The organism is Variovorax durovernensis (assembly GCF_977011995.1).
On sequence record NZ_CDRNCW010000003.1, the window covers coordinates 54513 to 110425 of the forward strand.

The following is a 55913-nucleotide window of genomic DNA, read 5'->3' on the forward strand; positions in this document are numbered from 1 at the left end:
GAACAGGTTGTGAGAAAGCGACGCGTCGATGAGGGCCGCCAGGTCGTGGGCCTGGCCAACCTGGTTGAGTGTCTGCCAGAGGCGAAACAGGTTGGCGTGGACCTCTTCCCCGAAGTCGGCGGCGCTGAGGACGCTGCCGATCTGTGAGGCCAGTCCCTTGCGGTCGTCCTGCAGAAGCGTGCTCAGCACGGTGCGCTCGCTCACCGAAGACACCAAGGGGTCGATGACCGCAGCGCCGGGAGAAGCATCGCTTGCCGGCACCGTAGGTGAGGGAGCAGAAGGCGCAGGCGGAGGAGGCGCGGCAACCTGCCGAAAACCGAGGGGGGCGGGTGTCGCCAAGCTCACATTTATTTCCTTCGTGTTGGAGCATTGTTTCGACGCAATGAACCTTACGGAACGCTTGCTTCGTGGATATTCTGGAGACAGCTAACGCATACAGTCAAGGTCAAAACAAATTTTGTTCCGAACGACTCTGTGAACGACTAACATTGCGAAAGAATAGAAAATGCTCTCACAAATGCTAAATCCGCACGTGGATATTCGATGGACAACGGAGGCCGAATGGTTCGCCTCGGGTGATGCCGCGGTAGTTCGCGCCGGTGTGTTGTTGCTGGAGGCCGCGGCCCGCAGCTCGCAACCAGCGACCCTGCCGGCCAGTGCTGTGACCCTTGCTCGATTGGCCGGGATGAGCCTGGAAATCTGGGCGGAGAAGGGTGAATCCGCCTTGGCGGGATTCGACCGCGTTGAAGGCGGGTGGCGCCACCGTGCGATGCACGATCTGCAGGCGGCGGTCCAGGAGCGATTCGGTGCCCAGCTGCAGGAACTGGCGGCGTCGTCGGTGCTGGCGGGGCAAGCGGTGGACGAGTTTCCCCTCGTGGGCGAAGTCAAGCCGGCAGGCCGCAGCAAGGGGAAGAGGGCACTCCCGAAGGATTTCGTGTTCTCGCCTGCGCTGATCGCGTATGCCGAGAGCGCCGGGTTCCTGACGCCGGCGCATCAGGACTGGCTGCTTACCAAGTTCCGGGACTTCGCCAGCTCAAGCAAGCGCCTCTATTCAAACTGGGATGCCACGGCCCGCAACTACATCTCCAGCTCGATCACCGCCCGCGACTTCCTCACCTTCTTCGGCTATTGGCCGCGGGACAGCAAGGAGCGCCTCGCCATGGGGGATGGTGTCTCCGCATCTAGTGTCCTTGTCGCCCGCCCGGGTCCTCAGTCCTTCGAGAAGGCCGCCCTCAATGCAAGCACGGACACGATGAACGAGGTGCTCGGTGCGCGCTATGGCAAGTCCGCGGCGCAAGACGTGCCGTTCCGGGCCTCCTCGCCCGAGCGGACCGCGAGCTTTGGCTTCAACATGGCCGGGGGGGCGCGATGAGCGGGGCCGTTGCGAGCCGCGAGGAAGTCGAGGCCGTGATGAAGATGGCCATCCAGGCGTGCGCATCAGCGCGCCACGAGCTCAATGCGCTGGAGCAGACCGCGTGGATGGCGGCGATCGAGACTTTTGGCGCGCAGTCAACGGTGCGATTCCTGCAGGAATGGGTGTCGACCAACAGCCGCAAGGCCCCGACCGTCGGCGATCTGCGGCGCTCGCTGGACCCGAACTTCCTCGAGTGCGATGCGGCGTTGGAACGGTTGTACCTGCTCGTGACGACGGTCGGCCCGTATGAAGCACCGACAGCCGAGACAGTGGGCGCCACTCTTTGCCGGGTGATCGAGAACCTGGGCGGGTGGGCGAGGATCAATGAAATGATGCCCGATCGCGGCTCGGACCGCTTTGCCTGGAGCGCCTTCGCCGAGCGGTTCTCCACGGCCTTTGGCACCGCGCGGACCCAGGAGTTCCAGGCGACGCTACTCCCCCCCGAGGCGAGGCCAATGCTGCAGCGGCCGGTTGGTCTGCATGAGATCTCCCGCGAGAAGGCTGCGGAGATCGCTCTGCTGCGTTCCGAGGCTGCCGCAACTGTGCAGCTTCCCAGGCCATGAGCGCACGCACGCTGAATCCATCCGGCTCGGATGCCGTCGCGCTCGCGCATGTGATCGCGTCGCGGGCACGGCGCACACTGACGGGCGGGGCCGAGTACCTTGCGATGCTTGTCTTCGCTCTGAGCGCCGGCCTCCTGGTCGCCGTCATCTTCGCGGTGAACGTCGATTTCGAGGTAGTCGCAGTCACCCCGGGCGGCATGCTCATGCCACTCGTGCAGCTCGACAAAGAGAACGAAGGCGCCCAGCGCGCCCTCCTGGGCGAGACCCGTGTGGAAGCACCTGCTGCCACTTCGGCTCGTCCCACATCCCCCCCAGTCCCGAGCAGCACGCCGCCCCAGAAGGCGCAGCAGCGCAGGACGTCATTGAACAAGCAATGAACACAGCAACAGTGAAGAAGCCCGCAGCCCGACCACCCGCCAGCAAGGTGGTGCCAGATTCGGCGACGCCGGTCGCCGGCGAGCATGGCGGTGAAGATGCGGCGCAGGTCAGCAAGCTCACCCGGATCATCGTCTGGCAGTCCCTGGCAGTGGGCTGTTTGGCGATCGGACTGGTTATCGCATTGGTGTTCGTGATGCGGACCCATCGCGAAGTCATCGCATCCACGAGCGACGGGCGCTTGGTCCCCGTGATCCCGCTGGACAAGCCCTATGTGAGCGACGCCCGTGTGTTGGGTTACGTCGACGAGTGCGCCCGCCAGGTGTTCAGCCACGACTTCCTGCACTGGCGTACCACGCTGCAGAACTCGAAGACCTGCTTCACCGAGAAGGGGGGCGACGCGGTCGAGGAAGCGCTGGCGCCCTGGGTCAAGGACATCTCGGAGCGAGAGCTCACCATGTCTGTGAGCATGGCCGACACGCCGGTGATCGCGAAGCGCGGCGACTTCAACGGCACGTTTGCTTGGCGCGTGCAGGCCCCGATCTCCCTGTTTCGCCGCGGCACGAAGATGAGTGATGTGCCCCGGCCCTTCATCTTGCAAGTCGTAGTGCGACGTGTGGGGCTTGATCAGAACCCGCGCGGCATCGCGATCGACAGCCTCCAGCTGGTGCCTGATTCATCGAGGGGATGACACACCCAGTTGAGCGAGATACCCAACCCAACAGAGCATCCGGCGCTACCACGCAGATTCGGTGGCGCCCATTTTCCGTCAATAGCTATCGAGAGAGGCGAGAGAGCGATGAGTCCACAGGAAACCCAGATCAAGCAAGACAGTGCGAACGAAGCGGCCGGCATGGCGAAAGTCGAAGCGCAGTGGGAAGAGATACGCAAGAAGTACCCCGACTGGTATGCGTTGTACGACGAGGTGATGCCCGATACGGCGGCGAGCCGCTCAGAATTGGCGGAGCTCTGGGCAACTGCTCCCACGCCTTGGGCTGCGGGCGTGGTCTATGGCAAGTTCACGCTGCGGTTGGAGATATCCGCGCACACCGGAATCGCGTTCGTCTAAATTTCGCCACGAAAGCGTGGCGTGTTCGAAGCGAAAACAATTCCTTTGCAGCACAATAATAATATGAAGCAAACACGCATACCGCATTGCATCGACCAACTAGTAGCGTTTCGCTCAGGTTGGCGGGCGCAATTCCAGCCGGCTGCGGCCGTCGTACTCGGCCTCGTCAGTCTGCTCGCGGTCCCTGTCCATGCCCAGGGTGTCGCTCGGGTGTCGAACCCTTCGGCCGCCGTGGCCCAGCAAGCTCCTGTACAGGCTCAAGCGCAGACGGCACCGGTGGGCGCTCTTCCGGGCAGTGCGCCCATGCCGGGCGGCGTCCAGGGTGGGCTTCCTTCGCCGGCTGTGGCTCCTTCCGCAAACGCGGCCATGCCCACGCCCTACGTGACCACCACGCAGGCTGTGCTAGACAAGGTGTCGCCCCTGACGCCGAAGGAAATCGTCAACCTGCGCAAGGCAATCGATGAACGCAAGGATGCGTTCAGCGAGAACATCACAGGTCGGCCGCCCGCTCGCCCCACGAGCACCCAGACCACCATCGACCTTTCACCGGGCGGCACTCCTCCAGTGCTGCGCATCGCGTTGCGCCAGGGTGCGACCATCATGTTCGTGGACGCCGCCGGCCGCCCGTGGCCGGTCGAGGCCGCCGACAACTTCAACACGGCCGGGTACATGGTCACCCAAATGGCCGAGCACGTTTTCTCGGTGGGCATGCGCCTGCCGCAGATCGGCAACATCGCATTCAAGCTCAAGGACATCGCCCGCCCCGTGTCGGTGACGATGATGCCAGCGCAGGACGCAACGGACTACAACTTGGACCTGGTGGTGCCGAAGTTCGTGGGCGGCCTGCCTCCGACGGCGATGGCAAGTGCGGCGCCCGCGCCAGGCCACCTGTCCGACGAGTTGATGGGCTACCTCTACCGCACGCCGCCGCGGGAGGCGCGCCGGCTGATCGTGGGGGGCAGCGGCACTGACGAGATCATGGCCTGGCAGATGTCGGCCAACAGCATGGCCGTGCGCACCTCGGCGCAGATCCTTTCGCCGGCATGGATACGTCGCCAGGGCTCCTCGGACGGCGTTTTCGTGTACCAGCTTCCGATCACCCCCGTCGTAGTGATCTCGCAGGGCGGTGAGCTGCGCAGCGTGGCCCTCAAGGGGATCACGGTCGAGCCAGTCGGCGCCAACGCCACCAGCGTGTCGGCCGCCATCCTTTCCAGCGCACAGAGCCAGGGAGCCACCAAGTGACGGCACAGACCAACGAAGAACTCGTGCGAGGCGAAGCCGTCGAGCATGACCTGCATGCTGCGGAATCGCAGTCCATTGGCGACGGTGCCGTGGCGGGAGCCCCACAGGGCGCGGCACGCATCGACCCTGGTGCCAAGCGGGTGATCAAGTGGGTGGGCATCGCTGTCGGCGTGGCTGCCGTCCTCATCATCGGCCTGGTGGTGCTCGCTGCCTCCAAGAAGGACATGAACGCCACAGTGCAAATCCCCGCGCGCGCGAACGGCGGGCAGCAGACCGACGTGGTTCAGACCGACTACGAGAAGGGCCGCCTCGCCGAGTTCCAGCGCGAGAAGGCCGAAGAGAGCCAGGCAAAGGGCGGGGTGTACGTGCCGCCGCCGGCGGGTGCGCCGACGCAGCTTGCCGGTGTCGGCGGTGGCGCCGGTGCGGGGTCCTACCAGACCTATGTGTCGCCCCAGCAGGTGGCCGTGCAGCAGTCGGGCACGCTGCAGGACCCAGTTCGCCAGCAGGCGATCCAGGAAGGCCTGAATCGCCAGCTGGGCCAACTGCTGGCCGACGCGGCCATCGGCATGCCGATCGAGCGGGTGCAGGCGCTGGACGAGAAGAAGCAGACCCAGGTCGCCGACGGCGCCGGCACTGGCGCCTTCCCACGTGGGTCATCTGGTGGCGCCGTGCAGGCGGAAGACCCGGATCTTCCGGCGCCGCTCACGATCGTCGCGGCGCGCACCACCTCCCCCATCGACACCGGCAAGACGAGCTATGTCTCGGCCGAGGTGGTCGGTGGGAAGTTCGCGGGTGCGTTCCTCAAGGGAACGGCCATCCTGAACAAGGGCGAAGGCCTGCAGGTGATCTTCACCGACATGCGTTTCAACGGAAAAACCGCCCGCATCAACGCCGTGGCGCTGGACGAGCAGACGTCAGCCGATGCGCTGGCCGGCAACATCGACCGGCACATTCTCACGAAGTATGTGCTGCCGGTGGCCTTTGCGACCCTCTCGGGTGCAGCGAGCGCGATCGCTCAGCGCGGCACAGAAGTCGTGTCGAACGGCTTCTCGTCCTCTGTCAGCGTCCCCGTGGCGACCGACCGTCAGGCCGCCGCCGCCGGCATCTCCTCCGGCACGCAGATCGGTCAACAGGTTGTTCAGACCTTGGCTCAGCAGCCCAACACGGTCACTCTTCCGGCGAACACCCTGGTCGGCGTGCTGTTCAACACCGTGCAGACCGCCAGTACGGCACAGGCGCCTGCTCAGCAGCCACAGCAGCCCCAACAGCAGGCGACCCCGGACCGGCAAGTACGCCAGAACTTCCAGCAGCCGACGCAACAGCAGCAAGTGAACCTGGCCACGGGCATGAACTACGGCACGTTTGCCCCCCAGGTCCTTCCGTACAACGCAACACAGGCTCGCCAGTAAATGAGCAAGAACGACACGAACGCCGACGGCTCGTCCACGGTAGACGATCTGTGGGACGGCGGCAGCAATGGGCAGTCCGATGTTCACGACGCCATTGATCCCGAGTTCGACAATTCCGAGGCGCGCTCGGTTGTGGACGAGTCCATGGTTGATGACGCCCAGTTCGCCCCGGTGGGCGAGGAGTCGGCCGCGGCGCCAGCCAAGAAGAAGGGTTCGAATCTGGCCTTCTACGCAGTGGTCGGTGTCTTTGCGGTGGGCGCAGCGGGACTGCTCGGCTTTAAGGCCGGCCTGTTCGGGCGCGCATCGAAGGCGCCCCTGGAGCCGATCACGCTCGCACAAGGCCCTTCAGGTACGAGCGGCGCGCCTGCGAAGACCGAATCCCTTCTGAGCGGCGGGTCCGCCGACCCGCTGTCTGGCAGCAAGTCGGCCGCGAAGGTCTCCGACATGGAGTCGGACCTGTTTGGTGAACGCGCGGCAACCAGCTCCACGGCCCCGGCCGCTGTGCCTGCCGCCGAATCTCCGGCGCCCGCCGTGAAGGTCGATCCGCCTGTGCAAGTCGCGCAGGCAGTCCCTGTGGCCCCCGCCGCCCCGGCTGTTGTCGAGAAGCCTGCCGCCGTCCAGCCGCCCGTCGAGGCCGTGCGCGAGCCGCAGAAGAAGGTCGAGGTGGTGGCAGCTACTGCCGCTGATCCCAAGCCTGCCAAGGTGAGCAAGACGCGTGCGGCACGCAACGCACCTGTGGTGATCGGGAAGAAGGCCGCGGTGAAGCCCACCGAAGTGGTGGCGCGCAGAGCCAAGCACCGTACGGTCGTGGTGGCGCGCGCTTCAAAGGGCAAGGCCGCTCGAGTGGCAAAGGACCCTCGTCCGGATGCCCCTGAGATCATGGCCGGCTGGAGCCTGCGCGGGACCTGGCCGTCGCAGGGCCCGAGCCAACGCGCGTGGATCGCGGACGAGCAGGGCCGCGTCACGACCGTGTCGGTGGGGCAGTACATCTCGGGAGCGAAGGTGCTCTCGATTGGCAAGCGTGGCGAGGTGGTGCTGACCACGGCCGGCCAGATCGTTCCGTAAAGGAGGCGAACACATGCCTGATTTCGCCAGTTTCCTCAAAGAGTTCTCGGACCTCGCGAAGGCCCTGGTGCCGCTCGTGTACTGGGGCGCCCTGGTCGTGGGCCTGTTCTTCACGGGCGCAGCGCTGAGCAAGATCGTGAAGATGGGCAAGGACTCGCCCGGCGGCCATGCGCCGACCTGGGCGGGCGTGGCCGGCAACCTGCTCGTGACGGTGGGCTGCACGATGCTCAACGCATGGGTCGATTCCCTGACGAAAGACTTCGGCGGGATCGGGGAGGGCGTCGCGTCGCAGATGGCCTACATGCGCGACAACACCTCGGGATCGCTCGCACCCTTGTGGACGGCGATCTATGCCTGGATCTTCCTGCTGGGCATCTGCGCGATCTTCCGCGCCTTCCTGCTCTTCAATCGCGCCGCCCAAGGCCATGCCCAGGAGGGCGACGGCTTCTGGCGGGGCTTCTGGCACATCCTGGGCGGCGCCATTCTCATGAACATCGCGACACATTGATCCGCTCACCGTTCGACCAATTTCTCACCCACCGACCATCAACGAATCCGAAGGAGCAATCTTGAAAAAGCTGATCACCAATTGCCAGGCGCGCATCGCGAGCGCCACCATGCTTCATGGCCCAGCGACCATGCGCAGCGCAGCGGTCACCGTTGCCGCAGCGCTGATGTCGACCTCGGCGTTCGCGCTCGACGCGAACAGCTCTGTCCAGTCGCTGATCAACCTGCTCAAGTCCGGGGTCACGCTGATCCAGTGGGCCCTCATTCTGATGGGCATGGCCTCCATAGGCTACGGCCTCATGAAGTGGAAGAAGAAGGGCCAGGACAACGGCGGCGACCAGGTCGAAGCCCGCCAGATCTGGATGCCGATGGCAGCCGGCGCCGCAATGATTTGCGTCTGGGCTGTCGTGGAATTCGCGGTGACTTCCGCAGGTGGAAGTACTTCCGATATCGGAAGGACTTCAAGCTTCTAGGACGTTACAAAACGTAACAGCTAAAGCACCGCAAAAATATAACGGCACAAAAGATAGACTTGTGACGTAGAAAACGAAGGCCCGCATTCAAACGAGTGCGTGGATGCAGGTCGACGTTGGGATGGCGATTCGCCGTTTCAACGATCGACCTTTCTCATTTCTGGGCGACCGACAAGCAAATGTTCAATCTGATTCCTGGCATCAAGAGAAGCGTTTTCCGTGAGAACGACCGGCGCGCGACGCAGGCCGACGCGGTGTTCGTCGTTCGACGTCCGCAAGTGCTCGAGCGGGCGCGTTACACATGCCAGGCGTGCCAGTACCGCTCCATGCAGACGCCCAAGAAGGCCACGCGGCTGCAGGTGCACCACAAGGATGATGACCATCACCACAACGAGGACGAGAACCTCGTTCCAGTGTGCAGTCTGTGCCATGGCTACCCCCACCTCGGGTGCAAGACGGCTTCTACCGGTGGCGGCGGTGGGCTTGCCTCGGACGCCCAGCTCGCAGCGCTCCCCGAGCTGACGGCCGCGGACCTGAACAACCTGTTGCGCGCCATTGGCGCGGCGATGAACGACCCTGCCGAGCGCGAAGCGGCGGCATTCATCTACGAGGAGTTGTGCGAGCGGCTGCGCCCGGTGCGCAAGGCGTTCGGCACTTCTCATGCCTTGGACTTCGCCGGCGCCATGGCGCAGCTGAGCACCGTGGACTACGCGGCGCGCGGCGAGGCGATCGCGGACCTGCGCGTGGTCTGGCGCGCGCCGGTCCTCAAGCAGGCCGGCAAGGAAATGCTCGAGGACTTCCCCTCACTTAAGCCGACGAGCTGGATGGCCGCCTATGGCGATCTGGTCGACGAAACCCTGGCAGCTGCGATCTGATGTCCATCACCGCTTTCTCTGGCCGCCCAGGAGCCTCTCGCGAGCAGGAAGACCTGCCGATGGCGATGAGCGCCGTGCCCGACTTCGGTGTTGCGCATTTCGACCTGAACGACGTCGGTTCGGGGGGCATCTGCTACTCCACGAAATCGGGCTTCCGGCGCTTTCAGTCCGGGGGCGACCTGATGAACGACATCTGGATCACGAACCTGGACATGGTGCCGCGGCAGCTGCCAAGCCTGCGCTCGAACAAGTTCTTGCAGACCAAGATCACCACGCTCGCCGAGGACCTGGGTGTGGAGCTCACGGGCTTCAAGCAGGTGGATGGTGTCGACAAGGGCGGGATGGTGGACGTGGCACGGGTGCTCAACCACACCCGTGATCTCGTTGCCGCTGCTTACCCCTGGAAGGCGCCAGATCGCGAGTGGTCCAAGCCCCGTCTGGGCGAATGCATCGCCGAACTGCTGCCATCGGTCGAGCGCCCCGTGCCGCAGGTCGAGGTGGCGCTGCAAGGTGCCTACCAGTCCTGGAGCAGCCCGCAGATGCAGCCCAAGCTCGTATACGACCGTGGCTCGCGGATGGTGTACCTGCGCCGCAACCGGATGCAGCATGCCCTGGACATCATGCGCACGCCGCTGCCCACTGGCGGCTGGGTGGCCACGAAGCCCAATCTGGACGCACTGCTGGACCCGAGCCTGCCGTCGCTGGTCGAGGTGATGATCGAATGGCGACATGCCGATGCCGACCTGGTGTCGTTGATCGCTTTCGGTGCCGATGCGGGTGACACGAAGATTCGGCGCTGGGTCTCCCAGATCGAACTGACCTGGCTGATCAAGTACGCCCGGATCGAAGTGCGGTCAGCCTATTCGGCGAACACGGCCGCGCCACTGCCGGTGCAGCTGCAGCTGCCGCGCCTCATTGCTGGCGATCCCGTGTACCAGCTGTCGATTCCACACGGCCTGGTGGCCGAGGCGCACTGGACGGGGCTGGCGCGGCCGCCCTACAGCCGCCGCGCGCGCGCGGGCGAGATCACGACCACCTCGGTGTGGTTTCGTGCCATGGATCGCGCCATCTCGTTCCAGATGGCGCTGGCCGCCCGGCAGCTGGGTGGCAACGTGACCGGCTATGGCTCTGGTGGCGTGCAAGTGCGCTTGGAGAACACATCAGTTGAACAACTTGTGGAGGTTGCTGACGCCGTCGGCGCCTGCCATCCGTGCCTGGCTTCTGAAGTCGTCGGGCGCGAAAGGGGGGACATGTGAGAGGTACTCCAGAGGCGCGGGGCGACGGTTGCCTCTCGCGAATCCTGTCTCAGGCGCCGGCGAAGGCCGGGCCGGACTATGCATCCTGGCTGGTCACGTGGACGCGCAGCGGCGCGCGCGACGAGGCCGGCCACAGTCTGCCGGAGGTGGCCTACCAGCCGCTGGCCGAGCGTGTGGGGAGCGACGTCCTCGACGAGGACAACATGCGGCCTATGCATCGACTGCTGACGCGCCACCCTGGGGCGCCGATGGCGTTCGCGGAGATCGCCCGCCCGTCGTCGCCCTTCCTTCGCCTGCGTGCGCTGGTCGAGTACCTGAAGACGCAGTCCGAGCGGCCCGACGTGACGAACGCGAGCGACCAAGGTTCCTCCACCGCCTACGTCAGCCCTCTGCACATCAACGAAGTGATGCGTGGCTACCAGGTCGAAGACACTCAGCACGCCGAGCAAGAGATCACCAACCTGCGCAACTCCGCTCGTGAGCATGTGATGCGCGGGCTGTTGGGCATTGCAGCTGAAGCCTCCGAGGAGGCGTTCAATGCCGCGACGAACACTTGGCTGCGCAAGGAATACGCCCGCCGGCGCCAGGCAGAGATCCTGGCCAGCTCGAGCTCGGCCAGCACGACAGGAGCGGCGGCCAAGGGCGCCCAGGCGGCCAGGCCGTCGGGTGAAATTCCCCTGCAGCCCAGCCCCGCAATCCGCAAGCCCGACCGGCCGCTGAGCTTCGGTGCGCCGCGCGCGCCCACGGCGTAGCGGCACCGACCATCCCGGTTTCCAACGCCGACCAACGACTACCGAGCGAAACGCATCCACGCCCCGCACAGGCGATCACATAGGAACCTCATGTCGACGATTCTTCTCACTGTCCTTGGCGCCTTCGGGCTGTTCGCACTCGTGTGGGGGCTGAGCCACTTCGGCATCCGCGGTGTCGAGCAGTTCATCTACTGGGCGGGCTCGCAGATCTCGCTGGGCGACAGCGCGCTCGCATGCGACTGGCGCGCGCCGGTGCAGACAGACCCGGACCTGCCCGCCGAGATCATGGCCCTGCAAAGCGGCAGCCTCGTGTCCTTCGTCGAGATCAAGGGAATTCGCCGCTACATCGGCGCGAAAGAGTTTGAGACCCTCGCGGTCAACCTGGCCAAGATCACCGCGAATCGCATGAAAGCGGGCAACGGCCGCAACCACAGCATGAGTTTCTGCTTTCGCAGTGACGCAGCCGGGTCGCTTCGGCTTGCCCGCGAGCTGATTGCCCCGATGTCCACGACCGCCAAGCGCCTGGGCGTCGTGCAGATGGACTTCTTCGACGCGCGAGTGAAGGAGCTGGCCCACACCTGCGTCGACGAGTCGGTCTATCTGGCCGTTTACACCCATCGCGCCGGCATGAGCGCCAACGAGTCCGCAACGCAGGCCGAGCGCCAGCGCAAGGTCGGTTCGGAGCTGACGAAGAAGGGCGTGTCGATCGCCTACAACGACCTGTTCTCGCAGTCGATGGCGCAGCCCTCCAGTCTGCTGGTCACCCGCCACCGCTCGATGGTCGAGAACCTGGTCAAGGACCTCGCCATGGACATCAATGCCGGCGGCACTTACCTGCTGGCGGAAGTGCTGCCGGTTCGCGTGGCGGCGAACATGGTGCGCCGTGTGTTCGACCATTCGAACTTCCCCTCGAGCTGGGCACCCCGCTTCATGGGGGACAAGCGGGCGATCGGGGCGAGCGCCATGCCTGGGAGTGGCCGTGATGAAGCGGGGGTGATGCCGGTGTCCCTTGCGCGCCAGATGATGCCTGCGAGCTTCAAGGAGGAATTCAAGGCCTTCGAATTTGCGCGCCAGGGCAGCTCCTACACGGCCAGCGTGGTCGTGGAAGTACTTCCCGAGGACGGGTCCGAGCCCTTTAACAAGCTGATGGACAAGCTTGGCCGCGATATCCCGGTGGCCTACGTGCAGGACGTGTTGCCCAACGGGCTGGACTTTCGAAAGGCCGATCAGTTCTTCGGCAGCTTCATGGCCGCAACGAGCGACTACAACAAGGGCATCAAGCAAGGATGGGACGAGCTCAAGGAGATCGAGAAGGCGGGCGGCTACGTCGCCGCGACCCGCATGATCCTCACCACTTGGGCGAAATCCGAGGATGAGCTGCAGTTCCAGGTCGAGTACCTGCGCAGCACGATCGAGGCATGGGGCTCGACCGTCTGCACCAACGAGACGGGCGAGCCCGGCCTGGCCGCGATTTCGACGGCCGCGGGCTTCGGCCGCGGCGCCGGCGTCGCTCCGTACCTGCCCGCGCCGATCGAGGAAATTACCCGCATGGCTCCGGTGGTGCGCGCGGCGTCGATCTGGAAGACGGGTCAGCTGATCGCCTCGACGTTGGAAGGCCGGCCTTACCCGATCGGCATCGGCACGAGCCTGCAGACGTCCTGGGCGACCGTGGGCTTTGCACCCACGGGCTCGGGCAAATCGTTCTTCATGAACTTGCTCAACTCCGGCCTGCTCATGGCGCCCGGCGCACAGGATGTGCCCTACATCACCATCGTGGACGTGGGCCCGAGTTCGAAGTTGATCATGGACTTGTACCGCTCGATGCTGCCGGCGAACAAGCGCGACCAGGTGGTGTCCATCCGGATCAAGAATTCGCCGGAGTTCGCCGTCAATCCCTTCGATACCTTCCTGGGCTTCGATGAGTGCACCGAACAGGACCGCGACTTCATCACCGCCGTGCTGGGGACAATCGCTCCGGGCCTGGGTGAGGAGAGCGACAAGTTCTTCGTGAAGCTGATCACCGCGGCATATGAGCGGTTCTCGCGTGCCAGCGCCGAGGCCAAGCCGTGGCAGAACGCAATGGATCCGGAAGTCGGCGCGCTCTACGAGCGGCTGGGCAACCCCATCGTGGAAGGGCGCACGCGGGTTTGGGACGTGGTGGACGCACTGTTCACCGCCGGCCATGTGCAGCTGGCCGAGCGCGCGCAGCGCTATGCGATGCCGATTCTGAAGGATCTCTCCAAGGTAGCTCAGCAGCCGGACGTCACCCTGATGTACGGCTCGGCCCTGGCGGCGAACGGCGTCGAAAAGCTGATCGACGTCTTCCTGCGTAACCTGAGTGTGGCGTCGACGGGCGCGTATACCCTGCTCAGCAGCTACACGCAGGCGAACCTGGGCACCGCGCGCGCGATCTCGATCGACCTGGAAGAGGTGGTGAGCTCGGGCGCATCGGAGGAGGGGCGTCGCCGGTCGGCCCTCATGTTTCTGTTCGCGCGTCGTCTCGGGGCCCGCAACTTCTTCGCGCGCTGGGAGGAGGTCAGTGCGCTGTGCCCGGAGCTGTACCGCCGCTACCAGAAGGACCGCGTCGAGAAGCTGTGGGAACAGATGAAGTTCCTGGAGTACGACGAGGTGCATTACGCCTCGGGCGCCGACGCCTTCCAGCGCCTGCTGGCGCAGGATCTGCGCGTGGGCCGCAAGTTCAACATGGTCACGATGATGATGAGCCAGCTCGTGCAGGACTTCCCCGATGCGATCATGGCCAACTCCACGAACTTCTACATCTTCGGCATGGGCGACGGCAGTATGGCCAACCAGGTGAAGGAGGCGTTCAAGCTGACCGACGCCGAGATGCAGGCGATCAGCGTGCACTGCCGTCGCCCGGGCACGCTCTTCGCCCGCTTCGTGACCACCGAGGGCGTCCTGGCCCAGGTCCTGAAGACCACGGCGAGCTCCGTGGACAAATGGGCTTTCACGACCAACGCCTCGGACGCGCCGGTGCGCGCGGCGCTGGCCCGCAAGCTTGGGGGCACCGAGGAAAGCTACTGGCAGGCGCTGGCCTTGCTGGCCAAGATGCTGCCGGCCGGTTCGGCCAAGCCGATGATCGCGGCGCTCATGGCGGAGAAGGGCGAGTTCGACATCGACGATTCTTCGGTGTCGAACGACGTGGCCGCGCGGCTGATCGCGCGTGCACAGCGAGAGGGCCTGTTGTCGGCAGACGGCGTGGTCGAAAGCGCGGAGAACGCAGTCGAGCTTGTCTAAAGCCTGTGGTGCGGCAACGCTGCACCGTGCCTCGCTTGTTCCGAGCCTAGTTGGCAGGCTTGAGCGTGGCGCCAGTGCCGTTGATAGCCCGGGCGCTGGAAGCGGAGGCGCTGAGATTCTGGCTCCTCTGGAGGACCATGTAGCAATGACTGAACCTCGTCTCCTCACAAAGCCGCGGCTCGGAGAGATCTGCAATGGCTGCGGCTACTGCTGCTCGGTGGAGCCTTGCCAGCTCGCCAGAGAATTTTTGAGCTGCGATGTCGGCCCTTGCGTCGCCCTCGAAGAGCGCGGCGGGCGCACCATTTGCGGCCTGGTACGAAACCCACTGGGCTACCTCTTTGCAGCGGCACACCCTGGAGCTGCTGTTCCTGTCCTCGAGACAGCCGCAGCTACCGAGGAGGGTGACCGTCTTTCCGCTGAAATTGGCGGGGCCCTCGGACTCGGGCGGGGCTGTGACGCAGACGACGATGAGCACTCCCGAGCATGGGCACTAACGGTCTCAACACGGTAGTCCAAAAAGTCAGAAGCGCTGCGCGCAATGCGCGACGTGCTGGGCTAGCCCGGTAGGCGTGTCCCGAAGGCATCGCGCTGCATCAGGCCGCCAAGGCCAACCGTGAAGCGGTCGAGCATGCCAGCGCGCAATAGCGTAAAGCCCCACTCGAACGACTGCTGAATGGCGTGCTGCGCATCGATGGAGCCATCGTTGTGCATGATCGCGAGCGCGCGCACCAGGACTGTAGGCGTGAGTGATTCCTCCTGTGCCAATCGGAACAGGACAGTGAGCTCCTCGCCGATCGAGGCGTGAAACTCTTCGCTCAGGTAATCCTCGACCGTCCCCAGGTCGCCATGGCCATCCATCGAGCGCACCGGCACCAGGATCGGGTCCTGTTCGTCGATACCGTCGATCCAGCCGACGTCGACTCCGTCAACGTTGAACACGGCGAAGATGGTGTCGACCTGAAGCATCTGCTGCTCGATGGACAGAGTGAAATCGTTGGCGTAGGGCGAGTACAGGCCGCAGGCGACCCGGATCGGCTGGCGTGGGTGGTGGTGTTGCATCGCTATCGGGGTGCGCGGTCGCGCAGCATGTTGTTCAGGCCGATGCGCCGGCGCTGAGCAGCGCCCGCCGCGAGGATGGCGCGCGAATTCGACTCCTGGAACTGCTGGCGCAGATCGGCGGCGACCCCCGCAGCCAGGTCGGTGCGCTGCTCTTCGGAGAGGGTGTTCGAGCGCGGCACGTTGCCGCGATGTTCCGACTCGATGTCCCGCAGCGTCTCGACGTGACCTTCCGCCTGATTCAGCGCTGCCAGGTCCATTGCAGCTTCGGAAAGGGCGGCCATGCTCAGCGATTCCAGCTCCAGGCGCTGGCGTCCCGCATGAGCGCGCGCCGCGTCGGAGTAGGACAGATCGAGGGGCAGGGCCTCCCAGTCCATGGGCTCCACCACTTGAGCTTCTTCGGGGCGCTGCTGCTCCTCGAGGGTGTGCGTGGCCACGCCGGGTGAGCTGAGCCCCAGCTGCATCGGCTGGCAGTCGCGTGAGCCCACGGCGGCCTGGCTGAAGTGAGCTCGCTCGATCTCGCGCTGCATCTGCTGCAGGATCTCCAGGCCCGCGCCGTCGAGGAGTACGCTGCGCCGGTCCCCCGAGCGCAGCGCAGCCTCCCGCACGGCCAGGTGGTTCTGCTCGCGCAGGTCCAGCATGTCCAGCAGGTTCAGCGAGTTGCCGGGTATGAAGCGCATTTCAGCGTGGCGATTTCCGTCCGCGCCGGCGTTCGGGTCGACGAACTCGTCCACGCCCAGGCCGGCGGCCGCGTCCTCGGTGCCTGCACCCGTGCCGCCGGAGGCGCCGGACTCGGAACCGGAGCTGGCGCCACCCGTGCCAATCGCCGTGCCCGATCCCCGCCCCGCCGGATCGCGTTTGAACACCAGCGAATCGCGAAGGGGCGAGCTGGTGAGCTTGTTCATAGGGTCCTGGGGGTCCATCAGGCTGGTGTCCTTTCGGTGCGCGCGTGCTCATCATAGGCAATGGTGAGATGCGGAAAAGATCGGTTATGTTGACCGGCTCTACTCCGCATAGATATCATCGCACGGTGCAAAACATTTTAACGAGGGTACACATGAACAGCACTGCAATTTCGAACGGTGATGCCGCTGGCATCGCCTCCCACATCCCCGCCTTCCTGTCGAGCGCTTCGGGCAGCGCCACAGTGATCGGCGAGGAGACGGTCTTCAATGGCGACATCAGCATGCGCGCCGGCCAGGATCTCCTGGTGAATGGCTGCGTGATGGGCAGCATCTTTCACGCCGGCAAGGTCGTGATCGGCGCCAGCGGCCTGGTGATCGGCTCGATCTACGTGAGCGACCTGGAGGTCCTGGGCATGGTCGACGCTTCACAGGGCGAGATCCTCGCCACGGCCCTGAAGTCGCATAGCAACTCCCACATTACGGCAGCTAAGGCGACTGTCGGCGCAGGTGGAATGAGCTACGACCGTGGCGCCTTCCTGAGTGCGAACCTGGGCATGCAGAGCGCCGAGGCTGTGGCCGAACGGCTGGACTGCCTACTCAAGGCCGAAGAGGAGAAGGCCGCCGAACGCCGTGAGGCCATTGCCCAGGCCCGCCGCCTTCACCAGCCGCTCGCAGCATCGGTGCGCGATGCCCTGGCGGCACCGGCGCCCACGGTACCTGTGGCGGCTGCGCCTGCGGCATCGAATGTGTCCAGCATCCTCGCGCATCAGCCGATTGCGGCGTCCGGCCGTGCCTACCCGAGCGCTTCTGACCTGGTGGCGGCCACGAGCGTCAGCGTGCTGGACGAAGCCGCGGCGCAGAACGAAGTCCCCGCCTCGGCGCTTGTTCATATCGGCGATTCGCCTTTCGCATCGGGGCTGCCCGGTGTCGATGACGAGGTGGACGACTCGTCATCGCTCGAGGCCTTGCACGGCTGAACGCGAAGTGGCGCCCTGTAGTTATTCACAGTTCCTGGGGAAAAGCAGGGCCCCAAAACGGCATCGGGCCTGCCGCCACGCGGGTTTGCCTGGGGTGCCTGCAATTTCAGCACTGAGCGCCGCTCCCGCGGCTCGCATCGCAGATCGAAACAGCGAAGCATGAGCAATCTACCCCTACGCATGCCCAAGGGAACGTTCGACAGCCAGCTGGCGAAGGTGATTTTCGGCGACGATGTGACCCGCCAGCGCGGCCCGCTGTCCGATGCGCAGCAGCGCGAGCACGCCGCCAAGCTGCTCGAGTGGCTCCCGGATCAACCCGCGGTGGTGATCCTCATGGGCGCCGCCCTCATCGACAGCCGTGTCGTCTCGCGCCTGCATGGAAGGCATCTGCGCGTGGTGGTGAAGTGGTTCGTGGAGAACGCGCCCACGGCCACGCAGTCGATGCCCGTGCTCTCCCGCTACACGTTGGCCATGGCCCGTGCTGTTGGCTACAACTCACTCTTTCAACCCGCACCCCTGGCGCGCCTGCGCGGGGCGCTTGCATACGAGGCCGGACACGCCGGCTCGGGAGATTCGTGATCATGGGATTCTTCACGCGCAAGGGCCGGCCGGATGACGGCGCCGACGCCGGTGTGGATGGCGAAGAGCGCACGCCTGCGCCAAGCCGAGGCCAGCGCGCTCGAGCGGCGGCCGCGAGTGTGATGGTGCCCAAGGGCGTGGGCCTGGCCTTGGGCCAGATGGGCAAGTCGCGCAAGAACCTTGCGCAGGCACTGGCGGCCGCGCGCGAGACCCGCGCGCGCCTGCTGAACGAGTCGAAGCTGCCGATCAAATCCGTGATCCTCACCGACGGCAGCGAGCATGCGCTCCCGGCCGATCCGGGCGAGCGCTTCGAGTACCTCTACGAGGTGATGGGCTGGACGCCCGAGCTGCACAAGAGCCAGGTGCGCGCGGTGCGCTTCACGAAGTTCGCTTCGATCGCGATGACCGTGGTGTCCTTCGCGCTCATCTGCTTCCTGGTGTTCAAGGTGCCCCTGTGGATCTCGATCATCATGGTTCCCGCAAGTCTGCTGGTGTTGGCCATCGGCGCCGCTACCACCTTTCGCTGGGCACTGGTGGAGTTCCAGTACACCCGGCGCGCGCTCGTGGACTGGCGCACGTTCCTCGTACAGCCGGATATCTTCCGATGGATTTTCTCCTGATCACGGTGCTGGCCGGCTCGTTGGGCATGGGCCAGCCAGCGCAAACCAACCAGGTCCAGGTGAAGCTGCCCGAGGCGCTGCCCGCGAACTGCGTGCAGGCAGCGGCCGATCGCTACAGCGTGCCCGCGATGCTGCTGCTGGCCATCGTGAAGTCGGAGTCGCGCGGCCGTCAGGTCGTGAACTGCCGCAACGCCGCGGGCGGGTGCGATCTGGGGATATCGCAGATCAACTCCCAGTGGTGGGCACCGTACCTGATGAAGAACTACGGCATCCAGCCCGAGCGCCTGCTCAATGACAACTGCCAGGCGCTGATGGCGCAGTCGTACATCCTGCGCAAGGAGTCGCGCTCCAAGCAGTGCAACGGCGATCTGTGGTGCGCCGCGGCGCGCTACCACTCGCCGAACTCAGCCGATCTGCAGCGAAAGTATGTCCAGCTCGTGTGGAACGCCCACCTGGGCATCCTGCAGCGGGGGGCATTCTGATGGCAAAGGGTGGCGGTTCCGCGATCCGTGACGCGGCAAATGCCGAGGGCCAGGCCCTCTCGATGGCGTTCGGCATGGGGATGGTGGCCCTCATTCTCGGGGGCACCTTGTGGTTCACCGGCTCGAACCGGATCGTCTACTACTCGTCGCCGGTGCTCAAGGCCTGCGGCTGGCTCTACAACCTGATTCCTGGCGGAGGCGAAACCTGGGGACGGGTGAGCTACCTGCATGACGCATTCCGATCGCGTCCCAAGGACGTGGCGCTTTTTGACTATCTGCGGTTCGTCGACTTGACGCTGCAGCCGCTTGTTGTGGTGACGGCGGTGGTGATGGCGGGGCTCGTGGCCTGGACCTTCACGAACCGGGCGAACGACCTGGCGCGCAAGCCCTCGCCCGAGCGGCTGCTCAAGATCCTGTCGCGCAAGTTCTCCGGCATCGTGCCGGTCATGCACCTGGGTGCCAAGCTGGTGGCCAACGAGCTGCCGCGGTGGCGCCCGCAGGTGTGGCCCGAGGAGGTGCTGCTCAATGAGAAGGTCAACGGCAAGCCGATGCTCACCGACAACAAGGTGAACCTCGAGCAGCTGCGCCTGTACCTGCAGGGGCAGCCGAGGCTGATCAAGGGTGCTAATCGTCTGTACAGCCGGATGCTGGGCATCCAGCTCGTGTCGATCAAGCACGACCGGGAGCTGACCAAGGGCGGCGCGAAGATCGTGTATCCCGACCGCATGAGTGCAACGGGCAAGGTGATGTACGCGCTTCTGGTCTCCCACGCCTTCGGCGGCAAGGAAGGCAAGAAGGACTACGAGCGCGCGATGAACGAGCTCAACTACTCGTGCACGGACCATCCCGAGGGGCTCCCCAACCTCACGGTGGCGCAATGGATCTTCGACAAGTACCGCACGCATGAGAAAGCGGCCAACCTTTTCTCGGTGCATCACTGGGAGTACACCTACCTGTACGCCCTCTTCTTCATGGCCAAGCGCCAAGGCAAGGTGACGCACCGTCAATGGCTGTGGCTCAAGCCGCAGGACCGGATCCTCTTTTACGTGCTGAACACCGTTCTTCGCAAGGTCCCGCACACCGAGTCGGCTGCCGTGTGGTGCCAGTTCGACTTCGAGCGCAAGGCGGCCAAGGAAGGGCTCGTGCCGGTGAGCGAGGACGGGATCCCGCAGATCTTCGTGACGCCGGCCGAAGAGGCCATGGTGGCGGCCTGGGACCATCACGTGCACGGTGTCGACGACAACGAGGACCGCTGGTGGGAAGACGGCCAGGTCTGGAGGCGCGCGAACAACGTGAAGCTGTCCTCACCGCCGCTGCCGCCCGCCGAGGCCTTGGCGGCTGCCAATGCAGATACGCGCTTCGACGACGAAAGCCGCGTGAAGACCGCCGAGTCTGCCGCGAACTTCGACAAGCGCGTGCGCCAGGGCGCTCAGTCGCTGATGACCAGTGGCGAGTCCTACGACGAGTACGCCTCGCTGGGCGCGGCGGCCGCCGCATCCACTGGTCGGACCGGCAGCATCACTGGCGGCGACTTCTGATCGCCCGACGCTTTCCTCGCACCCCGCTCACCAACACAGGCTTCGGCCCCGACCTTCCACTGATTGGTTGCCATGACCCTCCCGACTGCTCCCATCTTGCCTTTCCCCGAAATCCGCTCCTTTGCTGACCGGTTCACCAGCATCAACGGACTCACAACTGCCAGTGTCGCAGACGCTTTTTCGTCCTCAAACATTTTTACCGCGATGCACCCCGGCAGCGGCGTTGTGTGGATGGTGCGATGGTTCGCTCCCACGTCGCACCTGGTTGTATCTCGCACTGGCGCGGGCGCAGACGGGGCAGGGAGCGAAGAACTCTGGCGCCGGGAAGTGAAGGACGCGGGGGAACGTCGTGCGCTGATCAAGAACATCGTCGACCAGTTCGCCGCCTTCAACGAGCAGTGTGACAAGGCAGCAGGTGGTGGCGCAGTGTCCCGTGGCGTAGGCTGGCTCAAGGATTACCTTGTGGCGCTCGTTCGCCGCCCGAAGTCGATCTGGAGCGTTTTGCGTGCGCTGCTGAAGTGGTTCCTCATTTTCATGGGCTTGCTCCTGTGCTTCACCCTGCTCATGCAGTACCTGTATGGCTACAAGGGGCCGGTGTCGCCGGGCGCCGCATCCCCACCAGCCGCCGGCGTCCACCCGGTTCCGGCCGAGCTGCGCGATCGCGCGCTCGGCGACGCGCTCACGATGACCGAGATGCAGGTCTTGGCCAACGCAACGCGAGAGGTGGGCGTGCAGATGCGTCCCACTGGTCAGCCCTTCGTCGTCTTCAGCGATCCCAACTGCCCTGCTTGCAAGGACCTGGAGTCCAAGCTCTCGCAGGTGGATCCGCGCTTCGTCCCCGTGATCGTGCCCGTGTCATTCAAGCCGGGCTCCGACGAGCTGGTCAAGCGCGTTTTCTGCGCGAAGGACACCGTCGCCGCGTGGTCGGTAGCCGTCGGTGGGCTCGCGGCCACCGGTGACGCCGCGAGCGATGGCGCCTGCCCTGACGCAGCGCAGAAGGCGCTGAGTGCGAACGCGGCGTTCACTGCGCTGAATTTCTCGGCAACGCCCACGCTGGTCTCCGCCACCGGCAAGGTGGTCGCAGGGTCGGGATCGATCGAACGCATCAACAAGTGGCTCGACACCAACGGCGGCCTGCCTGCGACGCCTGCACAGAAGCCCTGAGCCCATGGGAACCACCGAAGCGAACATCCGAAGCGCCGCGCGCGCGCCGCGCAAGGATTCCTGGCTGACGCGCCTGTGCAACTGGCCGCGGCGCGGGGCCGCCAGCGAAAGCGCTGCCGGCCCCGACAGCGCGCCAGCAGCCGAGCCAACTGTGGAGATCGCCCAGTGCCTGGCGGACTTCGACGACGGGCTGCGCGTCGTCGAGAAGGCGTGGACGGGGAGCGCTCTCATGTCCAAGGTCAACCCCATCCGAGTGGAGCGCGTCTTGGATGCCTTCGTCGAGGGGGACACCCAGGCAATCGCCGCGTTGGTGGTGGAGATCGTCGCCCCCGCCAACGCGGTCTCCCCGGTGACGACGGTGACGTCGGTCAACAACCCGATGCGCGAGCAATTCGTGCGTGGGGTGATGGGGGCCGTGTTCGCCGCGATCGTCGACGTCGAGCTGTCCTACGACAGCAAGACGCTCACCGCGGCGGCGCTGATTGCTCGCGTACGGCGCTGGATCGCGGACCCCGACTATCGACAGGCGGCCGGCGAAAGCACCTTGAACCCCAACGAGCTCGAGCTGGCCAACGACGTGCTTTGCGACATCGCCCGGGACATCGTGCAAAGCCACGAGGGAAGCGCCCCGGCGGCGGCGATGACCCGTCTGGGCATCGTCGGGCCCGTGGGTTCGGCGTTGCAGCTGGTGAGCGTCCTGGAGCGGGCTGGGCGGGCGGCATGGGATGGCGGCGGACGGCCCGGAGCACAGCCATCCCAGGACCCCCAGGGCCGGCCGGCTGGCGCCGCCTGAGGCCCTTGCTCACTCCACCCCAGATCACGCCAGGGAAGGCGCACAGGACGACACATGGCTCTGATTGAACAGCACCAGGAAGTAAAGCTCTCCAGGAACATCGCCGACGTGCGTTCCTGGGGTGAGAAGTATGCGGAGAAGCTCTCCAAACCCCAGTTCCTGGCTGTGAACGTCGCAGGGCTCATCCTTGCGATGTTCGCCCTCAAGCTTTTCTGGCCGGTGTGGGTGGTGGGCTTCATGTTCCTGTTCTTCACGCACAAGAGCTACCGCGTGCTGCTGCCGTTGCGCTACCCGCCCGACGGGAAGGACGAGAAGGGCAAGGCCGGCGACGGGATCATGTACGTGGGGCGCATGCGCTCGACAAACACCTATGAGAACTGGCGCGAAGTGTGGATGGCCGACTCCGACTTGCGCACCCACTTCTTGATCCTGGGCTCGACGGGCTCGGGCAAGTCGGAAACTCTGAAGGGCATGTTCTACAACGCCCTGTGCTGGGGTTCAGGGTTCTTCCTGGCGGACGGCAAGGCGGACAACAAGATGCCGCTGGACCTCATGGCCATGTGCCGCATGACGGGCGTGGACGATGACTTCCTGGGACTGAACTTCCTGATTGGTGGAAGTTCGCCCGAGAAGATCCGGGTGCTGCGGCGTCGGCGCACCAACGGCATCAACACCTTCTCGGACTCGGACGCCGACACGCAGATCCAGATGGGCGCGAATCTGATGCCCAAGGCCGAAGGGGAGGGCAAGAGCTGGCAGGAGAAGGCGCTGAACTTCTGGCGCGCCCTCGTGGTGGCCATCTGCTACAAGCGCGACACGCAAGGCTTCGAGATCTCGGTGGGCACCTACATCGACTACATGGGCCTGCCCAAGGTCGAGGAACTGTACGTCGAGGGCTACAAGGAGTACTTGGACACGGGCGAGTGGTCCTATGGCTTCGTGGGCATCAAGAGCTACTGCGAGTCGGGCGGCTGCCCCGGCTTCATGGTCGACCGGGTGATCGCCAAGTACAACCTTCCGCCCGATCCGAACTCCGCGAGCCGCACGGGGCTACCGGACACACGCGGACAGGGCCGCGGCGCGGCAGCTGGCGGCGGCGGGATGGTTGTTGTCGGCGGGGGTATGGCAGGTGCAGGAAAGCCGGCGCAGAAGACCGAGCAGGAACAGGCTGTGTACGACCAGCACGGCTACCGCATCGGTCAGCTGATGCCGGCGCTCAACCTGCTGGACAAGACCTACGGGCACATCTTCCGCGCGAAGTATTCCGAGATCGACATGGTCGACGTGGCACTGAACAACCGGGTGCTCGTGATGATGATTCCCTCCCTAGAGAAGTCGGCGTCCGAAGCCGAGAACCTGGGCAAGCTGGCGATCGCGTGCCTGCGGGTGATGATGGGCCGCAACCTGGGCGCCGACATCGAGGGTGATCGCGCACAGGTGCTCGAGTCCAAGGCCACCGAGGCGAACTACCCGTTCCTGGTGGCGCTGGACGAGCTCGGCTACTACTTCTCGGATGGCATCGCCGTGATGTTCGCGCAGGCGCGTTCCCTGGGAATGTCGATGATTGCCGCGGCGCAGGACATCGAGAAGCTCACCGAGGGCAGCCGGGCCGCGGAGGCTGGCGCCATGCTCGCGAACGCCGTGGCCAAGTATTTCATGCGCATTGACGACGCGCAGAAGACCCAGAAGCTCATCTCGGACTATGTGGGCAAGGCCCGGGTGGCGGTGCATAACCAGTACCAGCTGATGGCGGGCGGTTTCCGGCGGGACAAGGCGATCTCTGTGGAGACTGTCGAGCGCGTGACGATCGAGGATATGCAGAGCCTGAAGACAGGGCAGGGCATGATCAACACGCGGGGCAAGACGTTCGGCGTCGACGGCTTCTACGTCGGCGACTACCTGGACGAGCACAAGATGAAGGAGTTCCGGCTTAACCGCTTCCTGCAGGTGCGCCCCGTCAGCATGGATGAGGTCCACGCCAACGCCATCAAGGCCGAGGCCGTCGACGACAAGGTCAGCCGAGGGCTGCGCCTGATCGACATCCTCACCTATAAGTCCTCCGTGCACCTGGACCTGAGCCAGGACAAGAACATTCTCATCGCCCGCATTGCGATGGTGGCGCAGGCACTGCCCGCCAACATCACGGGTGCGGAGCGCGGCGCGGCGTTGTACGTGGCTGCGCGCAAGGCGATGCAGTTCATGGGCATGGACAACCCGAGCGAGAGAGCGGAAGGCACGAGCGCAGCGGCCTCGGCCGCCGGCGGCGCGGAAGCGCTCGCCCGAAAGTCGGAGGCGCATGGTGCGGCTTCCGAAGCCGAGGAGAGTGTGGGCCTGCCGTCCAAGGGCGAGTTCGCATCGTTCACGAAACCCGCCGCCCAGGTGCCGAGCTTTGCGCCACCGGCACCAGCCCATCCAGACGTAGTTCTGGCGGGCGGTGGCGGGGTGGGGGCCGACGACATCGATCCTTTCCCGTACCTCGACGACGCCGTTCTGGAGCGCCGGCCGGTGGCCGAGATCGCTGCGCCGGTGCGTCCGGTTTCTGCGCCCGTCGCAGCGCCGCCCCCGGCGCGCCAAACGGCTCAGTTGCGAACTGCGCCCTTGGAGGTGGACGCCTTCATCGATGGGGCCCACGAAGTCTTGGCCGCGGCACCGTCACAGCCGGCGCCCGGCCCGGCAGGCAGCGCGGCGGAGTTGTTCAACGACCTGGACGGCCGCGCGCCCGCCGCGCCGCGGGCGACAGAAGCACCAGCTCCTGCAACGGCCGCGGGTCCTCAGATCGCCCGCGTCGGCGCCGGCGATCTGGCGGCGCCGAATATCCTCTCGGCCGCGGTCAAGGGGTCCATTGCGGACCTGCTCTCCGCCGGCCGGGTCGTGCACGAGAAGTCGGCGCGCTCATCGACGGGTGCGAAAGTGCGTCCAGATCAGGAAGACAGTGGAGCAGGCGCAACGCCTGAGCTGCCAGGGTCGGCGACGCTCGGCCAGAGCGGCGGCTGGGTGTCGAACGCGCTCGCGGGCGCTGAAACGACCCTGCGGAAGGTCGGCTCCGACGCCATCGGCTTCGACGACCAGACGCGGGCGCTCGTTGTGTCCGTCGAGGCCGCGCTCGGCGGGAGCGATCCGATCGCTGCGGCCCAGATCACCGAGCGGATCGTTGCGTCTCAGGTTACGCCAGTGGAAGAGGAGCCTCTCGTCGAGGCCGCAGAGCAGGACCTGGACGCCTTCCTGGCGAGTATTGGGCGGGAGGGCTGAGCAATACTGATCGGGCCCCGATCTGTACCTATGGCTTCGGGATGCGTCCGTGGCTATCATCATTTCCGGCGAGGGGCTAATACAATAGGATTACTTCGCTCTCAGGTACTTCTACGCGGGAAAGGAATCGGTGAAAGATTGCGCTTTGATACGGGAGCGGTCATTATTTCGTTCGTATTGCAGTAATTCCGTGGAAAAATGCCTTCGGACGAATACTGAACCGCTCGCGCATGAGCACCCGAGAACCTGAAAGGTCCCACCACATGACCGCCGCCGCCTCGACCGCCGCTTTTTCCGAGACACCGCTTGTGCGGGCGATGGGGCTCGATGCCTCGAGCGCCGCGGATCCCCAGCTGGTACACGGTGCGAATCTGGAATCGTCGAGCAAGCGCATCACGTTGGCCGATGCCGAGCGCGTCGCGATGCAGGCTGCAGAGCAGGCTTGGAAGATGTCGGGCGCGGCCATTCGGGCCTTCGTCACCATGCTGATGAACCTGTTGCGCTGGATGGCGCGGCCATTCAAGCCGACGCCTGGTGCTGATGCCGATGGGGCGCGTGGCGGCACTCGTGCCACTGGTAGCGCCCCCGCGGGCTCCAGCGCTCCCGCCGACGAGAACTCGATCCTCGATCCGAAGCTGGACAATTTGGCGGCTACGCCGGCCGCGGCGGGTTTCTCCGGGAAGATGGCGCCCCCGAGTGGCAACGCCCTGCGGTTCAAGCCCCAGGTGCCCGGAGACGTTGGCAAGTCAACGCTGCCTGTGACCGCTGAGGCGATCGCGGGAGCAGTGGAGCGCGTGAGCAAGGCCGTGCCCAACCTCGCTGAAGCCGATGCTGGTCACGTGACGCGGGTTGCCGCTGCGAGCGTGCTGGACGAACAGGCGGCCCAACTGATTGCCCTGCGTGCCAAGGCGATCGAGATCGGCGAGTCCATGCAGTCGGCTGCTGCCATCATTGCTGGCGCGCGCGGCTGGACCGTGGACCAGGCCATCGACCGGGCGCTTGCCGATTCCGAAGTGGGCGGTGACCCGGGCGATGCCGTGCGGCGCCTTTTTCGCGAGGGAGCGGCCGTGGAGTCGCAGGCGAACGAATGCCAGGCCGCGATCGAGAACTCGCTGAATGTCGCGCACGCCCAGGGCGTGGACATCGCCGCGCTGGTAGAAGGCACGAGGGTGTCCGAGGCCCTGCCGGGATGGCAGTCCAACTTCGACCTGAAGAAGTCGGCGCCCGACCAGCCGCCGGCGCCGAGCGCTGCCGAGTTGCGGTCGTTCGCCATCGTTGCTTCCTCACCGGAAGAGGGCGTCGATGCACCTGTCGTAGAACAGAAAGGAGAGCGCCTGAAGGGCTCTCTGAATTTGAGCATAGGAACTGATGAGCACCAAGAAGCAGAGCGCGCTGTCGCCTAAGAAATCAGCCGCCGCGAAGGCACCCACGCGCGTACGCGCCGCAAGCGGCAAGGTGCCCGCGAAGCGGACGAAAGCCCCATCGGCCGCGCCGGCCAAGGCGCGCGCGCTGTCCAGAGAAGCGCGAGAAGCGGCTGCCCGCCAGCTCAAGGAAGCGAAGCGCCTGGAGCGGCAGCAGGAGCAGGAACGCGCCGCGGCGCAGGCCAGGGCCGAGCGCGACGCCAAGGCCCGTGAACGGGTCGCGGCCCGCCTGGAGCGAGAAGCCGAGCGAGAACGCAAGAAGCAGGAGGCCCGCGAAAAGCGTGCCGCCGAGCGGGAGTTGCGCCGTGCCGCCAGGGCGGGACGCCCGCGCGCGCCGCGACCTGGCCTCCCGAAGATCAAGAAGGGCCGGATGCTGCAAGAGGTCGACATGCGCAAGGACTGGTCCGCACGCCCGCTCACTGGTCGCGACCTGGACGCGCTGGGCCGTCGCTTTCGCTTGAATTCGTCCGAATTCTCGTCGGCTCTTGGCCTTCAGAACCGCTTCCAGTTTGTCAGCCTGATCCGCACCGCCGCTGTGGTCCCGTTCGACGTCGAGATGTTGGCGCGGCTGTACGAAATGAGCCCGTCGCCAGCGCCCTGGGTCAGCTACTCCGCGGACCAGGCCTTCCAGACGCTGTACGGGCCGGCGCTCGAAGAATTCAGCGGCGACGAAGAAGACCTCGCGTACGCCCGCACGCTTTTTTACGCTCGTTTCACCGCGTCGCTGGACCGCTCCTCGTCGACCGCCTATCGCTGGGTGGAAGACGAAGGGAAGGCCCGGCTCGTGATTGCGCTGTTCCTGCGCAAGCTCATGTCGATGGACAAGCCACTGGAGACGCTCGAGAACCTGACCCGGTTGGTGCACAAGGTCCGAGAGGGCGATTTCGACTTGCGCGCCCCGTATCCGCAGCAAGGCGCACGTCTCACGCGGCGCGGCCGCGCCGCCAAGCTCAACCGTACTGCGAACAAGCAACACGGCAGTGGTCTGCCGATCGATCTGAAACCCCTGGTGCTGTGAGCTGCGCATGGTGAAAACAACAACTGCAATCAAGCGGACCGTGCTCGCCCCGAAGCCGGAGGGATCGCGGGGCAAGGCCACCGACGTGACCATCCTGCGGTCCTTTCAGTTCGCGACACGCGAGCCCGGAGCCCTCCATTTCCAGGACACACTCGTGACCATCGAGGGCCTGCCGATGCGAGATCGGCCGGAGGACCTGGCCTGGGGGGTGCACGGAAGCCGCGCGATCAACGATGCTAGCGTGCTCTACTCCCGCGCTGCGCTGGACCGGAGCAGGCTGCTCTACGAGATCGACCTGAGCCTGCGAGTGAGCCACCTGCGCCAGTCCACCACATCCGTGAGTGAGCAGATTGCGCGCGACTCGGGCCTGCTGGCCACAAGCCGCATGCGCTCGGACTACCAGAAGGAAGTACGCGATACCGTTCTGGGCTACATCGAACCGAAGGTGACGCCCGATGTCATGAAGCGGGTGACTGAGCTGGATCTGGACGCGCTGCTGATCCAGTTCCCGTCCGCTGTTTGGCGGTTCATGCGCGAGCGGGACTGGTTGCACGCCGTCATCCATCCGGCGCTGGTCCGGGTGGCCGACGCCAGTGGGCAGCAGCCAGCCGTCATGGCCCGGCTGCAGATCATTACCTTCCGCATCGACCCGCTGCGTATCGAGCACGCAACCGTGCGCCAGCTGCCCGATGTCCTTGTCACGATCTGAAAGGCGGCCATGATCGAGTTCGAGAATCTGAGCATCGAAGAGGCATTCCAGTGCACGCTGGTGATGTCTGTGGTGCGCGAAGCGATCCAGCTGCAGGCTGCGCCACGGTTGGGGTTCGCGCAGGCCTCCGCAGCGCGTCCCGAGGCGGGAAGCGAGCTCAAGTTCGCCTCCGATGAGTTGGACAATTTGCGCGAATGCTTGCTCGCCCACGTTGAGCGTCTGGGGCTGCTGGACCTGGCCGCGCCGTCGATGTGCGATATCTACCTGAATACTGTGGCGCGCAGCTTCCTGGAGGAGGCTGGCAATGCGGGTGTGTGTCACTCCGCCGGCGAGCCGGTCCACTGGATCACCGTCCTCGGCGATGTGTGCATGGTCCTCTTGGCCGACGAGAGCCGCCTCCAGGCAGTCGGGGCGCAGCACCTGGTCGAACTTGCTCACGAGGATGCGGTGCGCGAGGCCGCGGCCAGAGGCAAGCCTCACAACGCCCAGGCGCTGACGATCTACCGGGCGCGCGAGCTGTCCGGCCAGAACGAGACGCACGCATAGCGCCCGGCCTGCAGTAGCGGGCCGACCAAGACAACAGGCCGCGCTCCGGGAGGACGCGGCCTGTTGTCTTGCGCCTGCACGGAACTCGAACATTCCACCCTATTCCGCGACCCGACTGCTACCATCTGCAAGGGCGTCATTCGTTTGCAGAGCAATACCATTGCGGACGATAAAGATGCAAGGAATACTGTCATCCTCGGGCGAGACATTGCATGGGGGTGGCGACAGCCGGCATTGGGCCGGCGAAATGTTCGATTCAGGACCACATCATGCGTAACGCGCACGGCTACAACATGGCCCACGTTCACTCCGAGATCGGCGGCCGCGCCAGCGCGCGCAGCGGCACTTGGCGATCCGCCGGGTCAGCCGACTTGATCCGCCGCCTGGCCACGGCGGCGTTCCTGCTGCTGGCGGTCGGGGTGGCGCAGGCACAGAGCGGCGGTGCCAACGCGGGCAACCTGGTGCAGCCCTACCTGGACGCCACCAAACCGTCGGACATGTCCACGCAGGCCTTCACTGCGCTGCTCGGCCAGTTCTTCACGAACCCCTTCGCGGCGCTGGGCAGCGCGTCCACGCTGCTGGGTTCGATGTTCCTGGTGTTCAACACCTTCATCCTGGTGGCCGGCACGATCTGGGCGACCTACGGCATTGGCGTGGCCATCGTGCAGACGGCCCACGAGGGGCAGCTCATGGGCAAGCGCTTGTCGCAGGTTTGGCTGCCGATCCGCATGGTCACCGGCGTGGCCAGCTTGATCCCGGCGTTCGGCGGCTTCTCGCTCTCGCAGGCCGTCCTCGTCTTCGCCACCACAATCGGGATCGGCGCCGCCAACCTGGGCTACGAGGCCATGGTGCAGGGCACCAACAACCTGACCACGGTGGTTTCGCCATCCTTCGTTTCGCCCAAGGCGCAGGGCGGCTCCTCGCTCGAGGAAGCGGCCTTCACCCTTTTCCGTGCCCGTGTGTGTATGCAGGCCCAGAACGACTACGTGCGCCAGCAGCAGGCCCTGGGTGTGGACATGTCCGCGGATACGATCAGCGCCACCTCTCCGGCGGGTCTCACGGGCGTTCAGTACGGCAAGCCGGACAACCGCGCGTTCTGCGGCGGCATCAAGGTCACGGCCAATGCCGTGGAAGGCGGGCGCAACAGCAGCTCCGCAGTTGGCTACCGCGTGGCCTCGGTCAACTACGAGGGCATCGCGCGCGCGGTGCAGACGCGCGCCACCGGAAACTTCAACCAGTACGTGAACGGCATCGCCCAGCTTGCCGACGACTGGTACCGCAACTACCAGACCTACCAGACGACGGGTGGCCAGCGGCCCACCGTGCCGGTGCTGCAGCTCGAGGGACTCGCCACCTCGTACTACACCGCCATCCAGCCCGCGAGAGGCGAGGCTGATGCGAACGCGCAGGCCCTGTCCAGCCAGGCGGTGGAGTCGATGAAAAAGTTCGGCTGGTTTGGCGCGGGCTCCTGGTACGCCACGCTGGCCGAGGTGAACGCCGCGGTGGCGCAGGCTGCCCAGTCGGTGAACTTCGCGGCCATCCCGATGGCGATCAACAGCACCGCCGGAGGCTACAACTCGGAGCTGCAGAAGGCGCTGTCGGTGTTGGACTCAGCGACCGAGACCGCCTCGTCGGACGCGGCGAACGCCAACTCCGGGGCTTCAGAGTCTTCCTGGCAAGGCCTGTGCCGCATCGTTGCCGGCTCGATCACACCGCCAGGATACCGTCCGACCGGCAACTGCTCGCTGGGACAGACCTTCGCGATGGACCTGATCGACATGTCGACCGCTGGAGCTGGTGGAGCGACGTCAACCTCGGGCGGCGAGCTGCGCATGATCGACCCGATCATCGCGATGAAGAACATGGGCGACTACATGATGGTCGCCGCGGAATCGTTGTACGTCGCCTATTCGTACCTGAACGAGTTCACGGGCATTGGCGACAAGGACAAGGAAGACGGCGGCTTGCTGTCGACCGCGAAGAAGGCGGTTGGTGGAACGATGGGCAAGCTGCTGGCGCCGCTGAAGGGCCTCGTGACTCTCCTGCCGATGATTGTGGGTGGCATGTTCATCATCGGATTGATCATGAGTCTGTGGATTCCAATGATCCCCTTCGTGAACTGGTGGGGCGGCTTGGTGCAGTACCTCACCATCTTCTTCGAAGGCATCGCTGCGGGGCCGATCTGGGCTTTCGTGCACTTGGATGCGAACGGGGAGGGCATGGGGCAGAGAACGGAGACGGGTTACTTGTTCATCATCAACATGCTCTTCCGGCCCTTCTTGATGCTGCTTGGCTTCGTCGCCGCCGCGGCGTTGATGATGGTGATGGGTAGCTTCCTGTTCTGGCTTTACCCCTCGGTGATGTCGAACGTGCAGGGCAACTCGATCACGGGCATCTTCTCGGTCCTCGGCTTCCTGCTGATCTTCTGGATCCTGATGCACACGTTGGTCACCACGTTGAGCAACCTGTCGGTGATGCTGCCGGACCAGGCGCTTGCCTGGGCGGGCCGTGCGATTGGCGCGCAACTGGGCCGCGATGCTGAGCAGGGCACCCGCGGTCAATTCATGGCCTTCGGCCGCTTTGGCCAACAGGCCGCATCGGGGGCCATGGGGCCGTCGACTCCCGGACGAAGCAGCGCAGGGGGGCCTGGAACGCCACCTACCCCCCGCAATGGAGCGCCCGCCGTCGGGGTGCCCAAGCCACCTCGCACCGGGCGAGTCTCCTAAATCAACCTTGCGCGCTCCCAAGATGGCCCGGCATACTGAGCCATCTTGGGAGCGCGTGAGCGCGTTTTTGATCAAAAAGGAGTGCGCTCGTGGCTGGAATGGACGATTTCTATGCGGATGCTCAGCTGCAGAGGCAGCAACATCAGCACACCCGCGAGATGAACGCCCTTGCCGCGCAGTACCAGGCGGTCATAGACCAAGTCGCTGCCGAGCGGGATGGCGCCCTCCGAGAGTTGAAGGAGCTGCTCGCCGGAAATGCAGGTAACCTGGCTCTTCGCTACGCCTACGCGGAAGCGCTGGCCCAGATCGACCCCGAGCATCCATTGATCGTCGATCCAGGGATGCGTGACCGCATTGCCAAGCTTGCCAAGGAAACCATTCTGGCGACAAATGACTGGGACCAGGTTAGAGAGGTCGGCCGCACATTCAAAGTCCCGCCCAGCACTCTGGCTGTTGAACGTGACAAGCTGGTGCGCCAGTACGATACGGTCTCCGGTCAGAACGCCGGGAACCTCGCCTTGCGCTACTCCTTCGCTGTTGCCCTGGCCGAGGTCGCGCCGAACCATCCCCTGGTGAGAGATGCAGCGTTGCGCGATCGCATCGCGAAGCACGGCAGCGACACGATCTTCAAGACCCATGACTGGGACCAGGTCCGCGAGGTCGGGAAGACCTACAGCATCCCCAGCGGCGGCTAGCAACAGCCGTTGGCACGGGGCCGCTGCGCTCCCCCGTCCTTCCCCTTCCTTTTCCAGGGCTTCCTAACCCCTGAGCATCAGCGGCGAGCATCCTGGCCTCCACCCCGCTGCACTCCGGAGTGCCATCGTCAGGCCTGGCTCCCTCAAGACGCTGGCTGCGTAGCTCCACTCCCGTTCTGCGGCTGAGCCTTACACGCCCGCCCGATCGTCGCTCCCGCGCGGCCTGCGCGCCTGAGGGTGATCCGCAGCCAACCCCTCCAAGAAGCGAGATTTTCTCAGCTGCTGGTAACACGCAAAGCAAAGCTCCGTAGATAGCTACAACTGCGGATTTGCAAAAACGCATCGCGCTCGCAAGTCGTTTCCTTGCGATGCAGACTTTTGTCGTGCTGTAATCGCGACAGTTCAATTACGTTGCAAACCACTACCGGCGGAAAAGAATGGTCCAGTGAAAGAACGTTGCGTGTGGCGTATGCCATATCGCCTCGGTTAATCACCGGTTCATTCCTCCTGTCGCCCATTCACCTACTCGACCTGACCTCATGAACGCAAAGCTCTGCGCCCGCCGCGCCGCACTCCTGGCCATCGTCCTGGCTGCCCCCGCGGGCGCAGCCTGGGCAGGCTTCGTCGATAACCGACCAGCGCCGGCGGCGCCGGCTGTCACGGCACCCGCAGCAGCGGGTGCCAGTGCGAGTGCAACTCCCATGGGGCAGACCGCCGCTCCCGATGCAACGCCGCCGGCTGCCGAGCCAGTTGCGGGAACTTTCAAGGTGGTGCCTGGCAAGGAAGCGAACCTGCGCGAAGTGCTGGCGTCCTGGGCGAAGTTGGTGGGGTGGACGTATGACGTCGAGAGCTGGACCGTGCCCTATGACCTGCCAGTCCGCGGCTTCAAGGATTTCGGTAGCGACTTCAAGACGGCGGTGCGCGGAGTTCTCGTCGCGACGGATCTCACCGACATGCCCCTGCAGCCGTGCTTCTACTCGAACAAGGTCCTGCGCGTGGTTCCGAAGGCGGAGCTCTGCGACAAGAACCCTTCCTGATCGAACAGCGCCTCTCCCTCAGCCACGCACCCGAGATCACATGAAATACTTCCGCCTCGCATTCCTCCCGGCTATCGTCGCCACACTCGCCGGCTGCGCGTACCAGAAGTCGGTGCAAACCGACTTCGCCGCGGCGAATTCCGAGATTTCGGCACGCCGTCAGCCTTTGGTGGACCAGATCCGCAGCTCTGAAGCTGTTCGCTTCGCCGCCCAGGATGTCCAGAAGCCTTACATCGTGGGCAACACGGTGCCGATCGCGCGTGAGGTTCAGATGCCCGCGTCGCTGCGCAAGTCCGTGCCCGTCACGGCGAACTTCCAGCGCGGATCTGTCGATCTGACCACCGCCCTGAATCAGCTAGCGGAGGCCTCGGGGCTCATCATCACGGCCACCCCGGACGCCCTGCTTCCCCCGAGCGCCTTTGCGGCCAAGATGGCGATGAAGGAAGCGCCGATTCAGGGCCCGGCCCGGATCCAACTGCAGGCCTCGCGAGTGCCGCTGTGGCAGCTGCTCGATGACGTCGCCCGCCAGGCCGACGTCTCGTGGCGACCTGTGCCTTCGGGCGCGGAGTTCTATCGCGTCGAGACGAAGATCTTCAACCTCGCCGCGATCCCGCAGGTGGCGACCACCTCGGCGACGCTGGGCCGCAACGGCGGTCAGAACAATGCCTTCGAATCGCAGAGCAAGACGGGCTTCACCACCAAGGACCAGAACCTTATCTCGGGCATGAAGGACACGATCGACGCGCTCCTGAGCGTGAGCGGGAAGGCCGTGATCAGCCAGGAGAGCCAGACGTTGGTTGTGACCGACACCGCGCAGGCGTTGGCCCGCATCACCAAGTATGTCGAGGGCCAGAACAAGCTCATGTCGCGCCGCGTGCGCGTTCTCATCGAGTCTATCGAGGTGACGACCAAGGACGATAACGACTACGGCATGGATTGGGACCTGGTCTACAAGGCTGCCAACAGCGCCATCAAGGTGAGTTCACCCGCGTCCCTCGTTGCCTCTCAGGTGGGCAACACGAGCTGGAGCAGCACGAACGGCAAGATGTCGGGCTCCTCAGCGGTCATCCAGGCCCTGAACGAGGTGGGCACAGTGGTGAGCCATCGTTCCTTCCCGTTCACGACCACCTCTGGACGCCCGGTCACGCAGGCCATTCGCACGACCTTCAACTACGTGGACCAGGTGCAGGCGACTGCGGTCAGCTCCTCGATCATCAGCACCACGGCGCAGGCGCCAACGGTGTCCCAGAAGGAGGAGACCGTCGGCACGTTCGTGACGCTGGTGCCGACGGCCAAGGCCGACGGCACCATCTTCCTGTCGATCAGCTTCGACGTCACCAGCGCACAGCCGCTCAAGGCCTTCACCGTGGGCTCGGGCGACTCTGCCGTCACGGTACAGCAAAAGACCATCGATGGCACCGGCGTGATCCAGGAAGTGCCTGTGCGATCCGGCCAGACCGTTGTGATCGGCGGCATCGAGTCGGCCAGCAATTCGGTCACTAGCCGCCGCCTTGGCTCTGGCATCCCCTTGCTGGCAGGCGGGTCAGACCAAGGGCGCAACAGCAAGAGCCGCATGGTGCTGTTGGTGACTGCTGTGGCTGAAGAAGGCGTCTAAGCGAGCACCAAGGCGCTCTGCGCTCGGAACAGGAACACCCGTGGCTCTATTCAAGAAAAAGTCGAAGTCCGATCAGGGCGGCGCACGCGCAATGATGTCGGTGGTCGCTGACGAACAGGCTCAGAATGCAATCGCGTTCGGGGTTACATGGCGCGCGATCGCATCGCGCAATGCCAGCAAGGCCGATGCCGCCAAGGCGGCCCGCGCCGCTGGCGCAACGCACCTGATCACCTCGCTCACGCAGTTCGGTTTCGGCACGCTCGGCTCCGAGGCGCCGCGGGCAGTCACGCTCTATGCCGCTTCCCGCGTTGCGGCGCGCCAGCACGGCGGCGATGCCATCTACGCTCTCAAGCTGTTCGAGGGCGAGTATTGGTTTGCCGTTGTTCGAGGGGGGCAGCCGTCCGCCACGGACCGGATCATCGCTGCCGACAATGACGTCGAGCTCATCGAAGAGGTGCAGCGCGAGATCCAGAGCGGCGTCGATGAGGGCATGGCGTACACCGTCTACACGAACCTGGAAGACCCAGGCTTCCACGAGCCGCGCAGCCTCGATGCAGCCGATTTGCTGATGGCTGTGGGCAGCGAGGAAGATGTCCTGCAACTCTTGCCAAGCAACCGCAGGCAGATCCCCGTGCCAGTGATCGTCGTGGTCGTTGGTGCGGCACTCCTGGCGAGTGCGAACAAGGGCTGGGAGATCTACAAGGACAAGGAGCGTCAGCGGCTGCTGTTGCTCAACCGCGTCGTCGAAGAACCTCCCGAACAGGCGTGGGCCCGAGCTACGAAGGCTTGGGCCGATCTCCACCGTTCGCCGGACCCGCAAGGCCTGGCAGCCGCGCGCGTCTCGCTCGGCAAGGTCCCACTGGTCTGGGGGGGGTGGAAGCTGCAAAGCGCAATCTGCAGCGCGCAGGAACCCATTGCTGCAGCACCAGGCGCAGCCCCTGCGGCCGGCACGCAGGACCGGCGCTGGAGTTGTGTCGCGACCTACTTGCGCGGGGAGGCCGGCCGTCTCAATCGCGACATGAAGGACGACGTGCCCGCCGGCTGGTCGGTTCAGTACCGGGGCCTGGACACGATCATCGGGAACTGGAGCGTCACACAGGCCAGCCAGGGCTTCAACTTCGACAAACTTCGCGCGATCGACTACCACCAGGTGGAGACGGTCAGCCGACTCCAGCGGCTGCAGCCCGCCTTCTCGCAGGTCGGGGAACTGGTTTTCGCTCCGGTGGACATCACTCCGCCGCGCAAGGCCGACGGCACTGCCGTGCCTCCAGTTGCCTCCGCCCCCGTGGTGCGTGCAGCGTCGTTCTCGCTGAAGGCGCCGCTGCGCAGCGTGGACGCCCTGATCGACGCGGGCATCGAGGCCGACTGGCAGCAGATCTCCATCGCGGTCCAGACCAACGAGAACGCCAAGGCGGCCTTGAAGACGTCCGCCCTGGTAGCGGAGGTCAAGGGACAAATCTACGCCAAGCCGTGAGCAAGGTCGCCGAACTACCACCCAACCTGAAATCGATCATGCACATCCTGCGTTCCCATTACTACAAAGCGTCCGTTTTCGCCGTTCTCGCGGGCCTGGGACTTGCCCACTCGACGTTGGCTGCCGAGCCCGCGGGCGGATCCCTGGCGCTGGACCGAGCTCCCCAGTCCGCTGCGATGGCCGACAGCGTGGTGACGGTTGACTCGCTCGTGAAGACCGAGAACCGTCTTGCGTTGGCTCGCGCGGAAGAGCAGGCCGTCGCAGCCGGCTTGGCTACGCCGCCTTCCGCGAAGGCAACGAAGGCGAGCGGTCCGGTCGCTCCCCGCATGACGGTGCTCTCGATCTATGGCGTGGGTGAGAACCTTCGGGCCAACTTCACCCTGGACACCGATCTGTACGAGAACGTGCGTGCCGGAACGAAGGTCGGGGCCTGTGTGGTGCGCTCGATTCAGGACCGCACTGTGAAGCTCGGGTCCGCTGGGAAAAAGGGCGGCGCGTCGTTGCTCTGCCCGACCGGCGAGTGGACCGGATTGCCGGGCGTCCAGCAAATGGTGGAAACGATGAAGAGCGCGCGCGCTGCCGCAGCCATGCCCTCTCCTGCGGTGCCAATGCCTTTCAGTTCGGTGGGCCAGCCTCCCGCGGCATTCCAGCAGCGCCCGGGCCAGCCGATGTTGCAGTCGGCACCGGCTGCGCCACTGATCCCGCGCCAGACCGAAGCCGTGACCGACGCCCGCTTGGACCAGCCATCAGGCACCAACTGAGCGAATCGGATCACCACAGATGCTCTTCAGTGACTTGATCGCCAAGCTGTTCGGCAAGAAGAAGCCATTGCCGAAGGAAGTTGCGCGCGCCTCGGTGCGCACGGTTCTTGTGGGCAAGCCCGTCGCAGCTGCCGCCGCTGGCGCTCCCGCGCGCCGTGCGCAGGGGGGGGCTTCTGGCTCCGTAAATGCCGCGAACGGCCCGTCGAGCGAGCAGGCCCTCCACAGCACCTGGGGCGGCCTTCGATTCTCCCGTGCGGAAATCACGACAACGGATGACCTAGCCGAGATCGTGTTCGACAAGGTGATTAACGAGGACATGAACCTTGCGCCGCACCTGTTCTCGTCGGTCGCCATCGCGAGGGTCAATGCAACCGAAAAGCACGTTGTGCTGTTCGTGAACAAAGAAAAAGCCAAGCGGGAAGAGATCGAAGCAGTTCTGGTGCAGTTGCGGAAGAAGGGCTACACGCCAGTTGAATCGCAAATCCAGGGACATTTCGCCAGCACAAGCGTCGTCATGGCGCTCTCACAGGGCGACGTCACGTACTCGAGCCTGCAGTTCAAGCGCGGGGTGGCCCGGGACCCGGCGAGGAACGCGCTCATGAACGCGTTCACAGACGTGGTTTCGTGGGCCTACGCGAACAAGGCCGACGACATCGACTTCGCCGTCAATCGCGAGGCCGACAAGAGCCAGATCTGCTTCAAGATCGGTGGGCGCTACATCCGGCCGGATCGGTGGCTTCTTCCCACTGACACTTTGACCGCGATGCTCGGGATCGCCTGGCAGATGTCTGGAGGAGGTAACGGCCCTTCGTTCGACATGCGAATCGAACAGCAGGCCCTGGTCATGCTGCACCTTCCGCGCAGCAAGGATATTCCCGACGGTGCACGCGTACGCTTGCGCTGGAGCAGCATGGCCATCGACAAGGGCGCGGTGGTGACCACCCGGATTCAGCGGCTGGGTGAGTCGGCGACGGTGCGTTCGCCCGAAGCTGCCGGCTACCTGCGTAGCCAGATGAACATCATGACGCGCGTCATTCATTCGGAAGGCGGCATGGTGGTATTGGCCGGTGTTGTGGGCTCCGGCAAGTCGACGTCGCTCGTGCAGTTGATCGACATGCTGCCGTCGGACATCAAGATCCAGTCCTTCGAAGACCCGGTGGAGTTGGAGCTCAAGCGCGGTTACCAAAAGACGATCACACGCGATCTGGCCAAGGCCGGCGATGACAGCGCCTTTGTGGCTGGAACCCGGGCGCTCTACCGTTCGGCGCTGGACGTTTTCTACTTGGGTGAGATTCGCGACCGTGAGACGGGTCTGGTCGCGCGTCAGGTGGTGGAGTCGGGCCACAGCGTGTACACCACAACCCACGCCCGCTCCGGGCTCGGTATCGTGGATCGGTTCGCCTCGCCCGCAATCGCGATCAACCGCGACGTGCTGGCGACGCCCGGCATCCTGAAACTGCTGATGTACCAGGCGCTTCTGCCTACAAATTGCCCACACTGCGCCTTGTCGCCCGCGGACTATGCAAAGAACTTCTCGCTGCACGGCGACGAGCTCGAAAAGCACAACCGCTACTTCGAACGCATCGAACGCCTCTATGGTGCGGACCGAGGGGTGTATCGCCTTCGCAGTCACCATGGGTGTTCGCATTGCCAAAAGCCAGGGCTTCCCGAGCTGAACGGCTTTACAGGCCGCACAGTCGTCAGCGAAATGATCGAGCCAGATGAACAAATGCTCGAGTACATGGCGGCCGACGATGGCGCGCTCAAGCTGTACAAGTATTGGCGTTCGATGGCGAGCCCGCGCTTTGACGACGACAACCTCATCGGCAAGGACACGATGGAGTGCGCGATCTACAAAGCGATCCGCGGCACGACCGTGGGCGACAAGCAGGTTGGGCTGATCGACCCGCGCGAAATCGAGCCGCGCTTCATGAGCTTCGAGACGGTGGAGTTCAAGCGTGAGCAGGAACGAGCTGTCGCCGCTCGCCGCAACACCAACCAGGTGATGGTGCCCGATGGCTTCGCGGCCGTCGCCGCGAGCGCCAAGCCGCTGGCGACTGTGTCGTCGAACGGCGCCTCCGCGGTCGGCGCGGCCGGAACCACGCACTAACCCGGGCAGGCAGATATCCAATGGGCAAATCCAAGACCAACGTTCCGTTCGCAATCCGCCAGGCTGCGGCCAAGTTCCGAAGCCAGCGGGCGGACTATTACAGCTACATCGCGGACAAGATGGAAGGCGGGAAGGGCGACATCAAGATGCTCTCCCTCTTCGAGAAAGATGCGCAGCGCTACGGAAAGTCCCCGCGCGCCAAGCTGTCGCAATACTGGGCCGAGGCCTACGAGACCAATGGTGCGAACCTTGCGGCCGCGTGGGATGGCACCTTGCCCGACAGCGAGCTCGCGATCATCGAAGTGGCACAGGAAGCTGGCGCTGGCGCGTTGCTGGCGGCACTTCGTGACGTAGCCCGAGTGGCAAGGCTGACGGACCAGTTGCGCGGCGCCGTGATTTCCTCGCTGGCGGCCGGTGCGTTTGGTCTCCTTCTGGGCCTCGTGATGCTGACGGTCTTCCCGATGATCGCCGCCGCGAAGTTGCAGGAGATCTATTCGTTCATCCCTCTCGAAGAGTGGGGCCCCAGGGGCACCACCTTCAACAGGTGGGGCGCGAACGTGCGGGACTATGGCCTGTACGTTGTGCTCGTAGTCGGCGTTGTGCTGTTCGCCATCTACTGGAGCGTCGATAACTTGATCGGGCCGCTTCGTGAGTGGCTTGATGAGCATGTGGTGCTGTACCGCGTGGCGCGGGACGTCCGCGGCGCGCTGTTCCTGGCCACGATGTCGACGCTCACACGCAAGCGTGGGAACACGATGTTCACGCTCAGCGCTGCGCTGGCCACTTTTGCGCAATCTGTGCGCTCGCCATGGTTGCGCTGGCGTGTCGAGGAAGTCGCAGAGGGTGTGGCCCGCACTGGTGCGCTCGGCTCGGAGGCGTTCAACACGAAGCTGCTGTCCCAGGAGATGTACTGGTTCCTGGAGGACATGCAAGGGGCTCGCGGCTTCGCGGAAGGGTTCGAGGCAACCGGGCAGCACGTCGAGGAATCCATGCTGAAGCGCCTGCTCAAGCGGCTCACGATTTACCGCTGGGCGATGTTGCTCGCCGGCGTGGCCTGCGTGCTCTGCGTGATGGCCTATCAGGCCGGCGTGATCTACGAGATGAAGAACACCATGACCAACTTCTACAGCTCGCGTTGATGCAGGGAGCACACCGACGAAAAAGAACTCCTCCTTCGCCCATCAGTTTTCACCCGGTCACTTCAACCCTCCTTTCAAAACACTCAACTACTCTCAGGACCAACACATGAACTTCCGCAACATCTCCGCTGCTTCCAAGATGAAGACCACCCGCGGCTTCACGCTCGTCGAACTGATCATCGTCATCGCCCTCATCGCACTTCTGGCGATCTTCAGCCTGCCTGCCGTTCGCGGCATGCTGGTCAGCGGCAAGGTGGAGCCCACCGCGAGCGACGTGAACAAGGCAGTGGCATCGCTGCGGGGCAACTTCTCCGGCCAGGGCAACACTCCATACGTGAACCTGGGCACTGGTGCGGCCGCAACCGCGGTCTTCGCGAACACGGCGCGCGGCCGCACGTCGGCACTGACCGTCAGTGCAGCGACTGGTGCCGCTGCCACCATCCAGCACGACCTGGGCGCAACGAATTCCCAGATCGCCGTGGCCTCGTCGACGATCACCGCCGCAGGCGACTCGTTCACCGTGACGCTGCCAACCGTGAACGAAGCCGCCTGCCCTGGCCTGGCTGCGCAACTGTCTCGTTCGGCTGAGCTGATCACTGTCAATGGTGTGGTGGCGAAGGCTGTGGGTGGGACTTACAACGGTGGCACCGCGCAGAACGCCTGCACCGCCGGCGACACGAACGCCTTCGTCTTCACCTTCCGCTGATCGGAACTCAGCACGGGCCGGCCCCGAAGGGGGTCGGCAGGTCTCTCTCGCTCTTCACCTTCTCTACGCCCATGACTCATCGCCTTCGCCAGTTGCCGCATCGCGGCCGCCGCTCCCAGAGGGGTTTCACGCTGGTCGAGCTGATCGTCGCCGTCAGTATTGCTGCGCTGCTCGCGATCTATGCGCAGTCGGAAATCGCGCGAGCGTCGGAGGACCAGATCGCGAAGGCGGCAGGGACCTTCATCAAGCAGGTGTCTGCGGCGGCCGAGCAGCACGTGCTCGTGAATTTCGACGAGCTGTCGACGGGCACGGATGTGACCACGACGGCGAATGACCTTCGGCCGACTGTTGCCGAGCTGGTGGCCGAGCGGCTGCTTCCCAGTGGATTCCCGACAGCGCCGGGGACGCTCCCCACACGTCAGGATCTGCGCATCGACGTCATCAAGACGGCCTGCCCCGGCATCAGCTGCAACATCGTGGCCACGGTGTGCACGACCACCGGTGTGACGCTGGGCAGCGCCAATGTGCGCTACGACCTGGCGCAGGTGATCGTCGACCAGCAGAACGGCACAGGCGGTCTATCGACCTACACCGCGCCGGCGGCGATCAAGGGTCCTATTCTGAACATGGCCAACCCGAATGGCCCCATTGCCGGCACGGTGTGCGGTAGCAGCACCTCGTTGAACAACGAGCTGTTTCAAAAATTCGTTCGGATCCGTGACACGCGCGATCCAGACCTTCAGGGCAACCTGAGCGCGCAGGGGAACTTGGCCATCACGGGCACGTCGACCCTGACGGGCGACGTGGCCGCTGCTGGCACGGTGAGCGTGACAGGCAATGGCGCCTTCGCTGGCGCGAGCCCTACAGCGGTGCCAGCTGGCCTGCGCGGCGTTAGCACGCAGGACATGGTGGCCAGTGGCAACATCTTGACCACCGACCAGGGCGCAGGCTTCACGGGGTCGAATGGCAACTACGTGGCCATGACCTCCAACAGCGGTGGCGAGGCCGCGGTGGTGACCTCAGGGCGCATGGCAGGCCAGCGGATCATCCCTACGGGCGCCTTCATGAAGGGCTCCAGCTGCATCGAGGCGGGGGCGATCGGCCTGAGTGCGAGCGAGGCCTCGGGTTCGCTCGTTGTCTGCTCGAGCGGTCGCTGGACCCCGCTGACCACGACGGCGGTCGCCGGTGGTCCCTGCACGCTTGAAGGCCAGGGCGCCACGGATCAGGATGGCCTGCAGCTCTACTGCACTGGTGGCGTCTGGACGCCCATGCGCCAGTTCTTGCCGATCGCTGCCGACAACACGGCCTGCACCGCGCTTGGCCAGGTTGGATACTCCGCCGCGACGGCCGGCGTGAAGAAGGCGATGCTGTGCCGCGCAAATCCGCAGGCACCTGGTGTCCTGGTGTGGAAGCGCATGGAGGACGTGACCACGAATCTGGTCTTCGTGCGATCGGTGGAGGTCACGGATGGCACCTCGGTGCCGAAGCCTGCCTGCAGCAACGCGGGCAACCCGGGTGCGATGCCGATCATCCAGATGATTCCCAAGTCGGAGACCACCACCGACGGCGGCCTGGCGCGATTCGCCATCGACAACGGAGGTGCGTGGACGACGCGCTTGCTCACCGGCTCAGGAACGCCTATGCCGAATGGCTCAAGCGCGATCGCGACCCTGTATTGCTACTTTCCGTGAGAAAGTGTGATAGGAAATTTAAAATCTGTAAGACAATAGCTGCACGGAAACAGCTAGTCTGAGCGATTGTCCAGCCAAGCGTGGCCACTGATACACAAGGAAGGAATCCTGGAATGTCAAAAATGAAGCTTTTCTCTCGTGCTGCGGTCGCTGCGGGCCTCGCGCTGGCCGGGCTTTCCGCCAGCGCCCAGTTCCAGGTCGCGAACTCGACAGGGGGCCAGCAGGTCGCTGGTGCGCCGATTGCCCAGGCGATCTCCTCGGTGAACCAGATCGCAAACAACGCGCAGTACACGGCATACAACGCCCAGAACACTGCCAACTATGGGGTTGAAGTCGCCGGCGCTGCGCGCAACACGGCCAACTACGCACAGGCTGTGGCGAGCGACGCGCAAGCGCAGGCCAATGCGGCACGCAACCGTGTCGAGTACACCGCCTGGTACAACTGGTCCTACACGCGGGCGGCAGCGATTTCTGCGTGCATGGCAACGGGTGCGAATCCCGTGTATTGCACGATCGTGAACGACAGCACGTGGCCGGCCCCCTGACTTCGGCCCGGTGATGCCAGGATGAGAAAGGCGCCTTCGGGCGCCTTTTTCATTCTGGGCCGAGCTTGCTGGTGGCTGGAGGACCGGTGCATAGGTCCCGGCGCACCGCGGGCAACAAAAAAGGGCGGGCCCCGCAAGGCCCGCCCTCTTTTTTCAGCGCACTTGCGCGCGGATCAGCTGCCCGTCTTGAACGTGAAGCTGGTGCGGAAGTTGCCCTGTGCGTTCGTCGTGATCGCCGGGTTCTTGCCGGTGCTGATCGGGTTGCCGTTGTTGTAGTCGGCCATGGTGGTGTTGGTGCCAACGATCGTCACGATGTACTCCGAGTTCGGCGAAAGCGGCGCGTCCGGCAGGAGGATCGCACGGCCCGGATCGACGATGCCGTTCGGGTCATTGGCCTTCAGGATCGGCGCGCGCAGAGTGACCGCAGTGCCATCGGACTTCTTCAGCATCGTGGCGCTGTTAATCGCCAGCATCTGGCCCACACGTACCGAAACGATCACTGGCTGGCCCACGGGGTTTGCATTCAGGTCGCGTCCGGGCACCGGGTTGGGCGTTTCGTTGCGCAGCTCGTAGGCCGTGCCAGTCGTTCCTTCGCAGGGGAAGGTCAGAACAGCAGCGCCGTCGGGCTTTTGTGCGTAGGCGTCGCGGGCCAGCCCAATGTTGAACTGCGAGATCGTCCGAGGACCGAAATTGCCGGTGGTGCCGACGGCGTCGCTGCTCTTGATGGAGACGCCGATGTCCAGCTCGGGTGCCAGCAGGCTGAGTGCGTGGTAGGGCGCGCTCAGGAGGCTGCGCACCGATTCGCGACCAGCACCCGGAAGCAGGTTGGCGCCGGCGCCGGTGACGTCGGAGTTGTCGTCCAGGATCAGCTTCCACAGGTAGCCTGCAGCCGAAGCGCGGTCGCCAGGTCCGTTGCCCGTGAAGGCGGGCTTCGCGGCGTCCTGGAAGTGGCCGGCCATGTTGTTCACCAGAAGGTAGTTCGCGTGGCCGTCGGCCGCGATGTCCAAGTGTGCATTTTGCGCCAGGAGGCCGAAACCGCAGCGACGGCGCTCATTGTTGAGGCTCGTGTAGGCGGCCAGCTCTTCGGATCCAGCAGGGTAGGTGGACGCCGGCACCGAAGTGACGATGGTCGACGCGGTTTCACCGGCAGCAGGGTCGTTCTCCGCGCCAGGCATTGGCGTTGGGGCTGGTGCGGGAGGCGTGACTGGCGGTGGCGCGGGAGGGGTGGTCGGCGTATCGGGCGTGGCTCCCGGCAGGATCGGAATCCCGCCACCACCGCCTCCGCCTCCGCCACCACCGCCGCAAGCCGACAGAACAAGAGCTGCGATGGCAATCGCGATTGCGCCGGGAATCTGCTTGGTTTTCATAAAGAGGTGTCCTGCGAAAGAAAGTAATTTGAGACGCTTAAGAGTATCAATGCGAAGCAAAGACCGTCTAGGTTGCCCAAAGAAAATTCTTTGCAACGCGGAGCGACCTTGGAGCGGCGTCGCCCCGGTCCGCGCGTCAGGGCAGCGGGCCCGCGTAGTTCCCGAAGGGCTCGTCGGTCGTGTCGTCCAGCACCCGTGCGTCGCCGGCGGGCCGGGGCGTGAACAGGGCGCCAGTCTTGAACGCCATATCCGCGAACGTCAGAGCGGCGTTCGGTTCGGTGCTCAGCTCGGCGAACACGGCACCGGTGTCGATCGCGTAGCAGTTCCCGAGACGCGTTGCGCCATCGAACTGCGGGGTGTGGCCAGCAAAGATCCGGCCGATGCCGGGCACGCCCGTCGCGTCCTGCGATCGCAGGCGGGTGCGTCCCTGCAGGCAGGATGCGATGGTGTGTTTGTCGCCCGCCTCGATCGCCGAGGTGAAGCTCGGCCAGTCCATGCCGCGAGGCACCTCGCCATGGACCAGGCCCACGGTGCCGCGCGCGGTCTGGACTTCCATGGCGATGGGTAGCGATGCAAACCTTTTGACTAGTGCAATCCGCTCGTCGGGCGTCGTCGTTGACAACCAGCCCATGCCATTGAAGTTGATGGAGGCGACCGCCGCGAGCACGCCGCATGGGTCGTCCTGGGTGAGGTACAGATCGACCAGATCGGCCTCGTGGTTGCCTGGGATCGCGTGGACGTAGGGCTGGTCCAGGAAGGCGCCAGCGCGTGACGAGCCCGCCCCGCGGTCGATCAGGTCGCCTACGCTGAAGAGTCGGTCCGCCAAGCGATTGAACCCTACCGCCTTCATTCCCTGGAGCACCTGGTCGAAGGCGCCGTGCACGTCGCCGATCACGAAGTCGCGCCCGTGCGGATTGAGTGCCACCTTGCGCAGACGGGGCGTGCTGCGGGTGATCTCGGCGAGGTCCCGGCGCAGCTGGCACAGATCTTCGGGCGTGAGGGGTGTCATGGCGTGGGATGGCTTCCAGGCGGCACGGTTTCAGTAGAGGCCCGGCTTGTCTGGCGGGATGGGGAAGGGCGATTCGCCGGCGATGCTGCGCAGGTCCGCTGGTGCGTATTCGCGCGCTGGCGGGATGTCGCTCGGGATGATGCAGTGGCTGTCGATGAGCTTGAGCGCAAGCGCGAGTTCGTCCGTCGCATTTCGGTGCCCGAGCAGAGCTTGCTGTGCTGCTGCCGCACCGCGGCGTGCAAGGAGTGCCTCGTGGCGTGCGACTGCGTAGATCCACAGCGCCTTGATGAGCTCCGCGCGCGCCGTGGGTTCAAGTTTCTTGATTCGCTCCTTGCGCCCGTCAAATACCGCTTCGATGGCCTTGAAGCCCCATTCGGTCGGCAGTCCGGCTGCAGTGACTGTCGCCAGAGATTGGGGCACGGACTGAGCCGGCGAGGGCTGGTCGCGTTGGGGTTCGGGGCTGGGCTGATCGAAGAGGTCGAGGGTAGGGGTGCTCATGTGTGCTGGGGCGTTTGAAGGGGGCTTTTGCGCACCTATTTCGCTGTAGAAGAACATGGTAGCGAAGGAAATTCACTAGGTGTGACTTGGTTCACGTTCTGAGGCGGAAGGCTGCCGATGCGATTTACCGGTTTCCGTGGTGCGGATGGAACACCGACGCCGGAACGTTCCGCCGGTGGCCTTTGATACAGTCGGCTCCTCTTGCCTGAGGAAGCCCTTGAGATACTCCGATAAGCCCATCAATGCCTATGGCCAGCTGGTCGACGGCGAACACAATGGCCCTGCGGCGCTGAGCTTGCTGAGGAGCGATCTGCAGGCTTGGAACCTGGCCTACCTGTCGTTCGATTTCGAGACGAATCCCGGCAAGCCGTCCCCTGAGTTCATGTACCTGCTCGCGCTCACGCTGCGCACGGACCTGCAAACAGGGACTGTGTGCGCGGAAGGGGAGGCGCTGGCGCAGCAGTCGACGATCCGCCCGCTGCTCGAGCGCAGCCCGCGGGAGTTCGCCACCCTGCTGCTGGCCCATCCTCGGGTGCGGGAGCTGCCCTTGTACAAGGGCTTTGGCGAAAGCTGGCTCACGCTGCTTTTTGAGCGCGCCTGCGTCGCCCGCGAAGTGACTGCCGCCGCGGAGGCCGCGGGCAGTCCGGACCTGGACTCCGAGGGCGCGCCGCGTGCCGGGCGGACCCCGGAGGCGTTTGCGGCAATACGGCCGTAGCAGAAGCAGCCCTCAGGCTTCAGTTACCGGCGGGCGTGGTTGATGTCGCGGTCATCGTGGTGCGGGGTTTGGGTTCGAAAGGGAAGGGTCTCAGTTTGGCCCGTGGCTCATGCCGGCTCGGGGAACAGGATCGCGGCCAGGGCGAGCGGCGCCGTCTCGCCGCCATGCATGCGCGTGTCCAAGTTGGCGCGGCCGGACTCGTCCAGGTGCTTCAAGCCCCAGTTGATGAAGCGCGCGCCGGCGGCGGTGAGGCCAAGGTAGTTCGGCCAGACCGCATATGGGACGGCGCGGTAGCCGCGGCCAGCAACGAACTCGGGATGCAGTTTGTTGCGCTCGGAGACCCACGAGCGGCATTCCTGCTCGGGATTCCTGGAGTTCTGGCGATTGAATTCCCTCGCGCACTCGGTCGCGTTGTGGTTCATCACCCGCCAGACCGTTTCGGCCTTCTCGTTGAGCGCGTCGGCGATGCGCCCGCGTGTGGTCTCGCCAATCATTCCAGTAGCCATTTTTCTACCGTCTCGATGAAAGCGGCGCTCGAGCGAGCGACCGCGGTAAGCCATCCGTTCTCGGATGCCTCGTGGATGAAATCTTCCTGCTCGTCGCTCACGGTCCCCTTCAGCGACTTCAGCTCGATGGCCAGGCCCTTGTAGCGTCCGCTGGGGCTCGGGAAGGGAAGGATCCAGTCCGCGACGCCCTTGCGCACGCCCAGCGCCTTCATCTTTCCGGCCTCGCCGGGGCTGCGCAGGCCGCCGTTGGGCACGTGCATCAGCCAGACCAGCACGGGGTAGGCCTCTTCATTTTCGAAGACCCAGCTGGCGCAGTCACGGTGGATGGAGTCCTCCGACGGCGAGCCGTCGGCCAGGAATCCGGGAGCGCGATTGGGCAAACGCGGTGTGGCTGCGGCGGGCGCGGCAACAGGGCCGCCCCGAACGCGGGGGCGCTCGCGGGCGGGTGGACCGAGGCGAGAGGCGGAGCTGCCGGGCAGGGAGCCGCGGGGCGGCAGTCCGACCTCGTTGCGGTAGCGCTCGACGCTCCAGCGCTCGAACACGGGCTTGCGCGCGGCGTTCGAGCTCATGGACGGGGAGCCACCTGCTTGACGGGTTGGCCGCCCGGATTGCTCATGGACTTGAAGTTCAGCACCAGGCCGTTTTCGTCCAGCCAGTGCTGGACCAGTGCGGCGGCAGTCCCCTTGGAGGTGACCTCGTGCGCCGCGTGCATGAAGATGGTGCCGTCCTGGTCGCTGAACGACAGGGCCACCTTCAATTTGTCGATCTCCACGACCTGGCGGGGCAGCTCGACCGCCTTGACCGCCAGGTGGCCCGTGCGCAGAGAGTGGACGATCCAGACGGATGCCACGAAGGCGCCGAGCACACCGCAGACCACGGCGGCCACGAACAGGACGATGACCGATACGTCGAGGTCGACCATGTTCAGCCTCGGGGTGCGTCGGCTTCCGGCGCCTCTTCCAGCTCGTGGCGTTGGCGAAGGGCGTTCAGCGCGAGCGCGCGCCGGCGGCTGCGTTCCTCGTCCGTCATTGGCGTGTTGCCCAGCGAAAGCGGCGGCTCACCGGCCAGCCCAGGATCGTTCACGAGCTTCAGGCTGCGACGATCCCACACGACGAAGACGAAGGCGTGCCTCGTGACTGCCTGTACGCCACCGAGCCCAACCAGAGCGTGTTGGAAGCCATCGCTGTCATACAAGGGCAGTGACCAATCGATTTTCTCGTTCTCGCGGGTCGGGTCGAATGAGGCGTTCACCACGGCGGCGTTGGGGCGTGCTGGGTCCCGTGCACCGGTGGCGTCGCGCTGGACGTCACCTTGCTGGGCCGAATCCAGGCGGTCCAGCGTGCGGCGCACCAAGGCGCGTACGTGATCGCCACCCCACTGGAAGCCGTTCCAGGCGCCGTCGATTGCTGGGTGGACGTATGGGCCTTCGGGCGTGCGCTCCAGGATCAGATCGAGCGGCGCCGCCCCCAGGCCGGGCTCGTCGCGCAGGGAGTTGGACAGCGTCGCTTCGAAAGCCTCGCGCAGGGATTCCAGCTTGGTGGAGGTGATCTGGGCAAGGTCTAGTTGAAAGGGGGCCATGGCTTGTGTTTGACGAAAGGGAGGTTGCGGGACGCGCTAAGGACCTACGCGTCAGTGGCGGGATCCGGCGTCATGCGCATGGCACTTCGGCAGGTGCGAAGGCCTCGCACTGAGGTCGCAAGGAAGAAGACGTTCATGAGGATCACACCTACGACAGGGCCGCCTTGTGGGGAGAAGCCCCACACGATCCAGGCGATGTTGGCCACGATCCAGCAGATCCAGCCGACGTAGGACCAGCGGTCGTAGCGAGAGACGAAGTAGCTCCCCAGCATGCTCATCACTGCGCAGGCCAGGTCCAGGCCAATGTAGATGTTGAAGAGGGTCACCGTGGAGCTCGAGGTCGATAGGGGCGGCGTGCTGTGCGACGCCATCTTGTGCAATTACATTGTCATTGGATTGTGAAAGTCGTCGAAATAATATTGCACCGTTCTAGCAGTCGTCTACGTTGCTTAAAGAAAACGGAGACAATACGAGAATGAAATCGAGTGAAGTAAAGTCGTTGCGTCGCGCAGCGCAAAGCCCTACGCAGGGGATTGCCTTCCGGCGCCCGCGTCGGCCCATGGAGCGGGTGCACTGCATTGCGGTCAATCCGCGCGGCGAGGCGGGTCCGGCACAAGGCGCTGCCTGCTGGTTTCGCGTCAGCGAGGATGCCGAGCTGGTTTACGAGCGGATGTCACGGTGCCCCCAGCTGGAGCGTCACACCCTGGAGCGTTTCGAGCTCTTCGTGCCTGCGGGCGCGTCCATTTCTGCAATCGACCTGCTCGCGCTGTCTGCGACGAACTGGGGAACCTACCGAGCGGCGGTGAGCCGCGCGGCACGAACCCTGGGGGACCGGCTCGCCGCGTCCTCGCAACTCCCGCCCCGCCTGCTCATGCTGGCCCACAGCGTGCTGCCCGCGACGGCTGCAGGCGTGGCGCACGAAGCGCATTCGAGCCTCGCAGTCGCGGGCTGAACTAGAGATGTCGGGGTCCCGAAAGGCCGTGTTCGTGATCGCGCCCATGGGCAGCGCGATCACGTGGCAGGTCGACCTGCTCTTCGACGACTACTTCATTGAGCGGCTGCAGCAGCTGCGCCGGCTGGTTCAACCCGTGACTCCCCTGATGGCGGGGACCAATCTCATCATCGACAAGCTGCGCGCGCGGCTGCCTCGGGCGGTATGGCGCGCCAGTGCGGATCTTGGCAGTGAGGCCGAGAGCTCCAGCGTGGTGGTCTCCTCCGATGGCACTTTCAGCTGCAGCGCCAAGCACGTGGCCATGCGTATGCGGCTGCACTCCATCCCCGTGTCTATCGCCGACTTCGAGGCGGTGCACAGGAGCCGGCCGCCGGGCGATGTGATCTACGTTTCGCAGGGCACCATCGATGCGCGAAGCCAGGAGGACCTGGCGTCAGGTTTCGATGCGGAGCAGCGTGCGGATCTGGACCGGGATCCGCCGCCGCAGGCCTGCCAGGCGTGATTCGCGAAGCTCCTGGGTTCAGCCCGCTGCCTGGAGCTTCTCGCGGATGGCCCGGGCAGTGAACGAGGTCTTCATGCCCAGCTGATGCGACACCATCGCATCGTTGAAGCCCTGTTGGATGAGCCGTGCGGCGAACGCATTGCGCACGACCTGAGGGCCGTGGAACGGCGCCTCGTGGCCCAGCTGCGCGAGCGCGCGCTTCACGCAGCCGCTGACCACGCGCTCGGCCAGGTCGGGCGCGACCGGGCTGCAGGCCGAGCCGAGCCCCCCGCCGACCACCTGGGAGGCCCGCATATTGTCGGCCTGGCCCAGGAAGAGACGGTTCGAGCGTCGTCCTTCTCCCTCGTCATTGCGCCGGAGCTGCACGATGCGCAAGGTGCCGCGCAGTGCGATCCAGTTGGCGAGCGCCTGGCCGAGCACCGCGGGGCCGGTGACGGTGCGCGCCAGCACCTGGCGGTGGCCGGGCGAGCGGATCGTGACCGTGCCGTCGTCGTTGATGGTGACGTTGCGAGGGATGAGCTTGCACACCTCGGACAGCTTCAGGCCGCACTCGGACACGACGAGGCGCAGCGCGAGGTTGCGCGCCGGCGTCCAGGCTCCGGGCATCTGGGCCTGCTCCTCCTCGAACATCTCGGCGGCCGCGGCACGGTAGGCCTGGAGAAAGCTCACTCCCGAGGGCGGCAATGGAGGGTCCGTGTCGAAGCGGGTTTCGCGGCGCCCGCGGATCCGCTCGAGCACGACGGCCGCAGGATTGACGCGCACGACTCCCGTTGCTTCGAGGTGGGTGTAGACGCGGTTGATCTCCGCCAGGGAGGTGCGCATGGTGCGCACGCTGGCTGGTGCGTCGTTGCGCCCTCCCAGTTGCTGCAGGAAGGCCTCGATGTGCGCGGAACGCACCTGGTCCAGCTTCAAGGCCTGGGTCGGAAGCGCGCACCAGCGGCAGAACCCGGCCCAGAACGCTTGGTACACCCGGTTGGTGGCTGGCGTGAAGGTGGGTGCGTTAGCACTGTCGGCTTCGGCGCCTCGCTTCCAGGTGAGCGTCGATCGCCACTGGCGATGCGCTTCCACCGGGTCTTGCAACCAGGGCAGGTGACGCTCGCGCGAGATGGTGATCGTGGTGGCCATGATGCGCCGAGGATAGCGGAGCATCCGTGCTGGGCGCACCCGGCTGCGCGGAGAATGTGGCTTCGGCGCGTCGCCGCGTGAGGCGGTGGGCGCTGGAATGGGCGAGTCTGGCGAAGGCTACGAGCCCTTGTAGGTGCTGCGCGCGGTAGGACCGGCGTGCGCTGCGGTGTCGAAGACCGCCTGAAACCGGGCAAGGACCCTCCTGGCTAGGCGCGCCTGCTGGGCGGAAGGCAACTCGTTGTCCCAGCCGAAGTGCTGCTCGATGTCCCAGCGAACGGACTGTGCGTAGCGGCGTGACAGCTGCAGCGTGGAGCGCTGCCCGATGCCCTGAATGTGAAAGACGCGCGACACGCCGGACTGACAGGCCCGCATGAAGCGATCCTGGTCGACACAATGGCTCATCGCGATGCCCTCGGCCTCCAGTGCGTTGCCGCTGGTCAGGGGCGTCACGGTGAAGCCGTCGACCTCGAAAGGCTCGAGGATGGCGTCCCACTGGATGGCACGTGCCTGCGCGTTTTCCAGGCGCCATTTCTCCCGTTGCGCAGCATCGCGATGGCGCAGCAGCTCGGCCAGTCGCGCTCGTTCCAGGTGCAGCGTTGCGTGCCAGTCGCGCTGCCTGCGCATGAGTGAGTCCCAGGTCGCATTCTTTGCGATCGGGTGGAGCATCGAGACCACCTGGTTGCCCACCAGATCCTCGCGGTGCAGGTAGTCCCACACCAGGGGAACGTCCTTGGCGATGAAAGCCTTCAGCGTGCCCTGTCGGCGTTCCAGGACCGCCTGTCCAGCGACGAGGCGTATGGCCCGATCCAGGGTCTGCGGGTCCTCGGGAACATTTGCCGGCTTGCGGCGCAAGAGCCATTTGACGCACAAGAAGGGAGCCGGCTGCTGCGTGGCCGCAAGAGACTTGAGAATCTGCAGGGCACGCGTGCGGGATTCGTCGTGGTGGCGCAACCAAGGCTCAGGCGTCGGCGAGACCGTGGTGTCCCGCATGATCAGCCCCTCGTCGATCACCATCTGCACGAAGGTGCGCGAGGAACGGGCCAGATAGCGCCACACCGGCGCCGCCAACGCGATGTTGCCGGCGCATTCCTCGCCCGGGTGGGCACGGCTGCCGATCAGCAGGTAGCGGCGAGCGTGCAGGAGCAAGTCGGGGAGTTTGGTGAGGGTGGGCGCCTGGTCACGATGCATCGCCTGCAGGTAGGGGCCGAGCACGGGCGCGAGGGACGGTGTCTCCTCGACGCGCGCGCGCAGCGCCTTGCGGTGCTTGGCCACGCGGTTGTAGTCGCTGGATTGGGCGCGCGGTCCGTAGATCGCGGCGGTGAGCTTGAGCACCTCCGGGTCCAGCAGGTGGCGCCATACGGCGCGCGCAAGGATCGCGCTCAAGACGGTGCGAAGGCGCTTCGGCACCCTGCGCTCGCCAGCGTTCGAGCAGGCCATGACCAGAAAGCGGCGGTTCTCCTCGGAGGTGGGCATGCTGCGGTACTGATCGCCGTAGGAGCGCACCATGGGATGAGTCTGGTCCTGCGGGTCGTACCACCGCTGGCCCTCGGGCAGCGTCGCTGGGAGCGTGGACGCCATGCGCTGGGCCCATGCGTGGGTGAGCATGGCCCGCCAGCTCGACGAGGTCTGCAGCAGGCGGAAGTGCGCGTGCACGCTGCGCCGCTGTTGCCAGTCCTTCCCGCCCGGCCGCAGGAGATGGAAGCTCAGCTGATGCGTCTTCTTGTCCACGCGCATCTGGTGGAATCCGGCCAGCGTGATGCTGCGGTATCGCTCTGTCTCCTCGGCAATCACCGAGCGGATGTCCTGGGCGACAGCGTCGTCGACGAAGCGCAGGTAGAACTGGTCGAACAGCTCGGATTTGATCAGGCTGCCGAGTGGCCTGGCCTGCTTCTTGGGATTCGTCGCATCGGACCCCGCCGCAGCCTCGTTCATCCGGGTCAGGCTTTCGGGCCGGCCGGCGCACTGATCGCACTCGCGGCGGGCTCCTGCTCGTTCTCGGGCTGGTCGTCGGGCCCATAGACCTTACCCACGGCCATGGTCCAGATGCCGAGCTGTTCATAGGCGTCCGTCAGGTGCAGACCCACGAGGAAAGGCTCGCCGGGCTCGCCGACTTCGTGGCTCGTGCCGTCCAGGTCGGTCACCAAGATCTCGGTCCCGTCGCTCAGCACCTTACCCCAGGCGGTGCAGCCCCCGCCGGTCGTCCACAGCTCGAAACCGTAGTGGGCGGGGCTGACCGCGCCGGCGTCACTGGCGGTCGGGTTCGTGATGTGACGGCCCTCGTGATCGAAGCCGGGGAAATGTGTGTGGCGCTCGCGTGGCGTTGTTTCCATGGGGATCCTGATGCGGGTGGCTATTGGGGCTGTGCGCCGCTGCTCACGGCGGCGGCCGGTGCCAGCAGCTGACGCAGGGACGTGAGGTATTGGTCCGGCCTGCCCGCGTGAAGCCGCCGCAGGCCTTCACAGAACGAGACGATCTCTTCGTGGGTGGATAGCACCGTGGTCGGCAGGTGGAAGGTGTACTCGCCTGCGTAGTCGAAGGCGATGGGCACGCCGGTGAGCTCGAAGCGCAGCCAGGCAGAGAGAATCGTGCGGGCCTTGTCGACGCAACACTGGCTCCCTTCGCGCATTTCGATGATTCGCTGCACGTGCAACTTGGCGAACTGGTAGTTCTGGAACAACCATCGTGCCTTGGGCGGGATTCCCGCGGCGTTCAGCACGGCCTGGCAGACCTTCTCCTGCGGATAGATCAGCTGCAGGTGGAAGTGCGAGGGCCGACGGTTGCGCGCGGACTCCAGCGCATCGGCAAAGGCCGGTTCGTGCGCGATGGCGGCGCCAAGTTGCTCGGCGTCGTTCTCGATGCCTTGCAACATACCGGCAAGGACATCGCTCAGCACGGCCGGATCGGGCGATGCTTCCCTGCCGGACACGCTGGCGCTGGGCGCCACTCGGGCAGTGCGCGCGGCCTGCACCTCGGCGCCACTCTCATCCTCGGTGATGATTGCGTCTTCCGTCAGCGCGACGGTGCTGGTGGTGCTGAGCGATGCCTCCCACTGCTCAATGATCTCGTCGGCCATGGTGGTCGACGGCACTGAGGTGTCTTCCATGGCGCGACCCCAGACCCGGTCGACCAGGTCGCGCAGCTGTGCACGATAGGCGCTCGTGCCGGGCGCCGCGGCCGCAGGATCGGCAATGTTCAGCGCGGCTGGCTCGGTGGGCTCAGCCGGGGCCTCCGCGCGCAGCGGCGAGAAGGCCATGCCGTGGCGGGGCATGAAGGCCAGGATCTGCTCGGCCAGCGCCGGGTGCGGGCCTGGCTTGCGCAGGTGGCGGACCACGCGCGTGAGCAGGTATCGCATGTCCTCGCGCAGGGCGTGGTCCGGCTGCGTCGGCGCCGGGGGGGCTTCAGCCGCGGGGTGCATCCAGCGTGCCCTCGTCGTCGCGGCTCAACGGCTCGGCCATGTGTACCTGGATCTGGCGCACCGTCTCGCTCCAGTCGCCCTTGAAGTGCAGGACCTTGCCGGGGAACGCGCTGGCGTTGGCCCACTCGGGGTGGTCGTCGATCAGCAGATCCTGCGGCGCGCCCACGCAGCCCTTGTCGGGCGTGATGATCACTCGATCTTCCAAGCTGGGCAGGTACTGTCGCACCCATTCCAGCTTCTCGCTCGCCGCGCCCGCGTTGTGGCTCGGGATCTTGCTCAGTACCCATGTGTGAAGGCCCATGGCCTCGATGGCTTGCACGGCTGCGATCGCGCCGGGCATTGGGTGGAGCTGGCGGTAGGCGCCCTGATGCATCTTGTGAATCGAGGGCACGTGGCCATGACGCCGGCAGCTGTCCTCGAAGTCGGCGAGTG

Annotated in this window: 56 protein-coding genes (2 of these 56 cut by a window edge); 40 read left to right on the top strand and 16 right to left on the bottom strand. The window is 65.1% G+C overall.

Going from position 1 to position 55913, the window contains the following annotated elements; all coding sequences use genetic code 11:
- A protein-coding gene (locus ACWV14_RS37395) for a replicative DNA helicase (protein WP_298706033.1) crosses the window boundary here: on the bottom strand, positions 1–204 show its beginning. The gene continues 1116 nt to the left of window position 1, outside the view; the window shows 204 of its 1320 coding nt (coding positions 1–204); its start codon is at positions 202–204; its stop codon lies off the left edge, out of view.
- A gap of 301 nt (positions 205–505) precedes the next feature.
- Here ACWV14_RS37395 and ACWV14_RS37400 point away from each other — a divergent pair, with 301 nt between their 5' ends.
- From ACWV14_RS37400 to ACWV14_RS37465, 14 genes are all read left to right on the top strand, one after another.
- Positions 506–1372 carry a hypothetical protein gene (locus ACWV14_RS37400; RefSeq protein WP_454909685.1) on the top strand — a complete coding sequence of 289 codons (867 nt, stop codon included), beginning with the start codon at positions 506–508 and terminating at the stop codon, positions 1370–1372.
- 38 nt (positions 1373–1410) lie between these two features.
- Positions 1411–1977, top strand: a complete 567-nt coding sequence (locus ACWV14_RS37405) for a hypothetical protein (RefSeq protein WP_454909686.1) — start codon at positions 1411–1413, stop codon at positions 1975–1977.
- Positions 1974–2354: a hypothetical protein gene (locus ACWV14_RS37410; protein ID WP_298706042.1), complete on the top strand. Its 381-nt coding sequence runs from the start codon at positions 1974–1976 to the stop codon at positions 2352–2354. Before ACWV14_RS37405 ends, ACWV14_RS37410 begins: the two co-directional genes overlap by 4 nt.
- Positions 2351–3043 carry a DotI/IcmL family type IV secretion protein gene (locus tag ACWV14_RS37415; protein ID WP_298706045.1) on the top strand — a complete coding sequence of 231 codons (693 nt, stop codon included), beginning with the start codon at positions 2351–2353 and terminating at the stop codon, positions 3041–3043. Before ACWV14_RS37410 ends, ACWV14_RS37415 begins: the two co-directional genes overlap by 4 nt.
- Positions 3044–3151: 108 nt before the next feature.
- Positions 3152–3421, top strand: coding sequence for a hypothetical protein (locus ACWV14_RS37420; protein ID WP_298706049.1), 270 nt, complete (start codon positions 3152–3154; stop codon positions 3419–3421).
- Between the two features lie 366 nt (positions 3422–3787).
- Positions 3788–4663 carry a DotH/IcmK family type IV secretion protein gene (locus tag ACWV14_RS37425; protein WP_298706052.1) on the top strand — a complete coding sequence of 292 codons (876 nt, stop codon included), beginning with the start codon at positions 3788–3790 and terminating at the stop codon, positions 4661–4663.
- Positions 4660–6072, top strand: coding sequence for a DotG/IcmE/VirB10 family protein (locus ACWV14_RS37430; protein WP_298706055.1), 1413 nt, complete (start codon positions 4660–4662; stop codon positions 6070–6072). Before ACWV14_RS37425 ends, ACWV14_RS37430 begins: the two co-directional genes overlap by 4 nt.
- Positions 6073–7137, top strand: coding sequence for a hypothetical protein (locus ACWV14_RS37435; protein WP_454909687.1), 1065 nt, complete (start codon positions 6073–6075; stop codon positions 7135–7137).
- Positions 7138–7150: 13 nt separating this feature from the next.
- Positions 7151–7645: a hypothetical protein gene (locus ACWV14_RS37440; RefSeq protein ID WP_454909688.1), complete on the top strand. Its 495-nt coding sequence runs from the start codon at positions 7151–7153 to the stop codon at positions 7643–7645.
- A 61-nt stretch (positions 7646–7706) separates the two neighbouring features.
- Positions 7707–8117: a DUF6750 family protein gene (locus ACWV14_RS37445; RefSeq protein ID WP_298706065.1), complete on the top strand. Its 411-nt coding sequence runs from the start codon at positions 7707–7709 to the stop codon at positions 8115–8117.
- 179 nt (positions 8118–8296) lie between these two features.
- Positions 8297–8992: a hypothetical protein gene (locus ACWV14_RS37450; RefSeq protein ID WP_298706068.1), complete on the top strand. Its 696-nt coding sequence runs from the start codon at positions 8297–8299 to the stop codon at positions 8990–8992.
- Positions 8992–10248 (top strand): hypothetical protein, encoded by a 1257-nt coding sequence (locus ACWV14_RS37455; RefSeq protein ID WP_298706071.1) that lies wholly within the window; start codon positions 8992–8994, stop codon positions 10246–10248. Before ACWV14_RS37450 ends, ACWV14_RS37455 begins: the two co-directional genes overlap by 1 nt.
- Entirely contained in the window at positions 10245–11000 is a 756-nt protein-coding gene (locus ACWV14_RS37460; RefSeq protein ID WP_298706074.1) for a hypothetical protein, read from the top strand. The genes ACWV14_RS37455 and ACWV14_RS37460 overlap by 4 nt, the downstream gene beginning before the upstream one ends.
- A 90-nt stretch (positions 11001–11090) precedes the next feature.
- On the top strand, positions 11091–14258 hold the full coding sequence (locus ACWV14_RS37465; protein WP_454909690.1) for a hypothetical protein: 3168 nt from the start codon (positions 11091–11093) through the stop codon (positions 14256–14258).
- Positions 14259–14813: 555 nt separating this feature from the next.
- Here the strand turns inward: ACWV14_RS37465 and ACWV14_RS37470 are convergent.
- Both ACWV14_RS37470 and ACWV14_RS37475 read right to left on the bottom strand, forming a co-directional pair.
- Positions 14814–15317, bottom strand: a complete 504-nt coding sequence (locus tag ACWV14_RS37470) for a hypothetical protein (RefSeq protein WP_454909691.1) — start codon at positions 15315–15317, stop codon at positions 14814–14816.
- A 2-nt stretch (positions 15318–15319) separates the two neighbouring features.
- The gene (locus ACWV14_RS37475; RefSeq protein ID WP_454909692.1) at positions 15320–16219 is read right to left on the bottom strand and encodes a hypothetical protein; all 900 of its coding nucleotides are present in this window, start codon (positions 16217–16219) and stop codon (positions 15320–15322) included.
- Between the two features lie 152 nt (positions 16220–16371).
- Between ACWV14_RS37475 and ACWV14_RS37480 the strand changes: the two genes are divergently transcribed.
- The 23 genes from ACWV14_RS37480 to ACWV14_RS37590 all read left to right on the top strand — a co-directional run bounded on the left by ACWV14_RS37480 (position 16372) and on the right by ACWV14_RS37590 (position 43814).
- On the top strand, positions 16372–17196 hold the full coding sequence (locus tag ACWV14_RS37480; protein ID WP_454909693.1) for a bactofilin family protein: 825 nt from the start codon (positions 16372–16374) through the stop codon (positions 17194–17196).
- Between the two features lie 159 nt (positions 17197–17355).
- Positions 17356–17775, top strand: coding sequence for a hypothetical protein (locus ACWV14_RS37485; RefSeq protein ID WP_454909694.1), 420 nt, complete (start codon positions 17356–17358; stop codon positions 17773–17775).
- 2 nt (positions 17776–17777) lie between these two features.
- Positions 17778–18395, top strand: a complete 618-nt coding sequence (locus tag ACWV14_RS37490) for a hypothetical protein (protein WP_454909695.1) — start codon at positions 17778–17780, stop codon at positions 18393–18395.
- On the top strand, positions 18380–18877 hold the full coding sequence (locus ACWV14_RS37495) for a lytic transglycosylase domain-containing protein (protein WP_298706095.1): 498 nt from the start codon (positions 18380–18382) through the stop codon (positions 18875–18877). The genes ACWV14_RS37490 and ACWV14_RS37495 overlap by 16 nt, the downstream gene beginning before the upstream one ends.
- Positions 18877–20415, top strand: coding sequence for a secretion/conjugation apparatus DotM-related subunit (locus ACWV14_RS37500; protein ID WP_298706098.1), 1539 nt, complete (start codon positions 18877–18879; stop codon positions 20413–20415). The genes ACWV14_RS37495 and ACWV14_RS37500 overlap by 1 nt, the downstream gene beginning before the upstream one ends.
- 72 nt (positions 20416–20487) lie before the next feature.
- Positions 20488–21579, top strand: coding sequence for a thioredoxin fold domain-containing protein (locus ACWV14_RS37505; protein WP_455342747.1), 1092 nt, complete (start codon positions 20488–20490; stop codon positions 21577–21579).
- 4 nt (positions 21580–21583) lie between these two features.
- Positions 21584–22372, top strand: coding sequence for a hypothetical protein (locus ACWV14_RS37510; RefSeq protein ID WP_454909697.1), 789 nt, complete (start codon positions 21584–21586; stop codon positions 22370–22372).
- Between the two features lie 54 nt (positions 22373–22426).
- Positions 22427–25621 (top strand): TraM recognition domain-containing protein, encoded by a 3195-nt coding sequence (locus tag ACWV14_RS37515; protein ID WP_455342748.1) that lies wholly within the window; start codon positions 22427–22429, stop codon positions 25619–25621.
- A gap of 263 nt (positions 25622–25884) precedes the next feature.
- Entirely contained in the window at positions 25885–27024 is a 1140-nt protein-coding gene (locus tag ACWV14_RS37520; RefSeq protein ID WP_298706109.1) for a hypothetical protein, read from the top strand.
- Positions 26990–28060: a hypothetical protein gene (locus tag ACWV14_RS37525; RefSeq protein WP_298706111.1), complete on the top strand. Its 1071-nt coding sequence runs from the start codon at positions 26990–26992 to the stop codon at positions 28058–28060. Before ACWV14_RS37520 ends, ACWV14_RS37525 begins: the two co-directional genes overlap by 35 nt.
- Positions 28061–28067: 7 nt before the next feature.
- Positions 28068–28769: a hypothetical protein gene (locus ACWV14_RS37530; protein ID WP_454909698.1), complete on the top strand. Its 702-nt coding sequence runs from the start codon at positions 28068–28070 to the stop codon at positions 28767–28769.
- 9 nt (positions 28770–28778) lie between these two features.
- On the top strand, positions 28779–29315 hold the full coding sequence (locus ACWV14_RS37535) for a hypothetical protein (RefSeq protein WP_298706117.1): 537 nt from the start codon (positions 28779–28781) through the stop codon (positions 29313–29315).
- A gap of 269 nt (positions 29316–29584) precedes the next feature.
- On the top strand, positions 29585–32041 hold the full coding sequence (locus ACWV14_RS37540; protein WP_298706120.1) for a DotA/TraY family protein: 2457 nt from the start codon (positions 29585–29587) through the stop codon (positions 32039–32041).
- Between the two features lie 89 nt (positions 32042–32130).
- Positions 32131–32736, top strand: coding sequence for a hypothetical protein (locus ACWV14_RS37545; protein WP_454912897.1), 606 nt, complete (start codon positions 32131–32133; stop codon positions 32734–32736).
- Positions 32737–33275: 539 nt separating this feature from the next.
- Positions 33276–33773, top strand: a complete 498-nt coding sequence (locus ACWV14_RS37550; RefSeq protein ID WP_298706126.1) for a toxin co-regulated pilus biosynthesis Q family protein — start codon at positions 33276–33278, stop codon at positions 33771–33773.
- A 40-nt stretch (positions 33774–33813) separates the two neighbouring features.
- Positions 33814–35388: a hypothetical protein gene (locus ACWV14_RS37555; protein ID WP_298706128.1), complete on the top strand. Its 1575-nt coding sequence runs from the start codon at positions 33814–33816 to the stop codon at positions 35386–35388.
- A 40-nt stretch (positions 35389–35428) separates the two neighbouring features.
- On the top strand, positions 35429–36862 hold the full coding sequence (pilO2, locus tag ACWV14_RS37560; protein ID WP_454912898.1) for a type 4b pilus protein PilO2: 1434 nt from the start codon (positions 35429–35431) through the stop codon (positions 36860–36862).
- Positions 36859–37623 carry a hypothetical protein gene (locus ACWV14_RS37565; protein ID WP_454912899.1) on the top strand — a complete coding sequence of 255 codons (765 nt, stop codon included), beginning with the start codon at positions 36859–36861 and terminating at the stop codon, positions 37621–37623. The genes pilO2 and ACWV14_RS37565 overlap by 4 nt, the downstream gene beginning before the upstream one ends.
- A gap of 19 nt (positions 37624–37642) precedes the next feature.
- Positions 37643–39733, top strand: coding sequence for an ATPase, T2SS/T4P/T4SS family (locus tag ACWV14_RS37570; protein ID WP_454912900.1), 2091 nt, complete (start codon positions 37643–37645; stop codon positions 39731–39733).
- Between the two features lie 20 nt (positions 39734–39753).
- Positions 39754–40872 (top strand): hypothetical protein, encoded by a 1119-nt coding sequence (locus ACWV14_RS37575; RefSeq protein WP_454912901.1) that lies wholly within the window; start codon positions 39754–39756, stop codon positions 40870–40872.
- Positions 40873–40978: 106 nt separating this feature from the next.
- On the top strand, positions 40979–41578 hold the full coding sequence (locus tag ACWV14_RS37580; RefSeq protein ID WP_298706145.1) for a type 4 pilus major pilin: 600 nt from the start codon (positions 40979–40981) through the stop codon (positions 41576–41578).
- A gap of 71 nt (positions 41579–41649) precedes the next feature.
- Positions 41650–43269, top strand: coding sequence for a type II secretion system protein (locus tag ACWV14_RS37585; protein ID WP_298706148.1), 1620 nt, complete (start codon positions 41650–41652; stop codon positions 43267–43269).
- 122 nt (positions 43270–43391) lie between these two features.
- The gene (locus ACWV14_RS37590) at positions 43392–43814 is read left to right on the top strand and encodes a hypothetical protein (protein ID WP_298706151.1); all 423 of its coding nucleotides are present in this window, start codon (positions 43392–43394) and stop codon (positions 43812–43814) included.
- Positions 43815–43987: 173 nt separating this feature from the next.
- Here the strand turns inward: ACWV14_RS37590 and ACWV14_RS37595 are convergent, their stop codons facing one another.
- The 3 genes from ACWV14_RS37595 to ACWV14_RS37605 all read right to left on the bottom strand — a co-directional run bounded on the left by ACWV14_RS37595 (position 43988) and on the right by ACWV14_RS37605 (position 46688).
- Complete coding sequence (locus tag ACWV14_RS37595) at positions 43988–45181, bottom strand: CAP domain-containing protein (RefSeq protein WP_298706153.1); 1194 nt, start codon at positions 45179–45181, stop codon at positions 43988–43990.
- Between the two features lie 136 nt (positions 45182–45317).
- Positions 45318–46190 carry a metallophosphoesterase gene (locus ACWV14_RS37600; protein WP_454912902.1) on the bottom strand — a complete coding sequence of 291 codons (873 nt, stop codon included), beginning with the start codon at positions 46188–46190 and terminating at the stop codon, positions 45318–45320.
- 30 nt (positions 46191–46220) lie between these two features.
- Positions 46221–46688, bottom strand: coding sequence for a hypothetical protein (locus ACWV14_RS37605; RefSeq protein ID WP_298706159.1), 468 nt, complete (start codon positions 46686–46688; stop codon positions 46221–46223).
- Positions 46689–46905: 217 nt separating this feature from the next.
- Here ACWV14_RS37605 and ACWV14_RS37610 point away from each other — a divergent pair, with 217 nt between their 5' ends.
- Complete coding sequence (locus ACWV14_RS37610) at positions 46906–47403, top strand: hypothetical protein (RefSeq protein ID WP_454912903.1); 498 nt, start codon at positions 46906–46908, stop codon at positions 47401–47403.
- Positions 47404–47510: 107 nt separating this feature from the next.
- On the opposite strand, the gene ACWV14_RS37615 is transcribed toward ACWV14_RS37610, so the two are convergent.
- Genes ACWV14_RS37615 through ACWV14_RS37635 form a run of 5 tightly spaced genes read right to left on the bottom strand, consistent with a single transcriptional unit; the run spans position 47511 to position 49813 of the window.
- Entirely contained in the window at positions 47511–47897 is a 387-nt protein-coding gene (locus ACWV14_RS37615) for a hypothetical protein (RefSeq protein ID WP_455342749.1), read from the bottom strand.
- Positions 47894–48478 carry a VRR-NUC domain-containing protein gene (locus ACWV14_RS37620; protein ID WP_454912905.1) on the bottom strand — a complete coding sequence of 195 codons (585 nt, stop codon included), beginning with the start codon at positions 48476–48478 and terminating at the stop codon, positions 47894–47896. Before ACWV14_RS37620 ends, ACWV14_RS37615 begins: the two co-directional genes overlap by 4 nt.
- Complete coding sequence (locus tag ACWV14_RS37625; RefSeq protein WP_454912906.1) at positions 48475–48831, bottom strand: hypothetical protein; 357 nt, start codon at positions 48829–48831, stop codon at positions 48475–48477. Before ACWV14_RS37625 ends, ACWV14_RS37620 begins: the two co-directional genes overlap by 4 nt.
- A gap of 2 nt (positions 48832–48833) precedes the next feature.
- On the bottom strand, positions 48834–49487 hold the full coding sequence (locus ACWV14_RS37630) for a hypothetical protein (RefSeq protein ID WP_454912907.1): 654 nt from the start codon (positions 49485–49487) through the stop codon (positions 48834–48836).
- A 44-nt stretch (positions 49488–49531) separates the two neighbouring features.
- Positions 49532–49813, bottom strand: coding sequence for a hypothetical protein (locus ACWV14_RS37635; RefSeq protein WP_298706176.1), 282 nt, complete (start codon positions 49811–49813; stop codon positions 49532–49534).
- 233 nt (positions 49814–50046) lie between these two features.
- On the opposite strand from ACWV14_RS37635, the gene ACWV14_RS37640 reads away from it, so the two are divergent.
- Both ACWV14_RS37640 and ACWV14_RS37645 read left to right on the top strand, forming a co-directional pair.
- Positions 50047–50439: a hypothetical protein gene (locus ACWV14_RS37640; RefSeq protein WP_454912908.1), complete on the top strand. Its 393-nt coding sequence runs from the start codon at positions 50047–50049 to the stop codon at positions 50437–50439.
- Between the two features lie 28 nt (positions 50440–50467).
- Entirely contained in the window at positions 50468–50941 is a 474-nt protein-coding gene (locus ACWV14_RS37645) for a hypothetical protein (RefSeq protein ID WP_455342555.1), read from the top strand.
- 18 nt (positions 50942–50959) lie between these two features.
- Here ACWV14_RS37645 and ACWV14_RS37650 read toward each other — a convergent pair whose 3' ends face one another.
- From ACWV14_RS37650 to ACWV14_RS37670, 5 genes are all read right to left on the bottom strand, one after another.
- Positions 50960–52090 carry a site-specific integrase gene (locus ACWV14_RS37650; RefSeq protein WP_455342750.1) on the bottom strand — a complete coding sequence of 377 codons (1131 nt, stop codon included), beginning with the start codon at positions 52088–52090 and terminating at the stop codon, positions 50960–50962.
- A gap of 93 nt (positions 52091–52183) precedes the next feature.
- Positions 52184–53998 (bottom strand): hypothetical protein, encoded by a 1815-nt coding sequence (locus ACWV14_RS37655; RefSeq protein ID WP_454912911.1) that lies wholly within the window; start codon positions 53996–53998, stop codon positions 52184–52186.
- Between the two features lie 5 nt (positions 53999–54003).
- A complete protein-coding gene (locus ACWV14_RS37660) occupies positions 54004–54396 on the bottom strand; it encodes a hypothetical protein (RefSeq protein WP_454912912.1) in 393 nt (130 codons plus the stop codon).
- A gap of 20 nt (positions 54397–54416) precedes the next feature.
- Entirely contained in the window at positions 54417–55481 is a 1065-nt protein-coding gene (locus tag ACWV14_RS37665) for a hypothetical protein (protein WP_454912913.1), read from the bottom strand.
- Positions 55465–55913: the 3' portion of a 5' nucleotidase, NT5C type gene (locus tag ACWV14_RS37670; RefSeq protein WP_454912914.1), read on the bottom strand. 55 nt of this gene lie beyond the right edge of the window; the window shows 449 of its 504 coding nt (coding positions 56–504); its start codon lies off the right edge, out of view; it ends in the stop codon at positions 55465–55467. The genes ACWV14_RS37665 and ACWV14_RS37670 overlap by 17 nt, the downstream gene beginning before the upstream one ends.

Excerpts from the sequence above, each read along its gene's own strand:
- ACWV14_RS37400 (WP_454909685.1), top strand. The coding sequence starts at position 506 with ATGCTCTCACAAATGCTAAATCCGCACGTGGATATTCGATGGACAACG.
- ACWV14_RS37405 (WP_454909686.1), top strand. The coding sequence starts at position 1,411 with ATGAAGATGGCCATCCAGGCGTGCGCATCAGCGCGCCACGAGCTCAAT.
- ACWV14_RS37410 (WP_298706042.1), top strand. The coding sequence starts at position 1,974 with ATGAGCGCACGCACGCTGAATCCATCCGGCTCGGATGCCGTCGCGCTC.
- ACWV14_RS37415 (WP_298706045.1), top strand. The coding sequence starts at position 2,351 with ATGAACACAGCAACAGTGAAGAAGCCCGCAGCCCGACCACCCGCCAGC.
- ACWV14_RS37420 (WP_298706049.1), top strand. The coding sequence starts at position 3,152 with ATGAGTCCACAGGAAACCCAGATCAAGCAAGACAGTGCGAACGAAGCG.
- ACWV14_RS37425 (WP_298706052.1), top strand. The coding sequence starts at position 3,788 with ATGCCCACGCCCTACGTGACCACCACGCAGGCTGTGCTAGACAAGGTG.
- ACWV14_RS37435 (WP_454909687.1), top strand. The coding sequence starts at position 6,073 with ATGAGCAAGAACGACACGAACGCCGACGGCTCGTCCACGGTAGACGAT.
- ACWV14_RS37440 (WP_454909688.1), top strand. The coding sequence starts at position 7,151 with ATGCCTGATTTCGCCAGTTTCCTCAAAGAGTTCTCGGACCTCGCGAAG.
- ACWV14_RS37450 (WP_298706068.1), top strand. The coding sequence starts at position 8,297 with ATGTTCAATCTGATTCCTGGCATCAAGAGAAGCGTTTTCCGTGAGAAC.
- ACWV14_RS37455 (WP_298706071.1), top strand. The coding sequence starts at position 8,992 with ATGTCCATCACCGCTTTCTCTGGCCGCCCAGGAGCCTCTCGCGAGCAG.
- ACWV14_RS37465 (WP_454909690.1), top strand. The coding sequence starts at position 11,091 with ATGTCGACGATTCTTCTCACTGTCCTTGGCGCCTTCGGGCTGTTCGCA.
- ACWV14_RS37470 (WP_454909691.1), bottom strand. The coding sequence starts at position 15,317 with ATGCAACACCACCACCCACGCCAGCCGATCCGGGTCGCCTGCGGCCTG.
- ACWV14_RS37475 (WP_454909692.1), bottom strand. The coding sequence starts at position 16,219 with ATGAACAAGCTCACCAGCTCGCCCCTTCGCGATTCGCTGGTGTTCAAA.
- ACWV14_RS37480 (WP_454909693.1), top strand. The coding sequence starts at position 16,372 with ATGAACAGCACTGCAATTTCGAACGGTGATGCCGCTGGCATCGCCTCC.
- ACWV14_RS37485 (WP_454909694.1), top strand. The coding sequence starts at position 17,356 with ATGAGCAATCTACCCCTACGCATGCCCAAGGGAACGTTCGACAGCCAG.
- ACWV14_RS37490 (WP_454909695.1), top strand. The coding sequence starts at position 17,778 with ATGGGATTCTTCACGCGCAAGGGCCGGCCGGATGACGGCGCCGACGCC.
- ACWV14_RS37495 (WP_298706095.1), top strand. The coding sequence starts at position 18,380 with ATGGATTTTCTCCTGATCACGGTGCTGGCCGGCTCGTTGGGCATGGGC.
- ACWV14_RS37500 (WP_298706098.1), top strand. The coding sequence starts at position 18,877 with ATGGCAAAGGGTGGCGGTTCCGCGATCCGTGACGCGGCAAATGCCGAG.
- ACWV14_RS37505 (WP_455342747.1), top strand. The coding sequence starts at position 20,488 with ATGACCCTCCCGACTGCTCCCATCTTGCCTTTCCCCGAAATCCGCTCC.
- ACWV14_RS37510 (WP_454909697.1), top strand. The coding sequence starts at position 21,584 with ATGGGAACCACCGAAGCGAACATCCGAAGCGCCGCGCGCGCGCCGCGC.
- ACWV14_RS37515 (WP_455342748.1), top strand. The coding sequence starts at position 22,427 with ATGGCTCTGATTGAACAGCACCAGGAAGTAAAGCTCTCCAGGAACATC.
- ACWV14_RS37520 (WP_298706109.1), top strand. The coding sequence starts at position 25,885 with ATGACCGCCGCCGCCTCGACCGCCGCTTTTTCCGAGACACCGCTTGTG.
- ACWV14_RS37525 (WP_298706111.1), top strand. The coding sequence starts at position 26,990 with ATGAGCACCAAGAAGCAGAGCGCGCTGTCGCCTAAGAAATCAGCCGCC.
- ACWV14_RS37530 (WP_454909698.1), top strand. The coding sequence starts at position 28,068 with ATGGTGAAAACAACAACTGCAATCAAGCGGACCGTGCTCGCCCCGAAG.
- ACWV14_RS37535 (WP_298706117.1), top strand. The coding sequence starts at position 28,779 with ATGATCGAGTTCGAGAATCTGAGCATCGAAGAGGCATTCCAGTGCACG.
- ACWV14_RS37540 (WP_298706120.1), top strand. The coding sequence starts at position 29,585 with ATGCGTAACGCGCACGGCTACAACATGGCCCACGTTCACTCCGAGATC.
- ACWV14_RS37550 (WP_298706126.1), top strand. The coding sequence starts at position 33,276 with ATGAACGCAAAGCTCTGCGCCCGCCGCGCCGCACTCCTGGCCATCGTC.
- ACWV14_RS37555 (WP_298706128.1), top strand. The coding sequence starts at position 33,814 with ATGAAATACTTCCGCCTCGCATTCCTCCCGGCTATCGTCGCCACACTC.
- ACWV14_RS37570 (WP_454912900.1), top strand. The coding sequence starts at position 37,643 with ATGCTCTTCAGTGACTTGATCGCCAAGCTGTTCGGCAAGAAGAAGCCA.
- ACWV14_RS37575 (WP_454912901.1), top strand. The coding sequence starts at position 39,754 with ATGGGCAAATCCAAGACCAACGTTCCGTTCGCAATCCGCCAGGCTGCG.
- ACWV14_RS37580 (WP_298706145.1), top strand. The coding sequence starts at position 40,979 with ATGAACTTCCGCAACATCTCCGCTGCTTCCAAGATGAAGACCACCCGC.
- ACWV14_RS37585 (WP_298706148.1), top strand. The coding sequence starts at position 41,650 with ATGACTCATCGCCTTCGCCAGTTGCCGCATCGCGGCCGCCGCTCCCAG.
- ACWV14_RS37590 (WP_298706151.1), top strand. The coding sequence starts at position 43,392 with ATGAAGCTTTTCTCTCGTGCTGCGGTCGCTGCGGGCCTCGCGCTGGCC.
- ACWV14_RS37595 (WP_298706153.1), bottom strand. The coding sequence starts at position 45,181 with ATGAAAACCAAGCAGATTCCCGGCGCAATCGCGATTGCCATCGCAGCT.
- ACWV14_RS37600 (WP_454912902.1), bottom strand. The coding sequence starts at position 46,190 with ATGACACCCCTCACGCCCGAAGATCTGTGCCAGCTGCGCCGGGACCTC.
- ACWV14_RS37605 (WP_298706159.1), bottom strand. The coding sequence starts at position 46,688 with ATGAGCACCCCTACCCTCGACCTCTTCGATCAGCCCAGCCCCGAACCC.
- ACWV14_RS37615 (WP_455342749.1), bottom strand. The coding sequence starts at position 47,897 with ATGATTGGCGAGACCACACGCGGGCGCATCGCCGACGCGCTCAACGAG.
- ACWV14_RS37620 (WP_454912905.1), bottom strand. The coding sequence starts at position 48,478 with ATGAGCTCGAACGCCGCGCGCAAGCCCGTGTTCGAGCGCTGGAGCGTC.
- ACWV14_RS37625 (WP_454912906.1), bottom strand. The coding sequence starts at position 48,831 with ATGGTCGACCTCGACGTATCGGTCATCGTCCTGTTCGTGGCCGCCGTG.
- ACWV14_RS37630 (WP_454912907.1), bottom strand. The coding sequence starts at position 49,487 with ATGGCCCCCTTTCAACTAGACCTTGCCCAGATCACCTCCACCAAGCTG.
- ACWV14_RS37640 (WP_454912908.1), top strand. The coding sequence starts at position 50,047 with ATGGAGCGGGTGCACTGCATTGCGGTCAATCCGCGCGGCGAGGCGGGT.
- ACWV14_RS37650 (WP_455342750.1), bottom strand. The coding sequence starts at position 52,090 with ATGCTCCGCTATCCTCGGCGCATCATGGCCACCACGATCACCATCTCG.
- ACWV14_RS37655 (WP_454912911.1), bottom strand. The coding sequence starts at position 53,998 with ATGAACGAGGCTGCGGCGGGGTCCGATGCGACGAATCCCAAGAAGCAG.
- ACWV14_RS37660 (WP_454912912.1), bottom strand. The coding sequence starts at position 54,396 with ATGGAAACAACGCCACGCGAGCGCCACACACATTTCCCCGGCTTCGAT.
- ACWV14_RS37665 (WP_454912913.1), bottom strand. The coding sequence starts at position 55,481 with ATGCACCCCGCGGCTGAAGCCCCCCCGGCGCCGACGCAGCCGGACCAC.